At 65.5% G+C, this 57,247-nt stretch carries 49 protein-coding genes (2 of these 49 cut by a window edge); 33 read left to right on the top strand and 16 right to left on the bottom strand.

The features are described from left to right. Positions 1–5,031, bottom strand: partial view of an alpha-2-macroglobulin family protein gene (locus tag FIU89_RS19425; RefSeq protein ID WP_152494113.1) — the 5' portion only. Its footprint begins 411 nt before the window's first position; 5,031 of the gene's 5,442 nt are visible here — the first part of the coding sequence; it begins with the start codon at positions 5,029–5,031; its stop codon lies off the left edge, out of view. A 154-nt stretch (positions 5,032–5,185) separates the two neighbouring features. Between FIU89_RS19425 and FIU89_RS19420 the strand changes: the two genes are divergently transcribed. After that, positions 5,186–7,366: a response regulator gene (locus FIU89_RS19420; protein ID WP_152494112.1), complete on the top strand. Its 2,181-nt coding sequence runs from the start codon at positions 5,186–5,188 to the stop codon at positions 7,364–7,366. 920 nt (positions 7,367–8,286) lie between these two features. Here the strand turns inward: FIU89_RS19420 and yaaA are convergent. The 3 genes from yaaA to FIU89_RS19405 all read right to left on the bottom strand — a co-directional run bounded on the left by yaaA (position 8,287) and on the right by FIU89_RS19405 (position 11,697). Then, positions 8,287–9,045 carry a peroxide stress protein YaaA gene (gene yaaA, locus FIU89_RS19415; protein ID WP_152494111.1) on the bottom strand — a complete coding sequence of 253 codons (759 nt, stop codon included), beginning with the start codon at positions 9,043–9,045 and terminating at the stop codon, positions 8,287–8,289. A gap of 34 nt (positions 9,046–9,079) precedes the next feature. Beyond that, positions 9,080–11,119: a DNA helicase RecQ gene (gene recQ / locus FIU89_RS19410; protein WP_152494110.1), complete on the bottom strand. Its 2,040-nt coding sequence runs from the start codon at positions 11,117–11,119 to the stop codon at positions 9,080–9,082. A 269-nt stretch (positions 11,120–11,388) separates the two neighbouring features. Next, positions 11,389–11,697 carry a YggT family protein gene (locus FIU89_RS19405; protein WP_057791703.1) on the bottom strand — a complete coding sequence of 103 codons (309 nt, stop codon included), beginning with the start codon at positions 11,695–11,697 and terminating at the stop codon, positions 11,389–11,391. Positions 11,698–11,823: 126 nt separating this feature from the next. On the opposite strand from FIU89_RS19405, the gene FIU89_RS19400 reads away from it, so the two are divergent. From FIU89_RS19400 to arfB, 5 genes are all read left to right on the top strand, one after another. Next, positions 11,824–12,360: an acyl-CoA thioesterase gene (locus tag FIU89_RS19400; RefSeq protein WP_152494109.1), complete on the top strand. Its 537-nt coding sequence runs from the start codon at positions 11,824–11,826 to the stop codon at positions 12,358–12,360. Positions 12,361–12,433: 73 nt separating this feature from the next. Next, complete coding sequence (locus FIU89_RS19395) at positions 12,434–13,813, top strand: MFS transporter (RefSeq protein ID WP_152494108.1); 1,380 nt, start codon at positions 12,434–12,436, stop codon at positions 13,811–13,813. Beyond that, entirely contained in the window at positions 13,798–14,724 is a 927-nt protein-coding gene (gene mepA / locus FIU89_RS19390; protein ID WP_152494107.1) for a penicillin-insensitive murein endopeptidase, read from the top strand. The genes FIU89_RS19395 and mepA overlap by 16 nt, the downstream gene beginning before the upstream one ends. 72 nt (positions 14,725–14,796) lie before the next feature. Beyond that, the gene (locus FIU89_RS19385; protein WP_152494106.1) at positions 14,797–15,420 is read left to right on the top strand and encodes a queuosine precursor transporter; all 624 of its coding nucleotides are present in this window, start codon (positions 14,797–14,799) and stop codon (positions 15,418–15,420) included. Positions 15,421–15,823: 403 nt separating this feature from the next. Next, positions 15,824–16,243, top strand: a complete 420-nt coding sequence (arfB, locus tag FIU89_RS19380; RefSeq protein WP_152494105.1) for an alternative ribosome rescue aminoacyl-tRNA hydrolase ArfB — start codon at positions 15,824–15,826, stop codon at positions 16,241–16,243. A gap of 36 nt (positions 16,244–16,279) precedes the next feature. On the opposite strand, the gene FIU89_RS19375 is transcribed toward arfB, so the two are convergent. Then, positions 16,280–16,957, bottom strand: coding sequence for a polysaccharide deacetylase family protein (locus FIU89_RS19375; RefSeq protein WP_152494104.1), 678 nt, complete (start codon positions 16,955–16,957; stop codon positions 16,280–16,282). A 131-nt stretch (positions 16,958–17,088) separates the two neighbouring features. Here FIU89_RS19375 and FIU89_RS19370 point away from each other — a divergent pair, with 131 nt between their 5' ends. Continuing rightward, on the top strand, positions 17,089–17,598 hold the full coding sequence (locus FIU89_RS19370; RefSeq protein ID WP_152494103.1) for a CoxG family protein: 510 nt from the start codon (positions 17,089–17,091) through the stop codon (positions 17,596–17,598). Positions 17,599–17,846: 248 nt separating this feature from the next. Here FIU89_RS19370 and FIU89_RS19365 read toward each other — a convergent pair whose 3' ends face one another. Next, positions 17,847–18,548 carry an SGNH/GDSL hydrolase family protein gene (locus tag FIU89_RS19365; protein WP_254701738.1) on the bottom strand — a complete coding sequence of 234 codons (702 nt, stop codon included), beginning with the start codon at positions 18,546–18,548 and terminating at the stop codon, positions 17,847–17,849. Between the two features lie 230 nt (positions 18,549–18,778). Here FIU89_RS19365 and FIU89_RS19360 point away from each other — a divergent pair, with 230 nt between their 5' ends. Both FIU89_RS19360 and FIU89_RS19355 read left to right on the top strand, forming a co-directional pair. After that, a complete protein-coding gene (locus FIU89_RS19360) occupies positions 18,779–19,708 on the top strand; it encodes an ABC transporter ATP-binding protein (protein ID WP_152494102.1) in 930 nt (309 codons plus the stop codon). Then, positions 19,705–20,466: an ABC transporter permease gene (locus FIU89_RS19355; RefSeq protein ID WP_152494101.1), complete on the top strand. Its 762-nt coding sequence runs from the start codon at positions 19,705–19,707 to the stop codon at positions 20,464–20,466. Before FIU89_RS19360 ends, FIU89_RS19355 begins: the two co-directional genes overlap by 4 nt. 136 nt (positions 20,467–20,602) lie before the next feature. Here the strand turns inward: FIU89_RS19355 and FIU89_RS22645 are convergent, their stop codons facing one another. Further along, positions 20,603–22,144 (bottom strand): phosphatase PAP2 family protein, encoded by a 1,542-nt coding sequence (locus FIU89_RS22645; RefSeq protein WP_254701737.1) that lies wholly within the window; start codon positions 22,142–22,144, stop codon positions 20,603–20,605. Between FIU89_RS22645 and FIU89_RS19345 the strand changes: the two genes are divergently transcribed. From FIU89_RS19345 to pnp, 12 genes are all read left to right on the top strand, one after another. After that, positions 22,026–22,823 (top strand): S49 family peptidase, encoded by a 798-nt coding sequence (locus tag FIU89_RS19345; RefSeq protein WP_152494099.1) that lies wholly within the window; start codon positions 22,026–22,028, stop codon positions 22,821–22,823. The two genes, FIU89_RS22645 and FIU89_RS19345, sit on opposite strands and share 119 nt — an antisense overlap. A gap of 1 nt (position 22,824) precedes the next feature. After that, the gene (locus tag FIU89_RS19340) at positions 22,825–22,992 is read left to right on the top strand and encodes a hypothetical protein (RefSeq protein ID WP_172978171.1); all 168 of its coding nucleotides are present in this window, start codon (positions 22,825–22,827) and stop codon (positions 22,990–22,992) included. Next, positions 22,992–23,948 (top strand): calcium/sodium antiporter, encoded by a 957-nt coding sequence (locus FIU89_RS19335; protein WP_152494097.1) that lies wholly within the window; start codon positions 22,992–22,994, stop codon positions 23,946–23,948. The genes FIU89_RS19340 and FIU89_RS19335 overlap by 1 nt, the downstream gene beginning before the upstream one ends. A 13-nt stretch (positions 23,949–23,961) precedes the next feature. Next, positions 23,962–24,762: an SDR family oxidoreductase gene (locus tag FIU89_RS19330; protein WP_152494096.1), complete on the top strand. Its 801-nt coding sequence runs from the start codon at positions 23,962–23,964 to the stop codon at positions 24,760–24,762. Between the two features lie 286 nt (positions 24,763–25,048). Further along, positions 25,049–26,932, top strand: coding sequence for an excinuclease ABC subunit UvrC (uvrC, locus tag FIU89_RS19325; protein WP_152494095.1), 1,884 nt, complete (start codon positions 25,049–25,051; stop codon positions 26,930–26,932). Between the two features lie 230 nt (positions 26,933–27,162). Further along, positions 27,163–27,822 (top strand): CDP-diacylglycerol--glycerol-3-phosphate 3-phosphatidyltransferase, encoded by a 660-nt coding sequence (gene pgsA / locus FIU89_RS19320; RefSeq protein ID WP_152494094.1) that lies wholly within the window; start codon positions 27,163–27,165, stop codon positions 27,820–27,822. 3 nt (positions 27,823–27,825) lie between these two features. Further along, positions 27,826–28,071 carry a molybdopterin converting factor subunit 1 gene (moaD, locus tag FIU89_RS19315; protein ID WP_152494093.1) on the top strand — a complete coding sequence of 82 codons (246 nt, stop codon included), beginning with the start codon at positions 27,826–27,828 and terminating at the stop codon, positions 28,069–28,071. Between the two features lie 4 nt (positions 28,072–28,075). Continuing rightward, the gene (locus tag FIU89_RS19310) at positions 28,076–28,516 is read left to right on the top strand and encodes a molybdenum cofactor biosynthesis protein MoaE (protein ID WP_152494092.1); all 441 of its coding nucleotides are present in this window, start codon (positions 28,076–28,078) and stop codon (positions 28,514–28,516) included. A 75-nt stretch (positions 28,517–28,591) separates the two neighbouring features. Continuing rightward, positions 28,592–28,882, top strand: coding sequence for an SCP2 sterol-binding domain-containing protein (locus FIU89_RS19305; protein ID WP_152494091.1), 291 nt, complete (start codon positions 28,592–28,594; stop codon positions 28,880–28,882). 135 nt (positions 28,883–29,017) lie between these two features. Continuing rightward, a complete protein-coding gene (locus tag FIU89_RS19300; RefSeq protein WP_152494090.1) occupies positions 29,018–29,314 on the top strand; it encodes a hypothetical protein in 297 nt (98 codons plus the stop codon). Positions 29,315–29,610: 296 nt separating this feature from the next. After that, on the top strand, positions 29,611–30,852 hold the full coding sequence (locus FIU89_RS19295; RefSeq protein ID WP_057791744.1) for a sodium:proton antiporter: 1,242 nt from the start codon (positions 29,611–29,613) through the stop codon (positions 30,850–30,852). Between the two features lie 199 nt (positions 30,853–31,051). After that, on the top strand, positions 31,052–33,187 hold the full coding sequence (gene pnp, locus FIU89_RS19290) for a polyribonucleotide nucleotidyltransferase (RefSeq protein ID WP_152494089.1): 2,136 nt from the start codon (positions 31,052–31,054) through the stop codon (positions 33,185–33,187). A 258-nt stretch (positions 33,188–33,445) separates the two neighbouring features. On the opposite strand, the gene FIU89_RS19285 is transcribed toward pnp, so the two are convergent. Both FIU89_RS19285 and FIU89_RS19280 read right to left on the bottom strand, forming a co-directional pair. Further along, positions 33,446–34,447 (bottom strand): Hint domain-containing protein, encoded by a 1,002-nt coding sequence (locus FIU89_RS19285; RefSeq protein ID WP_152494088.1) that lies wholly within the window; start codon positions 34,445–34,447, stop codon positions 33,446–33,448. A gap of 82 nt (positions 34,448–34,529) precedes the next feature. Beyond that, a complete protein-coding gene (locus tag FIU89_RS19280) occupies positions 34,530–34,988 on the bottom strand; it encodes an Lrp/AsnC family transcriptional regulator (RefSeq protein ID WP_152494087.1) in 459 nt (152 codons plus the stop codon). A 135-nt stretch (positions 34,989–35,123) separates the two neighbouring features. Between FIU89_RS19280 and ald the strand changes: the two genes are divergently transcribed. After that, positions 35,124–36,242: an alanine dehydrogenase gene (gene ald / locus FIU89_RS19275; protein WP_152494086.1), complete on the top strand. Its 1,119-nt coding sequence runs from the start codon at positions 35,124–35,126 to the stop codon at positions 36,240–36,242. Positions 36,243–36,354: 112 nt separating this feature from the next. Here ald and FIU89_RS19270 read toward each other — a convergent pair whose 3' ends face one another. Beyond that, complete coding sequence (locus tag FIU89_RS19270) at positions 36,355–38,139, bottom strand: SLC13 family permease (RefSeq protein ID WP_152494085.1); 1,785 nt, start codon at positions 38,137–38,139, stop codon at positions 36,355–36,357. Between the two features lie 155 nt (positions 38,140–38,294). Further along, positions 38,295–38,726, bottom strand: a complete 432-nt coding sequence (gene mscL / locus FIU89_RS19265; protein WP_152494084.1) for a large conductance mechanosensitive channel protein MscL — start codon at positions 38,724–38,726, stop codon at positions 38,295–38,297. Between the two features lie 175 nt (positions 38,727–38,901). Between mscL and FIU89_RS19260 the strand changes: the two genes are divergently transcribed. Both FIU89_RS19260 and FIU89_RS19255 read left to right on the top strand, forming a co-directional pair. Further along, positions 38,902–40,959 (top strand): hydantoinase/oxoprolinase family protein, encoded by a 2,058-nt coding sequence (locus FIU89_RS19260; RefSeq protein WP_152494083.1) that lies wholly within the window; start codon positions 38,902–38,904, stop codon positions 40,957–40,959. Further along, positions 40,956–42,689, top strand: a complete 1,734-nt coding sequence (locus tag FIU89_RS19255; protein WP_152494082.1) for a hydantoinase B/oxoprolinase family protein — start codon at positions 40,956–40,958, stop codon at positions 42,687–42,689. Before FIU89_RS19260 ends, FIU89_RS19255 begins: the two co-directional genes overlap by 4 nt. Positions 42,690–42,896: 207 nt before the next feature. Here the strand turns inward: FIU89_RS19255 and glmM are convergent, their stop codons facing one another. Then, the gene (gene glmM, locus FIU89_RS19250; protein WP_152494081.1) at positions 42,897–44,240 is read right to left on the bottom strand and encodes a phosphoglucosamine mutase; all 1,344 of its coding nucleotides are present in this window, start codon (positions 44,238–44,240) and stop codon (positions 42,897–42,899) included. A 206-nt stretch (positions 44,241–44,446) separates the two neighbouring features. On the opposite strand from glmM, the gene FIU89_RS19245 reads away from it, so the two are divergent. Then, positions 44,447–45,793, top strand: coding sequence for a UDP-glucose/GDP-mannose dehydrogenase family protein (locus FIU89_RS19245; RefSeq protein ID WP_152494080.1), 1,347 nt, complete (start codon positions 44,447–44,449; stop codon positions 45,791–45,793). 1 nt (position 45,794) lies between these two features. Here the strand turns inward: FIU89_RS19245 and FIU89_RS19240 are convergent, their stop codons facing one another. Then, entirely contained in the window at positions 45,795–46,949 is a 1,155-nt protein-coding gene (locus FIU89_RS19240; RefSeq protein WP_152494079.1) for an amidohydrolase, read from the bottom strand. Next, positions 46,946–48,181, bottom strand: a complete 1,236-nt coding sequence (locus tag FIU89_RS19235) for a glycerate kinase (RefSeq protein WP_152494078.1) — start codon at positions 48,179–48,181, stop codon at positions 46,946–46,948. The genes FIU89_RS19240 and FIU89_RS19235 overlap by 4 nt, the downstream gene beginning before the upstream one ends. Before the next feature lie 108 nt (positions 48,182–48,289). On the opposite strand from FIU89_RS19235, the gene crcB reads away from it, so the two are divergent. The 8 genes from crcB (at position 48,290) to FIU89_RS19195 (ending at position 55,737) form a co-directional block, all read left to right on the top strand. Further along, the gene (gene crcB / locus FIU89_RS19230) at positions 48,290–48,667 is read left to right on the top strand and encodes a fluoride efflux transporter CrcB (protein WP_152494077.1); all 378 of its coding nucleotides are present in this window, start codon (positions 48,290–48,292) and stop codon (positions 48,665–48,667) included. Further along, the gene (locus FIU89_RS19225) at positions 48,664–49,719 is read left to right on the top strand and encodes an RluA family pseudouridine synthase (protein ID WP_152494076.1); all 1,056 of its coding nucleotides are present in this window, start codon (positions 48,664–48,666) and stop codon (positions 49,717–49,719) included. The genes crcB and FIU89_RS19225 overlap by 4 nt, the downstream gene beginning before the upstream one ends. Next, on the top strand, positions 49,716–50,396 hold the full coding sequence (locus FIU89_RS19220; RefSeq protein WP_152494075.1) for an HAD-IA family hydrolase: 681 nt from the start codon (positions 49,716–49,718) through the stop codon (positions 50,394–50,396). Before FIU89_RS19225 ends, FIU89_RS19220 begins: the two co-directional genes overlap by 4 nt. Beyond that, positions 50,393–51,109: an ATP12 family chaperone protein gene (locus FIU89_RS19215; RefSeq protein ID WP_152494074.1), complete on the top strand. Its 717-nt coding sequence runs from the start codon at positions 50,393–50,395 to the stop codon at positions 51,107–51,109. The genes FIU89_RS19220 and FIU89_RS19215 overlap by 4 nt, the downstream gene beginning before the upstream one ends. Positions 51,110–51,310: 201 nt before the next feature. Further along, entirely contained in the window at positions 51,311–52,330 is a 1,020-nt protein-coding gene (locus tag FIU89_RS19210; RefSeq protein WP_152494073.1) for an amino acid ABC transporter substrate-binding protein, read from the top strand. A 116-nt stretch (positions 52,331–52,446) separates the two neighbouring features. After that, a complete protein-coding gene (locus tag FIU89_RS19205) occupies positions 52,447–53,661 on the top strand; it encodes an amino acid ABC transporter permease (RefSeq protein ID WP_152494072.1) in 1,215 nt (404 codons plus the stop codon). Position 53,662: 1 nt separating this feature from the next. Beyond that, on the top strand, positions 53,663–54,955 hold the full coding sequence (locus FIU89_RS19200; RefSeq protein WP_152494071.1) for an amino acid ABC transporter permease: 1,293 nt from the start codon (positions 53,663–53,665) through the stop codon (positions 54,953–54,955). A 14-nt stretch (positions 54,956–54,969) separates the two neighbouring features. Continuing rightward, positions 54,970–55,737 (top strand): amino acid ABC transporter ATP-binding protein, encoded by a 768-nt coding sequence (locus FIU89_RS19195; protein WP_103763501.1) that lies wholly within the window; start codon positions 54,970–54,972, stop codon positions 55,735–55,737. An 18-nt stretch (positions 55,738–55,755) separates the two neighbouring features. Here FIU89_RS19195 and FIU89_RS19190 read toward each other — a convergent pair whose 3' ends face one another. Beyond that, positions 55,756–56,883 (bottom strand): acetoin utilization protein AcuC, encoded by a 1,128-nt coding sequence (locus FIU89_RS19190; protein WP_254701736.1) that lies wholly within the window; start codon positions 56,881–56,883, stop codon positions 55,756–55,758. Next, positions 56,880–57,247 carry the 3' portion of a histidine phosphatase family protein gene (locus FIU89_RS19185; protein WP_152494070.1) on the bottom strand. 127 nt of this gene lie beyond the right edge of the window, so only the last 368 of its 495 coding nucleotides appear in the window; its start codon lies off the right edge, out of view; it ends in the stop codon at positions 56,880–56,882. Before FIU89_RS19185 ends, FIU89_RS19190 begins: the two co-directional genes overlap by 4 nt.

Genomic DNA, 57,247 nt, shown 5'->3' with positions numbered 1-57,247 from the left:
GCGCTCGATGGCGTAGCCATAGCCGCCGGCCTCGGGCGGGGTCACCGACACGCCGAGGGTCGTGAGGGTGATGTCGGTGGCGTTCGCGCCGGTGTTGGTGAGGGTCTGGGGGGTCAATGACGTGGCCGAAATGTTGCGCACGAAGGGGCCCGAGACCGGCTCGCCGTCGAGCGAGAGGCCCGAGACGGATGGATCACTAAGGAGCGCGCGGGCGGCCAGAAGGGACCACGCCTGTTCCTGCGTGGACATGTGCGGGCCTTCGGCGGTGATGGCGCTGGCCAGAGCGTCGGCGTTGACGGCGGTGCTGCCCGCCTCGGTCGCCAGGGTCAGCACGCCGGCGCGGTCGCGCAGGCGGGTGCCGTAGTCTGCCCGCCAGACCTGGCCTTCGTCGCCGGAGGTCTGGTTGATGCTTTGCTGGGCCGCGGCGAACATGCGGTCGGCGCGCGTCTGGTCGCCGTAGAAGGCGAGGGCGGCGCCAAGCTGGGCCTGGGCCAGGGGCGTAGCGAAGGCCTGTGCCTTGACGTCCGCGTAGTAGCGCAGGTCGCCCATGCGGGCGGCCCCCTCGCGGGCGAGGACCATGAGGGCGTAGGCGATGTCTTCGCCGCCGGAGTCGAAGTCCGGTGCGTAGTTGATGCGGTTGCGCAGGTTGTCCATCGCCATGGTGTAGGCGGTGTCGGGGATGTCGAAGCCTTCCGCTTTGGCGCGCGACAGGAAGTCGGCGACATAGGCGTCGAGCCAGAAATCGCCCGAGCTGGCCCGCCAGAGGCCGAAGCTGCCGCCGGAGGATTGCCGGGTCAGGATGCGGGCGATGGATTGGTCGATGCGTTCCTGTGCCTGCGCTTCGGAGGCGAGGCCCATCGCGGCGGCGACCTGGTTGAAGTAGAGCAGCGGCATGGCGCGGCTGACCACCTGTTCGGTGCAGCCATAAGGGTAACGGTCGAGCGCGGCCAGAAGGCGGGGGGCGTCGAGTTTCGCCAGCGGTCCGGCGGCGAGGATGGCGCTGGCCGTGTCGGGGCGCAGGTCGGCGAAGACGTCCGCGCCCAGCGTGAAGCTGTCGCCCGCGCCGAGAGAGAAGCGGCGGGTGGTGGCGATGACCGGATCGTTGGCGCGGATGCCAAGCGGCATCTCCTTGGTCAGTTGCTTGCCATCGGGCGTGGTGAGGGCGATGCGCACGGTGGCGTCGCCCACGTCGCCCGCGGTGATGGGCAGGCTGAGCGTGGTTTTTTCCTGTTCGCCCAGTTCGAGGCCGGAGGGGATTGTGCCGCCGAGCGTGAGGCCCGTGCCGGAGACGTCGAGGCCCATGCGCCCCGTCGGCCCTTCGGTGTGCTGGATTTCCAGCAGCAGGCGGCTTTCGTCGCCGGGGGCGAGGAAGCGCGGCAGGGAGGCGGTGACGACGACCGGGTCGCGCACGATGGTCTGATCCTCGGCCTGGCCCACGGCGGTGGGGGACCATGCGACGGCCATGAAGCGGACGGTGCCGTTGAAGTCGGGCATGTCGAAGCTGGCTTTTGCCGTGCCGTCGGGGCCTATTTCGAGCGGGCCGGTGAAATAGGCGACGAGGTCCTCGGTGGGGGGCGGCTGTGTGCCGGACAGGGGATTGCCCGCGTCGCCGCCGGAGCGGACCTGGCCTTGGGCGCCGTTCATGCCGTCGATGAGGCGGCCATAGAGGTCGCGGATCTCGACGCCGAGGCGGCGCTGGCCGAAGTAGTGACCGGACGGGTCGGGCGACTGGAAGCCGGTGATGTTGAGCACGCCCACGTCCACGGCGGCGAGGGTGACATAGCCGGTCTGGCCGTCGGCCAGCCCATCGACGTTTACGGTGACATCCAGCGGCCCGCGCGGGGCGGCGGTGTCGGGCGCGTCGATGGAGACTGAGAGCTGTTTTTCGCCCGGGGCGATCTTGGCGTAGCTGAGGCCGAGGGAGCGGGCCGGGTTCTGGCCGGCGCTAACGTTCATCGGGCGGATCACTTGCGCGGTGACATAGGCGCCTGCGCCCCAGTCCTCGGTGACGGAAAGGGGGATGGTGTTTTCGCCCTCTGAAACCTCGACCGCCTGGCGTTCGATGACGTGGTTGGACATGACGGTGATCAGCGCCGTGCCGGCATAGCGGGGCACGACGCGCAGTTGGGCGGTGTCGCCGGGGGTGTATTCCGGTTGGTCCAGCGAGAGTTCGAGCGTGTCGGGCGTGTCGCTGGCGTCGGCGGGGGCGTACCAGCCGGCGTAGAAATCGGTGGAGGACGAGACATAGTCGCCGCCGGTGCGTTCGACGACCAGTTCATAATGGCCCCATTCGACGGGGGCGGAGACGGTGAGGGGCTCTTGCCCCAGCGTGGCGTCGCCGGTGGCAACCTGTTCGCGGGTCGTGATCGGCTCCCAGTTCCACGAGCCGTAGTCCTGGTACCATTGATAGCGTGTGGTGATGCGGTTGACCGTCCATTTGACGTCCATCGGGATGGGCGTGAGATCGGGCGAGATGCCTATGACCTGAAAACTTGCCTCGGTGCCTTCCGGCACGACGTCGTCGGCCAAGGGCTTGATGCCGATCATGGGGCCGGCGGGGGCGAGCATGCGGTTGAGCCTGCGTTCGACCGGGCGACCTGAGCCTTCTTGCAGGGTGACGGTGATGTCGGCCTCGAACGGGCGGTCGGTGACGTCGAATTCGGGCATTTCTGCGGCCATCTGAAGCTGGCCATCCGCGCCGGTCTTGCCGCCGGGCAGGTAGGTGATGCGGCCGCCGACCAGTTCATCGTGACGGCCGAAGCGGTAGCCGGGGAAGGCGTCGAGCGTGGTGCGGGCCATGAGGCGCACGTTGCCGTCCGCGACCAGCCCGGCACCCGGCGCGCCGAAGAGATAGCGCGCGTCGATGGTGAGCGGGGGCGTGTCGCCGGGGCGGATGGGGCCGTCGGGCAGCGACAGGTCGAAGTCGATGCGCTCGGGCAGGAAATCCTCGATCAGGAGCGTGCGGCTGACCAGCGGTTCATCCTCGGGGTCCGACAGGATGTCGAGCGTCCAGCTGCCGGTAGGGACGGATGCGCCCACGGGCAGGGTAAAGACATGGCCGCCCGCGGCGTCGTCGCCGGACAACTGGCGGGAATATTCCACCCCGTCGGGGCGGCGCAGGATGGCCGTGAGGGGCAGGCCGGGGATCGCCTCGGCCACATTGTCACGCGCCAGCGCGGTGGCGTGGATCACCTCGCCCGGGCGATAGGCGCCGCGGTCGGTGGCGAGAAAGACGTCGATGGGCGGCGCGGGCGGGCGGCCCTCGACGCCGCGATCCGAGAGGTCGAAGGCGGGATCGGTAAGCGACAGGAAGGCCATGTCGTCGGGGCCGGCCTTGGCAAGGATCATCGCCGGGGCGGAGCCGGAGGTGCCGCGCGTCAAGCCGGGGGCAAAGAGCGCGTGGCCCTGATCGTCGGTCGTAGCGGTGCCAAGCACGCGGTTGGAGCGCGAGAGCAAGGACAGCTCGACGCCGGATTCCGCCTGGGCATCGGCCAGACCCCGGACAAAGACATGAAGGCCGTCGGTGCCCTTGAGGGTGGTCAGGCCAAGGTCGGTCAGCACGAACCACTGGGTGGCGCCGGGATTGTCATAAGGGTCGGCGCCGGGAATGGTGGCGGTCAGGGCGTAGATGCCAGGGGCCTCGTTCGCCAGCACCTCGCCCAGCGGCAGGCGGGTGGTCATGGTCTGGTTGAGGGTGTTCTGCACCTCGCCGTTGCCGGTCCAGACCTCCTCGGCGATGTCATTGCCGAACTCGCGTTCCTGGTACTGGCTGAGGGGGCGGCCGAAATAGTCCTCCTGCATGGTGCGCAGAAGGTTGCGGTCGGAGACGCGGCGCAAGAGCAGCTTGACCTCGGTAAGGTTGACGGTCTCGATGGGCAGGGCGGTGTCGGCGGCCTTGGGCAGGATATAGGCCCGGCCCGGAAAGCTGACGCGCGGGGAGCGGTCGCGGACGTAAAGCGTGATTTCGGTGTCGCGCTGGAGGGTTTCGCCGCTGGCGGCGGGCAGCCCCTCGCGGAAGGTGACGCGGTAGCGTTCGCCATGCTGGACGCCAGCGATGCAGATCTGGTTGCCGTCGGGCTGGACCACGAGGCCGGGATCGGGCAGGCGGACGAAGGGCGTGTAATCGGTGCCGGCCTCGACCAATGGTTCGGAGAATTCGGCGCAGAGGCGCGGCTGGGCGCTGTCGCTGTCGGCGCGGTGGTCGGTGATGCGAAAGCCGTACTTCGCGATGGCGGCATCGAGCGCGGTCAGAACGTCATCGCGCGGCTGGATGGATTCCGCAAGGCGCAGGGTGGGCACGGTGGCCTGGCCGCGGCCCATCGTTTCGAGCGCCTGGGACATGAGCAAAAGCGCGTTGATGCGGGCGGGATCGCCGGGCGCGCGCAGATAGGCGTTGATCGCGGCCTGGAAGGCGCGGCTGGCATAGTTGCGTTTCTCGGAGTCATTCTGCGTGGGGATGAGGAGCGACAGGCGGGCATATTCCGCCCATTGGTCGGCGGCGTCCGAGCGGGCCACGGCGGCCCCCATCCAGCGCATGGCGTTGAGGTAGTCCTGCTGCGCGATGCGGTCCTGCGCGGCGTTGACCATGGCGGGCACGTCCCATTGCCCGCCGGGGTGGCGCGCGCCGATGCCGGTGGCCTGGTCGCGGGCCTGGTTCAGGTCGCCGGGGTTGAGGAAATCCAGATCGGCGGTGCGGGCGGGGGCATCTGACAGGACGCGGGTGTCGGTGTTGAAGACCTCGGCGGAAATCGCGCCCTCGTAGGGCTTGGTCTCGGTCAGGGCGCTTTTGGGGAAACAGGAACTGGAGCGGGTGTTGAAGGTGTAGGCGCGGCAGGCATTGTTGGAAAAACAGAGGTTGCGGCAGGCCTCGAGCGTGATGTCGAAAAGCGGTTCCAGATCGGAGCCGTAGAAGTCGACATCCTTGGTGACCACCTCGCGCCTGTCGGGCACGGCATCCTGGGCCAGCGCGGCGGACGCGACGAGGCTGGCGGAAAGGCTGAGGACGATGGCGGCAAGAAAGCGTTGGAGCATAATACCCTCCTTCAACGAATGGCGGCATCGTGCCACGCCCCCCGGGGCAAGACAACGATTCCCGCGCCTGTCGCGGGTCAGGGTTTAAACACTTGTTCACCATAATCAGGGAGTTTGAGCCCCGAGAGTCACCGGCACGGGCGGAGGTTGGGGCATGAGCCTTGCCAACAAACTGGCGGAGGAACGGCGCGCCAGGCTGGCCGCCGAACGTCTGCTGGAACAGAAACAGGCGGAGTTGCAGGCCGCGAACCGCAAGCTGGGCCGGCATGCCCGTGCCCTGAGCGAGGAGATCGTCGAGACCCGCGCCGAGGTGCAGACCGTTCGGGACGAGAATGCGCGGGTGAAATCCGACCTGAACATGGCCAACGAGAAGGTCGCCATCGCCGAGCGGCGGCTGTGGCACTCGATCGAGACGATCCAGGACGGGTTTGCCTTTTTCGACGCCGACAGCCGGATGATCGCCGCCAACCACGCCTGGCTGGGCGTGTTCGAGGGGCTGGAGGACGTCAAGCCCGGCATCAGCTATGTCGAGATCCTGCAATGCGTGACCGAGGAGGGGGTCGTGGATATCGGCGACGCCGACCCCGCCGCGTGGCGCGAGAAGATGCTGGACCGCTGGCAGACGGTGGCGCCCGAGCCCGAGATCGTCCGGCTGTGGAACGGGGCCTATATCAAGCTGATCGACCAGCGCGGGCCCACCGGCGACGTGGTGAGCCTGGCACTGAACATCACCGACACGATCCGGTACGAGGAACGGCTGAAGGAAGCCCGGCGCAAGGCCGAGATGGCGAGCCGGGCGAAATCGTCCTTCCTGGCCAACATGAGCCACGAAATCCGCACGCCGATGAACGGGGTTGTGGGCATGGCGGAGCTGCTGAAGGATACCGAGCTGGACGAGGAACAGCTGCTGTATGCCAACACGATCAAGAACTCGGGCGAGGCGCTGCTGGTGATCATCAACGACGTGCTGGATTATTCCAAGATCGAGGCGGAGAAGCTGGTGCTTCATGCCGAGCCGTTCGACCTGGAACGCTGCATTCACGAGCTGATCATGCTGATGCAGGTGAACGCGCGGGACAAGGGGATCGAGCTGTTGGTGGATTACGACCTGTTCCTGCCGACGCGCTTTGTGGGTGATCCGGGGCGGCTGCGGCAGATCATGACGAACCTTCTGGGCAACGCGGTGAAATTCACCGAAGAGGGGCACGTGATGGTGCGCGTCGTGGGCGTCGAATGCGCGGCCCAGGGCGCGGCGCGCCTGCATGTGACGATCGAGGACAGCGGGATCGGTATTCCCGACGACAAGGTCCGGCACATCTTCGGCGAGTTCAACCAGGTGGACGGTGAGAGCAATCGCAAGTTCGAAGGCACGGGCCTCGGCCTCGCGATCTCTGAGAAGTTGGTAAAACTGATGGGTGGCGAGATCTGGGTCGACTCGGTGGAGGGGCAGGGCTCGACCTTCGGGTTTGCCGTGGAACTGCCGCTGGCCGAGCCGGACGCGGAACAGGACTTCAGCGTGCCCGATGGATTGCGCAAGGTGCTGATCGTCGAGACGAACGCGCTGAACCGCGCGATCCTGGAGAGGTTGTTCGCGGCGCTGGGCATCGACGTGACATGCTGCGACAGCGGTGCGGCGGCGCTGGAGGCGACGGACGGGTCGGTCAGCTTGGTGATTACCGACCACGTCATGCCCCGGATGGACGGGATCGAACTGGCCGAGGCGCTGAAGGCGGCCGGACACGCGGCGCCGGTGCTGCTGCTGAGCGGAAACACCGGCAGCGTGGAACAGGACCCGGGACGCGGCTTTGTCGACGCGGTGCTTCAGAAACCCTTCCCCCGCGCCGAGCTTTTTGCCGCCCTGACACGGCTCTCGGGCTCGCTGGCGGGGGGCGTGGCGGAACCGGACCTGCCGCAGGAGCCCAGCCGCGTGATGCGCGTGCTGGCGGCGGAGGACAACAAGACCAACCGGCTGGTCTTTTCCAAGATGGTCAAGGCGCTGGACATCGACCTGAAATTCGCCGTGAACGGCGAGGAGGCGGTGGCGTTCTACCGGTCTTTCGCGCCCGATATCGTGTTCATGGACATCTCGATGCCCGAGATGGACGGCAAGGAGGCTACCCGCGCCATTCGCGAGATCGAAGCGGATGGCGGCGTGCATGTGCCCATCGTGGCGATGACGGCGCACGCGATGGACGGAGACGAGGACGACATCCTGTCGGCGGGGATAGATCACTACCTGTCGAAGCCGCTGTCGAAACAGGTGTTGATCGACCACGTGAGCGCGGCCTGCCCAGTAGGCGTGCGCCCGCCCGAGGAGGGGCAGAGCGCGGCGTGAGCGGATAGTGGACGTGGTCGGGGCCTTGCGCTGCGACGAATGACTGGCGTTTGAGGTCTGGCAGATGATGGCTGTCAGTGAGAGGTGGCGCTGGTCCCGAGGGACGTTCGTTTTCCTTGCGGCGAAGGTCCGGTGTGAGCTTTTGCGGACACGTGTGATTTATAGTCCCGAGCGCCATTGACGGGCCGCGGCGCGGCGATCCGACGGTGGGTCGGCAGCGCTTTTTCCAGGCCAGATCCGAAACAGGGCCGAGCGAGGCACCGAACTTAACACAATCGCCGGGCCGTGGGGGCGGCCCGTCTATGGCGCGGGGCCTGCGGCCTGACTCCGCGCCGGGGCTGTGGATCGAACGTCTTTCATGTCCCGCAAAGCGAACGTTCAACGCGAACGCCCCGCGCGGAACAAGGGCGAAGCACGCCGCGCATCGCGCCAGAGGCGCGTCACTTTATATGCGCGCCTTCGGCGCGACGGGCCGCCCCGTCACGCCAGAGGCGTGCCGCCTATAGTTGGCGCACCTTTGGTGCGACGGCACGGCGATTTGGCAGGTGAAATGCCACGCTATCGGGTTGGATGTGCTTGGCAGGCATAAACTGCCCATACCCATCGTCGGTTCGCCGCACCACGGCCCGTCGATGCGCGTCTCATCGCAGTCAAGACACTGGTATCGCGCACCCAGCCGGTTAACAGCCGCGAAGCGGCCCGGCCATCGTCAGCCCCTCCCACGGGCTGGCGATTTGGCTGAGGCTGGGCGCAACGACCCTTCCGAGGACGTGTTTGGCGGGCATGAAGTGCTTCAGAATTCCCGTCGGATCGCCACCCCAGGGGCTGACGATGGCCTCCGTCGTGAACGGCGGCTTTGTACCGCAAAGCGGATATTGGCCGCTTGCCAATAACAGAGGCTTTGCCCTGCGCGGAACGCCCTACTGCTCGTCGCGGATAAACGCCGGTTCGTCCTCGGTCGAGCGCGCGGCGTCATAGCGGTAGCCGCCGGAGTCGAAATCCTTGAGGGCTTCGGGATCGGTCAGGCGGTTCTGGACGATGAAGCGGGCCATGGCACCGCGGGCCTTCTTGGCGAAGAAGCTGATGACCTTGGCTTCGCCGTTCTTGGTGTCGAGGAAGGTGGGGGTGATGACCCTGAGCTTGAGCGCGTCGCGGTCGACCGCGCCGAAATATTCCTGGCTGGCGCAGTTGACCAGGACGTTGGCGTTCACGTCGTCGGCGTAGCGGTTGAGCGCCTTCGACAGGCGGTCGCCCCAATAATCGTAGAGCGATTTGCCCTTTTCGGTTTTGAGGCGGCTGCCCATCTCGAGCCTGTAGGGCTCGATATTATCCAGGGGTCGCAGGAGGCCGTAGAGACCCGAAAGGATGCGCAGGTGATCCTGCGCCCAGTCGAGTTCGTCGGTGTCGAGCGAGCCGGCCTCGAGCCCCTGGTAGGTATCGCCGGCGAAGGCGAGCGCGGCGGGTTTTTTATCCTGTTTGCCAAAGTCGCGGAAGCGGTCGGCGTTGAGTTTCGCGAGGTCGTCGGAGATGCCCATCAGCTTTTTCAGGTCGGCCTGGCTGAGGTCGCGGGCCACCTCGGCCAAGGCATGGGCGTCCTTGGCGAAGGCGGGGCCGGTGGGGTGGATCCCCTTGGCCGGCGACATGTCCATTTTCTTGGCAGGCGAGACGACGACGAGCATTTTTGACCTTTGAGAAATTAAGCTTTCCGGGGACTTAGTCCGCCGTGTGCAGAACGTCCAGAAAGGCGGGGCCGAAACGCTCGGTCCTTTTGTCGCCCAGGAGGCGTTCGAGGTCACCCAGATCGCGGGGCTTGGAGGCCGCGACGCGGGCCAGCAGGCTGGCTGAGCACGAAAGCGGCTTGTCGATGCCATCCTCGCCGCGTTGGAGGTTGGCCTGAACCTCCAGCAGGCGGTCGTAGACCGTGCCGGTCTCGCGGCCCGCCAGCTTGCGGCGGGTGGGGTGCATGACCTCGGCTTCGCCGTTGATGACCTCGAGGAAGGCGGCGCCGTACTGTTCAAGCTTCTTGGAGCCGACGCCCGAGATGCGGGCCATGTCGTCGAGCGTGCGGGGCCGGGTTTCGGCCATCTCGATCAGGGTGCGGTCGTTGAAGACGATGTAGGCGGGCATCTTGGCGGCCTCGGCCAGCGCGCGGCGCTTGGCCTTGAGCGCGGACAGGAGCGGCGCGTCTTCTTCGGCCACCAGCGTCTTGGCGGCGGGGCGGCGGGACTTGGGCGCGAGGGTGTCGCGGCGCAGGGTGATCTGATCCTCGCCCTTGAGGATGGGGATGGCGCGGTCGGTCATGCGCAGGGCGCCGTGGCGTTCGGGATCGGGGCGGATGAGATCGTGGCCCATCATCTGGCGGAAGATGCCCTGCCACGTGCGGCGGTCGGTGTCGCGGCCGACGCCGAAGGTGGGCAGGCCGTCATGGCCGCGCGCCCGGATCTTGTCGGTCTCGTTGCCGGTCAAGATATCGATCAGGTGGCCGGCGCCGAAGAATTCATCCGTGCGCAGGATGGCCGAGAGCGCCTTGCGCACGTCCTGCGTGCCGTCGAAGGTTTCAGGCGGTGTGGTGCAGGTGTCGCAATTGTCGCAAGGGGCCGGATCCTCGCCGAAATAGCGCAGCAGGGCCTGGCGGCGGCAGGCGTGGGTTTCGGCAAGGCCCAGAAGGGCGTTGAGACGGGCGTGATCGGCGGCGCGGCGTTCGGGCGGGGCGAGGCCCTCGTCGATTTGGGCACGGCGCAGACGGATGTCGTCGGGGCCGAAGAGCGTCAGCGTGTCGGCGGGCGCGCCATCGCGGCCCGCGCGGCCGATTTCCTGGTAATAAGCCTCGATCGACTTCGGGAGGTCGGCATGGGCGACCCAGCGGATGTCTGGCTTGTCGACGCCCATGCCGAAGGCGATGGTGGCGACCACCACCAGCCCGTCCTCGGTGCTGAAGCGGTGTTCGACATGGCGCCGGTCGTTCGGATCCATGCCGCCGTGATAGTGGCAGGCGGAATGGCCGTCCTCGCGCAGGGCCTTGGCCAGCGTTTCGGTCTTGGCGCGGGTGCCGCAATAGACGATCCCGGACTGGCCCTTGCGGGCGGCGGCAAAGCTGAGGATCTGCTGCCGGGGGCTGTCCTTGGCCGAGAAGGCGAGGGTGATATTGGGGCGGTCGAAGCCGCGAAGGAAGGTTTCGGGCTGCTGGCCCTCGAACAGTTTCTCGACGATTTCAGCGCGGGTTTCGGCGTCGGCGGTGGCCGTGAAGGCGGCCAGCGGCACGTCCAGGGCGCGGCGCAGCTCGCCGATGCGCAGGTAGTCGGGGCGGAAGTCGTGGCCCCATTGGCTGACGCAATGGGCCTCGTCAACGGCGATGAGGCTGACGCCGATGCGGCGCAGCATCCCCATGGCGGAGCCGGCGGCGAGGCGTTCGGGCGCGATGTAGAGCAGTTTCAGGCGGTCTGCGTCGAGCGCGTCCCAGACGGCCTGGGTTTCTTCCTCGGTATTGCCGGAGGTGAGCGCGCCGGCCTCGACCCCCGCCGCGCGGAGGGCGCGGACCTGGTCGCGCATGAGCGCGATGAGCGGGGAGATGACGACGGTGACGCCGTCGCGCAGCAGCGCGGGCAGTTGGTAGCAAAGGGATTTGCCGCCGCCGGTGGGCATGATGGCAAGGGTGTTGGACCCTTCGGCGACGGTCTGGACGATTTCCTCCTGGCCGGGGCGGAAGGCGGAGAATCCGAAGACGTCTTGCAGCAGCGTGGCAGCGCTTTGCATGGGGAACCTGTAAGATTTTAGTTTTCTGCTCTTACAGGTGACAGTCCCACACTAAGGAATCGTAAACAAGTCCCGGATTGGGCTTTGGTTTCGGCCTAGGCCGCGCGGAGTCAAGGCCGCAGGCCGCCGCGCCATCGCGGCCCCCCTTCCCTGGGGGCGGCGATTTGGCAAGTCCTGGCGCGACGCTCGGATGTTTTTCGGGTTTGGCTTGGATAAAGTGCTGCCGATCAAGCCGTGGATCGCCACCCCGGGGGGCCGCGATGGCGCGTCTATCCGCAGTAGCCTAGGGGGCGTCCGTTGCACAGCAGTTCCGGCAGGATGAAGTCGCGCAGCGAGATCAGCGCGACGAAGGCCACCAGCGGGGCAAGGTCCAAGGGTCGGGTATCCGGCAGGATGCGGCGGATGGGTTGGTAGATCGGCTCCAGCAGGCGGTTTAGGCCGTACCAGATCTGGGCCACGAATTGCTGGCTGAGGTTCAGGACCTGGAAGTTGATCAGCCAGCTCATGATGATGTGGATGATCATGATGAAGAACACCACGTCCAGAATGAGCCCGATGGGACCTGCGATTGCCTGCATCTGATGAACCTCTTGCTTGCTGCGCGGCATAGGTAAGCTTCATGGCGGTATTCCGCAAGCTTTACGCGAGGTTGTGGTTGACGTGGCCGTGAGTTGCGTCAAGACCTCGGGCAAAAGGAGCGCCCGATGTATCCTGTCATCCGCATGTTCTGGCAGCTTTTCAAGCACCGCAATTCGCCACCCTTGGCGCCGACCGATACGCATGTGTCGCGGCATGTGTGCCTGCCGTGGGATATCGACCTCTGGATGGAGCTGAACAACGGGCGGACGCTGACACTGTATGATCTTGGGCGTATCCCGCTGGCGATGCGGGCGGGGCTGGTGAAGGTTCTGAAAAAGAACCGCTGGGGGCTGACCATGGCGGGGGCGAGCGTGCGGTATCGCCGCCGGATCCGGATGTTCGAGACGGTCGAGATGCGGTCCCGCGCGGTGTGGTGGGACGCGCGGTTCGTCTATCTGGAACAGTCGATGTGGAAGGCGGACGGCGAGTGCGCCAATCACATCGTCTATCGCTCGGCGGTGACCGGAAAGAAAGGGATCGTGCCGCCTGACGAGGTGATGGCGGCGCTGGGCAAACTTGTCGAGCGGCCCGAGGCACCGGAATGGGTGACCGCGTGGATCGAGGCGGATGCCAAGCGGCCCTGGCCGCCGATGCGGGACTGACGCGGAAAGCCGAACGAAGGGCTTGCCACCGGACCTCGAACCGCGTTTGATCGCGGCCAAACGAGGGGGCGAGATGGCAGAGGTTTCGGCACGCAAGCGCATCTGGGGCTGGTTCTTTTTCGACTGGGCCAGCCAGCCGTATCATACCCTGTTGGTGACTTTCGTGTTCGGGCCGTTCTTTGCGGCTGTCGCCTCGAATTACTTTCTTGGCACCGGGCTGGCGGAAGAGGCGGCGGATGCGCGGGCGCAGACGCTGTGGTCGTGGTGCCTGGCGCTGTCGGGGCTGGTCATCGCCTTCGGTGCGCCGATCATGGGCGCGATGGCGGATTCGACCGGGCGGCGCATTCCGTGGATGCTGTTCTTTTCCGTGCTCTATGTGGTGGGCGCGGCGGGGCTGTGGTGGACCGCGCCGGACGGGTCGAACATGGTTCTGATGCTGGTGATGTTCGGCATCGGCTTTATCGGCGCGGAATACGCGCTGATCTTCGTCAATTCGCAGCTGCCGTCGGTGGCGACGGCGGAGGATGTGGGATCGACCTCGGGCAGCGGATTCGCCTTTGGCTATCTGGGTGGGCTGGTGTCGCTGGCGATCATGCTGGTGTTCTTTCAGACCATGGACGGGGGGCGCACGATCGTCGGTTTGGAGCCGGCGCTGGGGCTGGACGCCGCGCAGGACGAGGACAAGCGCATCGTCGGGCCGCTGGCGGCTGCGTGGTACGTGGTGTTCATGATCCCCTATTTCCTGTGGGTGCGCGATGCGGACACCGCGCCGAAGGGCGCGGGGTTCGTCGGGGCGATGGCGCTGTTGAAGAAGTCGCTGGCCAACCTGCCCAACCGCCGCAGCCTGCTGGCCTACCTGGGATCGTCGATGTTCTATCGCGACGCTTTGAACGGCCTCTACAGTTTCGGCGGCACTTACGCGACGCTGGTGCTGGACTGGTCGATCGTGAGGGTGGGCATTTTCGGCATCGTCAGCGCCATCGCGGCGGCGGCGTTCAGCTGGGTCGGCGGCAGGCTGGACAAGCGATACGGGCCGAAGCCGGTGATCGTGGTGGCGGTGTGGATCCTGATCGGGGTCTGCATCACCATCGTCAGCATGGACCGGACGATGTTCTTCGGCCTACCGCTGGAGGAGGGCTCGGCCTTGCCGGACATGGTGTTCTTTGGCTGCGGTATCCTGATCGGGGGCCTGGGCGGGACGCTGCAATCGGCCAGCCGGTCGTTGATGGTGCGGCACACGGACCCTTCGGTGCCGACGGAAAGCTTTGGCCTTTACGGGCTGTCGGGGCGCGCGACGGCCTTTATCGCGCCCGCGTTGATCGGGCTGGTGACCTATATCAGCGGAAGCGCGCGAATTGGGGTCACGCCCCTTATTCTGCTTTTCCTCGTGGGGTTGATCTTGCTACGCTGGGTGCAGGCAAAAGGGGATAGTGAAACATGGTCCGTATCGTAAAGCCGGTTTTGCTGGCGCTGGTGCTGGCAGGCTGTGGCGGCTCCACGGCAGAACAGGAGAGCGTCCAGCCCGCGGTGCTGTCGACGCAGAACATTCCGGCGGACATGCGCGGGGTGCAGGCGAAACAGCTGTTCGGGGCCAAGCGGGGCGGCTCGCAGCAGCCGGCGCGCCCCTTTGGCGGCTATGCCAAGGGATGCGTGGCCGGTGGCGTGCAACTGCCCGAGACGGGGCCGACATGGCAGGCGATGCGCCTGAGCCGGAACCGCAACTGGGGCCATCCCGAGGTGATCGACTTTGTCCAGAAACTCTCGCGCTTTGCCGCGACGCAGCCGGGATGGAAGGGGCTGTATGTCGGGGATATCAGCCAGCCGCGGGGCGGGCCGATGCTGACCGGGCATCGCAGCCACCAGATGGGGCTGGACGTGGATATCTGGCTGCGGCCGGCGAACAACCTGAACCTCAGCCGGGCGCAGCGTGAAAGCCTGTCGTCGATTTCGCTGCGGCGGGCGAACGGGGCCTACACGAACGACAATTACAATCGCACGCATCACGAGATCATGAAGGCGGCGGCGAAGGATCCGCGCGTTGCGCGGATCTTCGTTTTTCCGGGGGCCAAGGTGCGGATGTGCGAGGAAGAGACCGGCGACCGCAGCTGGCTGCGCAAGATCCGGCCCTGGTACGGGCATCACTATCATTTCCACGTGCGGCTGAAATGTCCGCGTGGGGCGAAGGGGTGTGTCGATCAGGCCGCGCCGCCCGCCGGGGATGGCTGCGCCGATGCGCGGCAGTGGCAGCGCAACATCCTGAACCCGCCTCCGCCCGACCCCAACGCGCCGCCGCCCAAGCCGCGCCGTGAGTTGACCATGGCGGACCTGCCGGCGCAGTGCCTGGGCGTGCTGCAATCGGAGTGAGGTCTTGCGGTTTCGCCGCAAAGTGACTAGGCGCAGGCCCCTGATTTAAACGCGTATCGGGGGCCTGTGAGCATGACATCCAAAATCCTTCCCGGTGTTCTGGCGATGGCGGCGATTGTCGTCGCGTCTAACATCCTGGTGCAATTCCTGTTCGGTCAGTGGCTGACATGGGGGGCGTTCACCTATCCTCTGGCGTTCCTGGTGACGGACGTGATGAACCGTGTCTATGGCCGCGCGGCGGCGCGGCGCGTGGTGCTGGCGGGGTTCGTGGTGGGGCTGGTCTGTTCCTTTATCGGCACACAGATTTCGGGCGAGTTCGGGCCGCTGGTGACGGTGCGGATCGCGGTGGGCTCGGCGGTTGCGTTCCTGACCGCGCAACTCTTGGATATCGCGGTGTTCGACCGGCTGCGGAGCGGGGCGTGGTGGCGGGCGCCGGTGGTGTCGTCGCTGATCGGGGGCAGCGTGGACACGGGCCTGTTCTTTACCATCGCGTTTTCCGCCAGCTTGACATTCCTGGAGCCGGGCAACGATGTGAGCTGGGCCGGCGAGGCTTTGCCGCTGTTGGGTGTGGGGCCGGTGGTGCCGCTGTGGGTGTCGCTGGCGGTGGCGGACTGGCTGGTGAAGCTGGTGCTGGCAATCTTGGCACTTGTGCCGTTTCGCATCATCGTGGGGTCGCTTAGTGGCAGGACCACATGATTTTGTTTTGACAAATGCAAAATCTGTGGCAGGCTACCCTTGAGTTCAACAACTGAAAGGAGGTGATCCAGTGTCTATAAAGGGATTGGAGAGAGGTGTCGGAACAGTCAGGGAGGTTCGTGTCTGAGGCAGCCCTTGGGCATGTAAACACCCGGATTGGCAGGGCCTAACCGACCTCGCCTCCGAAACTTTTAGAAGGGCCGTTCCACGAGGTTGGGGCGGCCCTTTTAGTGTGAAAATGGCGCGTCGGTATCGCGTCGGTCTTTGAGGCGCATCGCGTCGGTGCTAAAGCGTTTCGACTTTTCAATGACTCACCTTTCGCTGCCTGAAACCTAACGGTTTCAACGCAAAAGGTGATGCAGTCTGCTTCACCTAAAAGTCTAAACGCTATATTTGACAGGGCATGATGAAGATCAACGACAAGATCACGATCGAGGATTGGGAGCTGACCGAGCAGTTCACGCGCGCGTCCGGACCGGGCGGGCAGAACGTGAACAAGGTGTCCTCGGCGGTGGAATTGCGGTTCGAGGCCGAGCGCTCGCCCAACCTGCCCGACCCTGTGAAGCGGCGGCTGCGGCGGCTGGCCGGGCGGCGCTGGACCAAGGACGGTGCGGTGGTGTTGCAGGTGTCGGAGGAGCGCAGCCAGGCGCGCAACCGCGAGATCGCGCGGGAGCGGCTGGCGGAGTTGGTGCGGAAGGCGTGTGAAAAGCCGAAGCGGCGGATCCCCACGAAAGTGTCGAAGAACCAGAAGCGCAAACGGGTCGAGGCGAAGAAGAAGCGGGCGGAGGTGAAGGCGCTGAGGGGGAAGGTGGACGGGGTTTGATGCACCTTGCCCGGCACGCGTGGGTTTTCACCCACCCTACGCAGGCCTCACCGTGATGCCTCGCGTGGTTGCGGCCTCCAGTAAACGTCCGATCTGGCGGGCGGTGCTGTAGAAGCCAGGGCCGGATTTCCTTGCGCGAATGTCGTGGCCGGTGAAGACGGCCAAGCCATCGGTTTGGGCGATGAGATCGAGCAGGGTGTGATGCCGGGGCCAGCCGGGGAAGGCCTTGTGCTGCATGTCGGCGAAGCCGAGGTTGTCGAGACAGCGTGAGGCGGGGATCTCCGCATAGATTCGGGAGGCGGGGTTGGCGGGATCGAGGCTGCGGGGGCCCTCCGTTCGGACGATTTCGAACCGGGTGGCCAAGGCGGTTCGGGTCTCGGGCGTCGAGGCGTGGAAGGGGCAGGCGAAGCTGCGGGCCGGGAAGCCTGCCGCGCGGTGCTCGGCGATGGCGCGGTCGACCTCGTGTTCGAGCCAGTGGTCTAGGCCGTGGGTTGCGAGGTAGGGTTTCAGCCTTGGATGGGTGCGGGTGTGGCAGGCGATCTCGTGGCCGTCGGATTGCAGGAGGTGCAGGCCGTCAATCTGATCCGGCGTGGCCGCGTGAAGGTGCGACACGCAGAAGGTGACGCGGGCATCGTGTTGCGCGAAGACGGGCCGGGCGGCGACCCAGTTGGCGACGAAGAGATCGTCGAAAGTCAGGCAGAGCGTACCGGGCAAGGATCATTTCCCATGCGACTAAGGTCTTGATGCGCGAGACACCCCGGCTCTGTCAATTTGCAGAGCGCATCGGTCTTGGAGGGTTTGGGGCCGTGCGGTAGGATCGGGCCAACCCAAGGAGGAGACATGTCATGCAGATGAGTGGGGAGCGCGAGATCGCGGCGGACCGGGAAACGGTCTGGGCCGCGCTGATGGAGCCGGAGGTGCTGAAGGAATGCGTGCCGGGCGCGCAGGAGGTCACGGGCAACCCCCAGGACGGGTACGAGGCGACGGTGACGCAGAAGGTCGGGCCGGTGAAAGCCACGTTCAAGGGCATGGTGACGTTCAGCGAGATGAACCAGCCCGAGAGCTTGCGCCTGGAAGGCGAGGGCAAGGGTGGCGCAGCGGGCTTTGCCAAGGGCGCGGCGGACGTGCGGCTGGAGGCGGTCGAGGGCGGCACGCGGCTGAGCTATGACGTGGAGGCCAAGGTGGGCGGCAAGCTGGCGCAGCTGGGCAGCCGGATCGTCGACGGGTTTGCCAAGAAGATGGCCGACCAGTTTTTCTCCAACCTCGAGGAGGTGATCGAGGGGCCGAAGGAGGACGAGCCGGAAGAACAGGCCGAGAAGAAAGGCTGGCTGAAGCGGATGATCTCGAAGGGGTGAGCCTTCGGTTCGTGCCGGGGTGAGTGCGTCCTCGTCGGAGCCTCCGGCGGGGATATTTATGGCCAGAGGAAAAGGGGGTGCATCGCCGTTGAAGTTGTGCCGAGGGCGTCTGTCGGGACGCCTCCGGCGCGCGGCTAAAGCGTTTCTCTAAAAACCTGAATCACAGCTTTTGGCGAAGCGCAGTGCAAGGCTTGATCATTGCGTGCGCCCCGCCTTTATCTGAAGTGTCAGGTGAAAGGCGGGACACTTTAATTCCGGCGCGGGCCGCTTTGGCGGATGAGCTCGGCGATGCGGCCGCCGATGGCGTCGGACCCCTTGGGCGAGGGGTGGATGAGGTCGACCGCGTGGTAGGTGCGGTCGCCCGGTGGGACCAAGTCGCTCATCGGGATGAAATGCACGCCGCGGTCGAGCGCGGCGAGGCGGGCCATGCGGGCGTCCATCTCGCGGCCCTCGTCGACGCAGCCTTCGATGGGGGAGCGCACCCCGGGGGTGTGCAGGTAGCCCACCATCACCACGTTGGCGCCGGTCTTGCGCATCTTCGCCACGAAGCCGGGGATGACGCCGGTGGTGCCGTCTTGGGAGATCAGCCGGTCGATGCGGCGGTCGCAGAACCCACAGCCGCAGCCGAAGAGGATGTCGTTGCCGCCGCCGTTCATTACGATCCAGTCCCAGTTGCCGGCGCGGAATTGTTTCGTGATGTTCATGCCCGCCGCGCCCGAGATGGGCAGGGCATAGAGAAAGCGGGCGCCGGAGACGGAGCGGTCGATGACCGGCTCGCCCAGGCGGCGCTCCATGGCGTGAGAGACGGATTTCCCGGCCATGCCGTGGAAGGCCATCATGGAATCGCCCATGAGAAGGATGCGGGGGTTATCGGCACGCGTCACCGTCTCGGTGCAGGCACCGAGCGCGAATATGATGAGCGGCCAGACAAAACGAGAGAGGCGTTTCATGTTTGTCCTGCGATTGTCTTGATGCGCATGGCACCATGCGCCCCCACCGCGCATAGGATTCCCGCCTGAGGCGGCGGGCGCAATGCGAAATGTGGAAACAATGCGTTTTATTCGGGGCGGCGTAGATGCGCGCGCGCAGGAATGCACAAGGGGTTGTGTTTTCGTACCGGCTTGCGCCGGGGCGCGGTCGGATTAGTTTGCCGCGGATGACGAAAGAAGGAGCGCGGGATATGGCGGCGTTTGTCGAGGTGAGCGGCTTGGAGAAGACCTTTGACGACGGGTTTCAGGCCCTGAAGGGCGTGGACCTGGAGATCCGCGAGGGCGAGATCCTGGCGCTGCTGGGGCCCAATGGCGCGGGCAAGACGACGCTGATCTCGGCGCTGTGCGGGATCACGACGCCCACGGGCGGGACGGCGCGCGTGGGCGGGCATGACATCGAGGCTGAGTACCGCGCGGCGCGCTCGCTGGTGGGGCTGGTACCGCAGGAGATTGCGCTGGAGCCGTTCGAGAAGGTGATCAACACGGTGCGGTTTTCCCGCGGGCTGTTCGGCAAGGGGCGTGACGAGGCGCTGGTGGAGAAGATCCTGCGGCAGTTGAGTCTTTGGGACAAGCGCACCAACCAGATCAAGGAATTGTCGGGCGGCATGAAGCGGCGGGTGCTGATCGCCAAGGCGCTGGTGCACGAGCCGCGCGTCCTGTTCCTGGACGAGCCCACGGCGGGCGTCGACGTGGAGCTGCGCCGCGACATGTGGGAAGTGGTCGAAGGACTGCGGCAGGATGGCGTGACGATCATCCTGACCACCCATTACATCGAGGAGGCCGAGGCGATTGCCGACCGGGTTGCGGTGATTGCCCATGGTGAGATCCTGCTGGTCGAGGACAAGGTGGCGCTGATGCAGCGGATGGGGCGCAAGAGCCTGCGGATCGACCTTGTGGAGCCGGTGGAGAGCGTGCCCGAGAGCCTGTCGGACTACGACTTGTGGAAGAGCCCGGACGGGCAGAGCCTGACCTATACCTACGACACCAATGCCGAGCGGACCGGGATCGCACGGCTGGTGAAGGAGTTGACCGAGGCGGGGCTGGTGATCCGGGATATCCAGACCAGCCAGTCGAGCCTGGAGGAGATCTTCGTCGGGCTGGTGAAGGAGGATGCGGCATGAATTTCCTGGCCATCGGGGCGATCTACAAGTTCGAGATGCAGCGGTTCTTTCGCACGCTGTTGCAAAGCTTCGTGTCGCCGGTGATTTCGACCTCGCTCTATTTCGTGGTCTTCGGCGCGGCCATTGGCAGCCGGATCGACCAGGTGGAGGGCGTGAGCTATGGCGCGTTCATCGTGCCGGGTCTGATCATGCTGTCGGTGATCACGCAGGCGATTTCGAACGCCTCCTTCGGGATCTATTTTCCCAAGTTCATCGGCACGATCTATGAGTTGTTGTCGGCGCCGGTGAACTTCCTGGAGATCGTGATCGGCTATGTGGGGGCGGCGGCCACCAAGGCGCTGTTCATCGGGGTGGTGATCCTGGCGACCTCGGCGCTGTTCGTGGATGTGCAGATACAGCATCCGGGCGCGATGGTGGCGTTCTTGCTGTTGACCTGCATCAGTTTCGCGCTCTTCGGGTTCATCATCGGGATCTGGGCGCAGAATTTCGAGCAGTTGCAGCTGGTGCCGCTGTTGATCGTGACGCCGCTGGTGTTCCTGGGCGGCTCGTTCTATTCGATCTCGATGCTGCCGCCGTTCTGGCAGACGGTGACGCTGTTCAACCCGGTGGTCTACCTGATCTCGGGGTTCCGCTGGGCGTTCTTCGGGCAGGCGGACGTGTCGATCGGGCTGAGCCTGCTGGCGATTGCGGGGTTCACGGCGCTGTGCCTGTTCCTGATCTGGCGGATCTTCAAGACGGGGTACCGGATCAAGAGTTGAGGGGGCAACGGGAGGCGCGTGGGTTTTCACCCACCCTACCACGTAGCCCCCGTGGTTCTGTGACCGGATAAGTATTCTGTCGCACCAAACGCGCTGATGGCCCGGGCCGCGGTCCGACGTCGGGCCGAGGCCCGGGCTATATCACGGCACAGGCCGTTGCGCCGCGCGTCGTAGCGACGCCCCGGTTTTTCTCATTCATGTACTTGACCACCTTGATTGCGAGCATTGCAGCGAGCGCACCGGCTATGAGGTCGACGATATAGTGTCCACCATGCACGGGTGTGGCGGCGATCATCATGATAGAATAAATCCACGCCGGAACGCTGAGCCACGACTTGCGACACGCATAGATGATCAGAATACCGGACGCCGTGTGAAAGGACGGGAACGTCGCAAGGCCTGGCAACTGGGCCGGGTCTAGAAGGACGGATGCCGAGGGGTCGCGCAGCATTTCCATATGAGGAATGTGATAGGCGCCCGGGAGCTGGCTGAGATGTGCCAGGGTGGAAAGATCGGGGACAAGGGTGACGACTGCGGCGTTTGCCGGAAAAGCCGCGCCGATGATGATGCAGAGAACCGCGGTCAACAGGAAGGTTTCAATGAACTCGCGGGCGCGCGTGACCGAGCCGAACAGGATCAAAAGGACCAGGACCACGATGCTGAGCGGAGTCAGGGATGTGTACGAGACGTCCAGCACATCATACAGCAGAGGGCGCGATACGACCGCATTGAAATAGGCGGCCCAGTCGAGGTGCAGTGCGCGGTCCCAACCGGCCAGAAGGCCATCGGCATAGGGAAACGGCAGCATCATCGAGAGGTGGTTCAGCAGCCTAAGGTTCAGCCATGCGATATGAAGAAAGAACAGACCCTCAAATAGATAATGAATGCGCAGAAGTGCATCTTTTGGCCGGACCATTCTACTAAGGACGCGGCGGGCCGAGACGAAGACGGCCAACAGCAGGACGCCGTGAAGCAGGAACATCGGCAAGCTGTGTGTCAAAAGGTCAGCCCGGCTGAAGGTCAAAACGGCGACGTTGAATGCACACAGAAGCGCAATGCCAACATAGCTTGACCGTCGCACTAACGGAGAGATTGAAGATGTCTGCTCGCCCTGCATGGCCGGTTCTCCGTCGATTCCTGTTGTCTTTTTATTCGCAAGAAAAGAGGCGACTTCGTGACTGCTTTGGACCTTCAGTTTGGATTGAATGTGGCTAGAGCCCCATATGCTTGCGGAAAAAGAGGGGCCAAGCAGGAGGTATCTCACGGTTGGAAAAAGCGTCGGGATGGTCGTAGGTGCGAGACCTGTTCGGGGCGCTGTGTCGGTTTCTGATCTAACGGATTTACAAGGGGGCTGACGGGTCAGGAGTTCAAGCAGGTCGTAGGAGCTGGCATCGGGCGGCGCGTGGGTTTTCACCCACCCTACGCAGGAGGGGCGCCGCCGGAAGATGGGGCGGCGGCGGCCTGACCCCGCGTCGTTTACGTGGCTTTCTTGCCTTCGGGCGGTATTGATACGTGTCGCAACCTTGTTTGTCGCGCATGGGCATTCTACATCGGCACCCATGAAGCGATTTATCCCGTTTTTGAAATCAGGCCCGTTGGTGTCGGTCGTCCGCCTGTCGGGCGCAATCGGCGCCGGGTCGAGAATGCCGTTGAGCGACGAGGCGATGGCGTCGGCCATCGAGAAGGCGTTCAAGCGGGGCAAGCCCAGGGCCGTGGCGCTGTTGATCAACAGCCCCGGTGGATCGCCGGTGCAGTCGGCGCTGATCGCGGGGCGCATCCGGCGGCTGGCGGACGAACACAAGGTGCCCGTCCACGCGTTTGTCGAGGATGTGGCGGCCTCGGGCGGCTATTGGCTGGCCTCGGCGGCGGATGACATCTGGGTCGACGACAATTCCATCGTGGGCAGCATCGGGGTGATTTCCGCGGGCTTTGGCGCGCATGTGTTCCTGGCGCGGCAGGGCGTGGAGCGGCGGGTCTATACCGCCGGAAAGTCGAAGAGCACGCTTGACCCGTTCCAGCCCGAAAAGAAGGAAGACGTGGCGCGGCTCAAGGGCATCCTCGAAGAGATGCACGGCAATTTCATCGCGCAGATCAAGGCGCGGCGGGGCGACCGGCTGAGCGAGGCGGAAGACCTCTTTACCGGCGAGTTCTGGCTGGGGCGCCGTGGCGTCGAGCTGGGCCTTGCCGACGGGGTGGCGCACCTGGCGCCGAAGCTGAAGGAGCTTTACGGCGACAAGGTGCGGTTTGCCACCTATGGCAAGAAGAAGGGCTTTTTCCAGCGCTTCGGGGCGTCGGTGGTCGAGGATGCCTTCGCCTCGGTCGAGGAACGCGCGGCCTTTGCCCGGTTCGGCCTGTGACGTGCTGAGCAAGATCGCCCTCATATTCCTGGCCTTCATCGCCGTGCTGGCGATGTTCGGACGCCTGCGCTTTCCCGGACAGAAGAAGCTGGAGTCGGCCCGGTGCCCGCATTGCAGGCGATTCCGCATCGGCAAGGGGCCGTGCCAGTGCCGGGAGGGCAAATCCTGATGTGGCCATGGCTGATGTCGGGGCTGGGGCTGCTGATCCTGCTTCTGGCCGGGGATGCGCTGGTGAAGGGCGCGGTGAACCTGAGCCTGCGCGTGGGCATTCCCGCGCTGATCGTCAGCTTGACCATCGTGGCCTTCGGCACCTCGGCGCCGGAACTGCTGATTTCGGTCAACGCGGTCTTGGAAAACAAGCCGGGGCTGGCGCTGGGCAACGTGATCGGGTCGAACACGGCGAACATCCTGCTGGTGCTGGGGGTGCCGGCGCTGTTGTCGGTGCTGCACACTTCGGGGTGCAACACGCGCAAGACCTATCTGTTCATGATCGGGGCGACCGTGGTGTTCATCGGCCTGGCGTTCCGGGGGGCGTTCGACATGCTGGCGGGCGTGGTCCTTCTGGCCTGCCTTGGGCTGGTGTTGGGGGATGCGTTTCGCGATGCGCGCAACCATCGGCGCGCGTGCCGGAGTGCGGAAGCGGACGACGAGGACGAGGTCGAGGGCGCGGACCCCGACATGCCGTGGTGGCAGATCTTCGTCTTTCTGGCGCTGGGGCTTGTGGGCCTGCCGCTGGGTGCGGACCTGTTGGTGGACAACGCGTCGATCATCGCGCGGGAGTTCGGCGTCAGCGACGCGGTGATCGGCCTGACGCTGGTGGCGCTGGGCACGTCGCTGCCGGAGCTGGCGACGACGGTGATGGCGGCGCTGCGCAAGCAGGCGGACGTGGCGCTGGGCAACGTCATCGGGTCGAACATGTTCAACCTGCTGGCCATCATCGGCATCACGTCCTTTGTCGGCACCATCCCGGTGGACCCGGAGTTTCTGGAGTTCGACCTGTGGGTGATGCTGGGCGCGTCGCTGCTGCTGATCCCGTTCGTGTTCCTGGGCCGGGATATCAACCGGCTGTGGGGCATCGCCTTGACCGTTCTCTACGTGATCTATGTGTTGGTCGTGTTGAGCTGAACGGAGCCCCTGCATGACCGAAGACACCGACAGCCGCCGCGCCCTCGTGACCGGGGGCGGCAAGCGCCTTGGGCGGGCGATGGCGCTGTTCCTGGCGGCGCGCGGCTATGACGTGGCGGTGCATTACGGCGGGTCGTCCGATGCCGCCGCGGAGACGGCGGGCGATATCGAGGCCAAGGGGCGAAGGGCCGTCACCGTGCAGGCGGACCTGCTGGACGAGGGCGCGGTGCAGGCGCTGGTGCCCGAGGCGGCCGCACGGCTGGGCGGGCCGGTGCATGTTCTGGTGAACAACGCGTCGATCTTCGAGGACGAGACATATCAGACGGCGACCCGGCAAAGCTGGGACCGGCACATGGAATCGAACCTGCGCGCGCCCTTTGCGCTGACGCAAGGTTTGGCGGCGCAGGTGCCGGAGCCGGTGAAGGACGCCAATGGCGAGCCGGTGGCGCAGGGGCTGGTGGTGAACATGATTGACCAGCGGGTGCGCAAGCTGACGCCGAATTTCGCCAGCTACACGATTGCCAAGTCGGGTCTGTGGACCATGACGCGCACCGCCGCGCAGGCGCTGGCGCCGCGCGTGCGGGTGAACGGGATCGGGCCGGGGCCGACGCTGAAGAGCACCGAGCAGAGCGAGGAGCAGTTCTTTGACCAGCGGGCGCGGACGATACTGAAGCGGGGCGTGAACCCCGAGGATATCACCGCCGCGCTGGGCTATTTCCTGGAGGCGAAGGCGGTGACCGGGCAGCTGATCTGTGTCGATGGCGGGCAGCATCTGGCATGGCAGACGCCGGATGTTCTGGGGGTTGATGTATAGACGTCGGGTCAACTTGTTCACGGGTCGGCGGGGCGTTACCGAAGCGTTACAAAATTTTTAATGTTTTCATATATTTGGGATACCACGGATTTTTAATCATTCGAAATCAATAAGTTAAGTTTGTGCTTAATTTTTGGGCAATCTAACGAAGCAGGCTGAATACAACGAAAAAATCCCGGTAACCGAAACTTGTCCGCAGAGTTATCCACACGATCCGTGGAGATGTTTCCTATTGCGGCGTGTGTGCTAATCATTGCAGCCCACGGGCAGAATCAAACGTTAACGAATGATTAACAACACGAACAGCGACTCGGACGGCGTTGCCGCCCCGGAAACCGGGCACAAGGTGATCCAGTCCTACCTGAAAACCCTGGACGGTTCGCCTGGGGTCTATCGTATGCTGGGGGCGCAATCCCAGGTTCTGTATGTCGGCAAGGCGCGGAACCTGAAGGCGCGCGTGTCGAGCTATTCGCGGCCCACGGGCCACACGCCGCGGATCGCGCGGATGATCGCGGAAACCGCGTCGATGATGTTCCTGACCACGGCGACCGAGACCGAGGCGCTGCTGCTGGAACAGAACCTGATCAAGCAGTTGAAGCCGCGCTACAACGTGCTTTTGCGCGACGACAAGTCGTTCCCGAATATCCTGGTGACGGGCCACGACTTTCCGATGATCAAGAAGCATCGCGGCGCGAAGAAGGAGAAGGGGCAGTATTATGGCCCCTTTGCCAGCGCGGGGGCTGTGAACCGGACGCTGGGTCAGTTGCAGCGGGTGTTCCAGCTGCGCAATTGCAGCGACACGCAGTTCGAGAGCCGCACGCGGCCCTGCCTGCAATACCAGATCAAGCGCTGCACCGCGCCGTGCGTGGGGTATATCTCGAAGGAGGACTATGCCGCGCAGGTGAAGGACGCGCAGCGCTACCTGTCGGGACGGTCGACCGAGATACAGGAGAAGCTGGCCGCCGACATGCAGGAGGCCAGCGCGGCGATGGAGTTCGAGCGCGCCGCGGCGTTGCGCGACCGGATCAAGGCGCTGACGCAGGTGCAGACGGCGCAGGGGATCAACCCGCGCACGGTGGGCGAGGCGGATTTGGTGGCGCTGCACCTGGAGAAGGGGCAGGCCTGTGTGCAGGTGTTTTTCATCCGCGCCGGGCAGAACTGGGGCAACAAGGATTTCTATCCGCGCGTCGGCGCGGACGTGGCCGAGGCGGAAGTGCTGGAGGCGTTTCTGGGCCAGTTCTATGACACCAAGGACCCCGCAAGGCAGATCATCCTGAGCCACGAGATCGAAAACCCCGACCTAATGGCCGAGGCCTTGACCGGCAAGCTGGGGCGCAAGGTGGCATTGCTAGTGCCGCAGAAGGGCGAGAAGGCTGAACTGGTCGAGGCCGCACTGCGGAATGCGCGGGAGAGCCTGGCGCGGAAGATGAGTGAGAGTGCGACGCAGGCCAAGCTGCTGAAGGGCGTGGCGGAGGCGTTCGACCTGCCGGCCCCGCCGGAGCGGATCGAGGTTTACGACAACAGCCACATCCAGGGGGCGCACGCGGTGGGCGCGATGATCGTGGCGGGGCCCGAGGGGCTGATGAAGAACCAGTATCGCAAGTTCAACATCCGCGGCGACGAGCTGACCCCCGGGGACGATTTCGGGATGATGAAGGAGGTCCTGACGCGGCGGCTGAAGCGGCTGATCAAGGAGGACCCGGACCGCGACAAGGGGCTGTGGCCGGACCTGCTGCTCATTGACGGCGGGCAGGGGCAGGTGAGTGCGGTGCATTCGATCATGCAGGAGATGGGCGTGCGCGACCTGCCGATGGTGGGCGTGGCCAAGGGGCTGGACCGGGACGCCGGCAAGGAAGAGTTCCACCGGATGGGCAAGCGGCCGATGGCGCTGCGCCACAACGATCCGGTTCTGTATTTCATCCAGCGGCTGCGCGACGAGGCGCACAGGTTCGCCATCGGCACGCACCGGGCCAAGCGCACCAAGGCGGTGAGTGCCTCGCCCCTGGACGAGATCGCGGGGGTGGGTGCGGCGCGCAAGCGGGCGCTCCTGGCGCATTTCGGGTCCGCGAAGGCGGTGAGCCGCGCGAACCTGGCCGATCTGAAGGCGGTCGAGGGCGTGTCGGCGGCGCTGGCGCAGAAGGTCTATGACCATTTCCACGAGAAGGGCTGAGGGGCTGGCGGGAAGCGAGGGGCCAGCCCCTCGCGCCGCAGGTTTGATGCGAGGAGCCAGCCCCTCGCGCTGCAGGTTTGATACGAGGGGCCAGCCCCTCGCGCTACAGGTTTTATGCGAGGGGCCAGCCCCTCGCGCTCCCCGGAGTATTTACCGCAAGAAAAAGCACTGCGCCCGGTTCTGGGATTCGGGGCTTTCGGACGGGGGCGGTTCGCACTAGATACAATCGCATGACGTGGAATATTCCCAACGTGTTGACCGTGCTGAGGCTGCTGGCGGCGCCGGCGGTGGCGGTGATGTTTCTGTACTTTCACCGGCCCTGGGCGGATTGGTTCGCGCTGGTGCTGTTCGTCAGTGCGGCGGTGACCGACTGGTTCGACGGCTATCTGGCGCGGTTGTGGAAGCAGACCACCAAGCTGGGCACGATGCTGGACCCGATCGCCGACAAGGCGATGGTGGTGATCGCGCTGGCGGTGATCCTGGGCTATTCGTCGATGTCGCCGTGGCTGGTGCTGCCGGCGACGATGATCCTGTTTCGCGAAGTGTTCGTGTCGGGCCTGCGGGAATACCTGGGCGACACGGCGGGAACGCTGAAAGTCACCAAGCTGGCCAAGTGGAAGACCACGTTGCAGATGGTGGCGATTGCGGTGCTGTTCGCGCAGGGCGTTTTCGAGCATTATTTCGGCATGTCCAGCATGGGCATGGACGAGGCGCTGGTGGCCGATGTGCTGGCGGGCCGCGAAGAGGACCTGATGGGCCTGCGCTGGAAGTTCCAGGGCATGGTGATCGCGTCGCACGCGGGGCTGTGGCTGCTGTGGATCGCGGCGGCGCTGACGCTGATCACGGGTGTCGATTACTTCCGCAAGGCGACGCCCTATCTGAGGGATTGAGCGATGGACGTTTTGTATTTCGCATGGGTCCGTGAACGGATCGGGCGGCCCAAGGACAAGGTCGAGACCGGCGCCGCGACGGTGCGGGACCTGGTCGAGGAATTGCGGGCGCGCGAGGCGCGCTACGAGGCGGCCTTTGCCGATCTGGACGCGCTGCGCGTGGCGGTGGACCAGGAACTGGCGGATTTCGATGCGCCGCTGGCGGGCGTGCGCGAGGTGGCGTTCTTTCCGCCGATGACGGGAGGCTGAGGCCTTGGATATCCGGGTGCAGGACGCGGCGTTCGATCTTGGCGAAGAGGTGAATGCGTTCGCCGCGCGGCAAAGCGGCATGGGCGCTGTCGTCAGCTTCACCGGGATCGTGCGGGACATCGCCCCGGGCCTGGAGGCGATGCAGATCGAGCATTACCCCGGCATGACCGAAAAGGCGCTGGCCGGGATCGCCGAGGAGGCGCGGACGCGCTGGAACCTGGGGGATGTGCTGGTGATTCACCGCCATGGCGCGTTGAAACCGGACGAGATGATCATGATGGTGGCCACGTCCTCGCCGCATCGGGCCGATGCGTTCCAGGCGGCGGAGTTCCTGATGGATTACCTGAAGTCGCGCGCGCCGTTCTGGAAGAAGGAAGTGACGCGCGACGGGGCCGATTGGGTAGAAGCCAAGGACGAAGACGAGGACGCGCTGGGCCGCTGGTGACGCAAGGTTCTCGTTGACCGGGGCAGGCCCTGCGTGGAGAGCTTTGCGCATCATACGTGAAAGGCGCGTCATTCCATGAACGAGATCATCGAGAGCTATGTCGAGACGCTGGACCCCAAGGCGAAGGGGGCCATTCGCGGCACCGCGAAGCTGGTGATCGAGGGCGCGGGCAGCGTGATGCTGGACGAGACGGGCGCGCGCGCGGGCGACGAGGCGGCGGACGTGGTGCTGATGGCCAGCGACGCGGTCTTTCGCAACATTCTGTCGGGCGAGCAGAACCCGGTGATGGCTTATATGTCGGGCAAACTGAAGGTCGAGGGAAACGCACAGCGGGCGCTGAAGGTGAGCGGGATCCTGACCGGGTAGGTGATGGTCCGAAAATGACGCGAGCGGCGGACCCGCTGGCCCTGGGACCGGGCCGGAGCCGCGCGGCATTTCCGACGAGTCGTGACAAATTTGTAAACCGTGCTAGCATTTACCTCTCTGGAGGGAGTTTATGCGATGGCAGTACCGGCACAGGTGACCTGGGCGAAGACGTCGGCGGAACCGGGGGCGGATATCCGGCAACTCGGTGGATACGTGAAGAAATTCTTTGGCAAGTCGCCGTGGCAACTGAGGCCCGAAGACGCGATTGCGAGTATCGAGCATGACGAGTGGCGCTTTTACGTCGAGCTGGATGGCGAGAAGGTCTGGCTGGAGGTCGAGGAAGACCCGGGCGGACAGAAACGCCTGAGCCTGTCGGGCGAAGTTCTGGCCGAAGAGGTATTCGGATCGCTGCCGGACACGCCGACGCAATAACCATCGGGGCTTCTGCCGGCGCGGCCTGCGGTTGCAGACCTTGCCGCGCTTGACCGGGTCCGGTGAACCGGCGTTGACGCAGCGCGGGACGCGTCCGAGGACCTTGGGGGGAGTCTTGCGGCATACACGTCCATCAGCGCCCTTGTCCGGCCGGTCGGGATCGACTGTTCGTGAGCATTTGGGCACTGCGGGCAAGCGCACCTCGTGCCGAGGCCCCGGGCGGCCTTGCAGTGGTGGCCTATGGGGCTAAGTGACATCCGGTCTTACGTGACGATTCCAAACGATTAAAAGCGCCCATGGACTCGGATTCCTTCTTCGCCCTCGACCCCTATCACATCGCGCTGGCCGTGATCGGCTTGATCGTCATCAGCGCGCAATGGCTGCCGCGGCTTGTGTCTCGCGCAGAGCCGGTCTTTGCGCCGCTGATGATCCTGTTCGGGGCCGGGGCCGCGATGCTGATACCCGCCGCGGCCTTCATGCCCGACCCGCGCGAAGCGCCGCTGCTTTGGGAGAGGATGAGCGAACTGGCCGTGATCGTGGCGCTGTTCGGGACGGGGATGCGGATCGACACGATCAGCCCCTGGCGCAAATGGAGCCCGACGGCGCGGATGCTGGGCATTGCCATGCCGTTGACCATCGCCGCCGTGGCACTGCTTGGCGTCAGCCTGGAGGGCCTGACCGTGGCCGGGGCCATTCTGCTGGGGGCGGTCATCGCGCCCACCGATCCGGTGCTGGCGGCCGATGTGCAGGTCGGCCCGCCACAGGAAGGCCGGGAGCATCCCGTGCGCTTTACCCTGACGACCGAGGCGGGGCTGAACGACGGGCTGGCGTTTCCGTTTGTTTATCTGGGCCTGGTCGTGGCCGCCGAGGGCCTGAACCCGAGCGCATGGGCGCTGGACTGGCTGGTCTGGGACGTGGTCTATCGCATCGCTGTCGGAACCGTTGCCGGATGGGCCGGCGGCCGCGTTCTTGCGTTCGTGCTGTTCTCGGTGCCGCGGAACGCGCCGCTGGCCGACACCGGATCGGGGGTGCTGGCCCTGGCCGGGGTGCTGTTGTGCTATGGGTCGACGGAATTGCTGGAAGGCTACGGGTTCATCGCCGTCGCTGCGATGGGGCTGACCCTGCGGCGAGAGGAAAAGGACCACCGGTTTCACCGGCGCCTGCATGATTTCACGGAATCGATCGAACACGCGCTGACCGCGCTGTTGCTGGTCGCGCTGGGGTCGGTCCTGCCGCTGGTTCTGGCCGACCTGACCTGGCGTCATGTGGTCATCGCGCTGGTCCTGATCCTGATCATCCGGCCCGTTTCGGGGTGGCTGAGCTTGATCGGGTCGCATATGCCGCACCGGGACCGGGCGGTGGTGGCCGTCTACGGGGTGCGCGGGATCGGCTCGATCTATTACCTGTGCTACGCGATGACCCACATGGATTTCGTGAACGAGCGCGAGCTTTGGTCGCTGGTCGGGTTGGTCATCCTGCTGTCCACGATCCTGCATGGCTTCAGCGTCAACTGGGCGATGCGCCGGATCGAGGATTGACGGCCCGGGCGGCGAAAGATCGGGCCGGGACATCGCGGCTTTCAATTGACGCAAATCTGCTGTATGGGCGCACTCATCTGAAACGTGACGCCTTAGACCCCGGCGCATGAGATGATGGAGGGGTCGGTGGCAATGGGGCCACCAATGTAACGGAGGACCCGGGATACGCCCGGGAGGGCCTCCAGCTAGGAAACGATAGATGTTCAAAGAAGTGAAAAAATCGATCCAGTGGGGCGAGGATACGCTGACACTGGAAACGGGCAAGGTTGCCCGTCAGGCGGATGGCTCGGTCATCGCCACCTACGGGGAAACCTCGGTCATGGCGAACGTGACCTTTGCAAAAGCCCCGCGTGAAGGTCAGGATTTCTTTCCGCTGACCGTTCACTACCAGGAGAAATATTATTCCGCGGGCAAGGTGCCCGGCGGCTTTTTCAAGCGTGAGGCACGGCCCACGGAAAAGGAAACCCTGACCGCGCGCCTGATCGACCGTCCGATCCGCCCGCTGTTCGTTCCGGGTTTCAAGAACGAAGTGCTGGTGATGTGCACCGTGCTGAGCCACGACCTGGTCAACGACCCGGACATGGTGGCGATGATCGCGGCCAGCGCCGCGCTGACCATTTCGGGCGCGCCCTTCATGGGGCCGATCGCGGGCTGCCGCGTCGGTTTCAGCGATGGCGAGTACGTGTTGAACCCCGAGGTCGAAGACATGCACGACCTGCGCAACAACCCCGAGCAGCGGCTCGACCTGGTGGTTGCGGGCACGAAGGGTGCCGTGATGATGGTGGAATCGGAAGCGTACGAGCTGACCGAAGAGGAAATGCTGGGCGCGGTGAACTTTGCGCATCAGCAGATCCAGCCGGTGATCGACATGATCATCGACCTGGCGGAAGACGCCGCCAAGGAACCGTTCGACTTCCAGCCGCCGGATTACAGCGACCTGTACGAGGCCGTGAAGGCGGCGGGCGAAGACAAGCTGGCCGCGGCCTACAAGATCCAGGACAAGCAGGAACGCACGAGTGCCGTTTCGGCCGCCAAGGAAGAGATCAAGGCGTCGCTGTCCGAAGAGCAGCTTGAGGATGCGAACCTCGGCTCGGCGCTGAAGAAGCTGGAAGCGTCGATCCTGCGCGGTGACATCGTGAAGTCGGGCAAGCGGATCGACGGCCGCAGCCTGGACGAGGTGCGCCCGATCGTGTGCGAAACCGGGCTTCTGCCGCGGACGCATGGCTCGGCCCTGTTCACGCGGGGCGAGACGCAAGGCCTGGTCGTGACCACGCTGGGCACCGGCGACGATGAGCAGATCATCGACGCGCTGCACGGCAACTTCCGCTCGAACTTCCTGCTGCACTATAACTTCCCGCCCTACTCGGTCGGTGAAGCGGGGCGCGTGGGCCCTCCGGGACGGCGCGAGATCGGTCACGGCAAGCTGGCGTGGCGTGCGTTGCAGGCGGTTCTGCCGGCGGCGACGGATTTCCCCTACACGATCCGGGTCGTCAGCGAGATCACCGAGTCCAACGGCTCGTCGTCGATGGCGTCGGTTTGCGGTGGATCCTTGTCCATGATGGACGCCGGTGTGCCGCTGAAGGCGCCGGTGGCCGGTGTGGCCATGGGCCTGGTCCTGGAAGACGACGGGTCCTACGGCATCCTGACCGACATCCTGGGCGACGAGGATCACCTGGGCGACATGGACTTCAAGGTGGCGGGGACCGAAGCCGGTATCACGTCGCTGCAGATGGACATCAAGGTCGCGGGCATCACGCCGGAGATCATGGAAAAGGCACTGGAGCAGGCGAAAGCCGGCCGGTTGCATATCCTGGGCGAGATGGGCAAGGCCCTGTCGGAAGCCGGTGATTTCTCGGTTCACGCACCGCGCATCGAGACCATGCAGATCCCGACCGACAAGATCCGCGAAGTGATCGGGTCGGGCGGCAAGGTGATCCGCGAGATCGTCGAGGTGTCGGGCGCGAAGGTCGACATCAACGACGAGGGTGTCATCAAGATCGCGTCGCCCAACGGCGAGGCCATACAGAAGGCGTACGACATGATCCACTCGATCGTGGCGGAGCCGGAGGAAGGCAAGATCTACAAGGGTACGGTTGTCAAGATCGTGGACTTCGGCGCCTTTGTGAACTTCTTCGGCAAGCGCGACGGCCTGGTGCATGTCAGCCAGATCGAGAACCGCCGCCTGAACCACCCCTCGGACGTTCTGAAAGAAGGCCAGGATGTGTGGGTCAAGCTGCTGGGCTTTGACGATCGCGGCAAGGTGCGCCTGTCGATGAAGGTCGTCGACCAGGAGACCGGCGAGGAAGCCAAGAAAGAAGAACCCGCGGAAGAGTAAATCCGCCGGTTTCGCAAGATCGAGAACCCCGGTGGCGACACCGGGGTTTTTTCGTGGGAAACTGACGTGACGTCACAGCCAAAGGTAAGGTTTTCCATACGGGCCAAAGCCGGGGTTTTTGCGCATATACCGCGCAACCTCCCGACCGCGACAAGGGGGGGACCCGGATGGGTATCTGGCGACGCCGTCACTCACGGATCAGGCGCGCCGGAAAGGACCCCGGCAAATGTGCCGGGGTCCTTACAATGTATGCAGCGTTCAGAACAGCACGGCGGCGGGCGGGCGGATGACACCGCGCGTGCCCACGACGCAGCGTGCCTCGCGGTAGGTCAGGATGGGCAGCGCCGCACGATAGGGCGCGGTGCCCGCGGCGCGATGGATTGCGGCGGCATCCTTGATCAGCCATTGCTCGGTCATCACGCCGGGCAGGATGGTTTCGCAGGGCGCGCCGCCCTCGGCCAGGACAAGCTGGTGATCCTCCAGCAGAAGGTGAACATAAGTCACGGAGCGGCAGGGCGCGAAGGTGATGCCGGGCTGGCCCACCAGCGCCTTGGCGGGCACAAGGACCTCTGGCGTGCCGAAGAGCAGTTCGGCCTTCCACGAGCGGATCGCGACGCGATGCTGCTGTGACAGGCGCAGGGGGCGGGTGTTGCCAAGAATGCCGGGGACGAAGCGGACCGGACAGGCGGGCCCGTCGCCGGGCATGGTGCGCGCGCCTGTCCAGAGGATGCGCCGAGCCCCGTCGTTGCGAGTCAGGACCCGATCATTTGGGCGCAGATGCTCGACAGGGCGGGGGCCGGACGGGGTTTCAAGCAACGTGCCGGCGGCGAAGCAATTGACCGTGTGGGTATAGCTGGTGTTCTGGTCCGACGCGAAGAACTTGGGCGGCTGGCCGTTTGTGAAGTTGTCGAAATACCAGGTTTCGAGGTCGAAATCAGGCGACCAAACGACTTGAGCCGGGTCGCCGTTGCCATTCGCCCCTTCGAATACGATGATGCCGCCATCGCCCGGGGCCGGGTCGCTGCGGATCACGACCGCGTCGTCGAGCAGATGCGTGCCGCCGGGGCCGGAATACTGGACATCGTAAGTTTCGCCCAGTTCGAACAGGTTGGGGTCGCTGTCGCCCGCGTTCGAGGTGACGATCAGGTCCCGTGAGCTGTTGGGCGGATAGTCGAAGGACGATTGCCCGGGCGAGTCATTGACGTTCGACCCGGTCGCGACCGCGAATTCGTTGTCTATGCCGTAAAACGTCTTTGTCATGCCCGCCACTCCGAGGGGCGAGCATCACGTCAAGAGTCTAATAGAATGTTGATTACCGAAAGGAAAATACGTTGGATTCAAATCAAACCGGCAGGGCCGTGGTTTGCAGCACCGTGCGCAGCGCAAAGCTGGATTGCATGGTGGCCACGCCGGGCAGGCGGGTGAGGTACTGGCGGTGGATGCGGGCGAAATCCTCGGTGTCCTCGACCACCAGCTTCAGGATGTAGTCGGCGGTGCCCGCCGTCAGGTGGCATTCCAGCACGTCGGGGATGCGGGCGACGGCTGTCTCGAACGCGTCCAGCACGTCGTCGGCCTGGGTCGTCAGCGTGATCTCGACAAAGACGGTGGTGGGCACGCCCATGCGGCGCGGATCCAAAAGGGCGACATAGCCCTTGATGTATCCTTCGGTTTCCAGCCGTTGCACCCGGCGATGACAGGCCGACGGCGACAGGTTGACCGCCTCGGCCAGGTCGGCATTGGAGATGCGGCCGCGTTTCTGTAGCACGCCAAGCAGGCGACGATCCATCGTGTCGAGGGTCATTCGGGGCAGATCCTGTGCATTTTGGGGCCATTGTTCGAAGAATATTCCGTCACTTACCGCAGTGTCGGGCAAAATATCAAACCCCTTTCAATGGAGCGGCTGTATTCTAGTCTATAGCGCAAAGAGGAGTGCGACATGAAAATCGGATGCCCGACAGAGATCAAACCGCAGGAATTCCGCGTGGGGATGACCCCCAACGCCGCCGGAGAGGCCGTGGCCCATGGGCACGAGGTCATCATCCAGGCCGGCGCCGGGAAGGGCGCGGGGTTCGAGGATGCGGATTATGTCGCCGCCGGAGCCCAGATCATCGACACGGCGGAAGAGGTGTTCGCCACCGCCGACATGATCGTGAAGGTCAAGGAACCGCAGGCGGGCGAGCGCAAGATGCTGCGCGAGGGACAATTGCTGTTCACCTATCTGCACCTGGCGCCCGACCCCGAGCAAACGAAGGATCTGATGGCGAGCGGCTGTACCGCGATTGCCTATGAGACGGTGACGGACGAGCGCGGCGGGCTGCCTCTGCTGGCGCCGATGTCCGAGGTCGCGGGCCGGCTGGCGCCGCAGGTGGGGGCCTATACGCTGCAGAAGGCCAATGGCGGGCGCGGTGTGCTGATGGGCGGCGTGCCCGGCGTGGGCCCGGCCAAGGTGCTGGTGATCGGTGGTGGCGTCGTGGGGACGCATGCCGCCAAGATCGCCGCCGGCATGGGCGCGGACGTGACCGTGCTGGACCGTTCGCTGCCGCGTCTGCGCTATCTCGATGACGTATTCGGCGGGACGTTCAACACCGGGTATTCCTCGCAAGGTCTGCTGGCCGAGCATCTGACCCAGGCCGACATGGTGATCGGCGCGGTGCTGATCCCCGGGGCCGAGGCGCCCAAGCTGGTTCGCCGCGCGCAGTTCGCGGAGATGAAGCCGGGTGCGGTGCTGGTGGACGTGGCCATCGACCAGGGCGGATGTTTCGAGACCTCGAAGGCGACCACCCATGCCGACCCGATCTATGACGTGGACGGGATCATGCATTACTGCGTCGCCAACATGCCGGGCGCCGTGGCGCGGACCTCGACCATTGCGCTAGGCAACGCGACGATGCCGTTCATGCTGGCGCTGGCGGACAAGGGCTGGAAACAGGCCTGTGCCGACGATCCGCATCTGCTGAACGGCTTGAACGTCCATGCCGGACAGCTGACCTATTTCGCCGTCGGCAAGGCGCTGGGGATCGACGTGATCTCGCCGCAGATGGTGGTCAAGGGGTAGGGCATGGGTGGGTTTTCACCCACCCTACGAGGTTCCGGGCCAGGCCCGGCAGGTATGATCAGGGGGCTGCCCGCCGGGGCGGCCCCTTTCCTGTTGTCGGCGGACGGGTGCGTCAGAGCGGAAAGAAGATGCTGATCGCCAGTGTCGCGGTCACGCCGACGATGATGTTCATCGGCACGCCGACCTTGAGAAAATCGGTGAAGCGGTAGTTGCCCGCGCCATAGACCAGCGTGTTGGTCTGGTACCCGATGGGCGTGGCGAAGCTGGCGCTGGCCGAGAACATGACCGCGACGACGAAGGCGCGGGGATCGACGCCCAGCTGGCTGGCCAGCGCCACGACGATGGGCGTGAAGATGACGGCGACGGCGTTGTTGGTCACGACTTCGGTCAGGATCGAGCCGACCGCGTAGATCGCCAGGAGGGTCAGGAACGGGGGCAGGCCGTCCAGCCACGGGGCAAGGGCGGCGACCAGCAATTCCACCGCGCCGGTATGGTCCAGCCCGGCGCCGACGATCAGCATGGCGAAGATCAGCACGAGGATGGAGCCGTCGATGGAGGACCACGCCTCGTCACTGTCGATGCAGCGCAGCACGAGGATGGCGGCGACGCCCACAAGGGCGAGGATGCCGATGGGCATGATGTCGAAGGCCGCAAGGCCGACGATGCCCAGAAGCGTCAGGATCGCGACCGGAGCCTGCTTGCGGCGAAAGGCCCGACCGCCGGGTTCGCTGACCGAGACGACATCGCCGGATTTGCGCAATTCCTCGAAGCCTTCGGCGGTGCCTTCGAGCAGGAGCTTGTCGGCGGGGCGCAGGCGCACGCCGGACAGGTCGGCCCCGGCGATGTGCCCGGCCCGGAACGCGCCCAGAACGCGCATCCCGGCCCGGCGTCCCAGCGCAAGATCGGCGATGCGGACGCCGGTGCTGCGGCGCGAGGGGGTGACGATGGCCTCGGCGACGCGGATATCGGCCTCGGGGTCAAGCTCGACCGAGCGGCGCAGGCCGACGCGCAGGCCGGGCGTTTCGGAGAAGGTCAGGATCTCGGAGGTGGGGGCGAGCAGGATGACGGCATCGCCACGGGCGATGACCTGTTCGGCCAGGTCGCGCCGCAAGATCTGGCTGCCGCGGCGCAGGCCGGTGACGCGGATGCTGTTGCGCTGGAAGGCGGCGACCTCGGACAGGCGCATCCCGATCATGGGGGACTCCGCGAGGACCGTGACCTCGGACAGGAAGGCGGTTTCGGATGTTTCGGCCTCTTCGGTGTGCGAACGCCGGTCGGGCAGGAGGAAGCGCCCCAGGAGCAGCATCGCGGCGCCGCCGACGATGGCGACGGCAATGCCGACAGGGGCGATTTCGAAGATCGAGAAGGGCTCCAGCCCGGCCTCGCGCGCGACGCCGTCGACCAGCAGGTTGGTCGAGGTGCCGATCAGCGTGCAGGTGCCGCCCAGAACGGCGGCGTAGGAAAGCGGAATAAGCAGGCGCGTGGCGGCGATGTCGAGGCTGCCGGCCAGGCGCATGACCACGGGGATCAGCACCAGAACCACGGGCGTGTTGTTGATGAAGGCCGAGGCGGCGATGGTGGCGAAGATGAAGATGCCGATGGCCAGGATCGGCCGGTCCCTGGCGCGGCCTATGACAAGCCCGGCGATGGCGTCCAGAACGCCGGTGCGGACCAATGCGCCCGACACCACGAACATGGCGGCGATGGTGATGGGAGCAGAGCTGGAAAAGACGTCCATCACCTCGTCGGTGGGCACGAGACCCAAGATGATGAAGAGCGCGGCCGCCCCGGTGGCGGTCACTTCTGGCGGGTATTTTTCAAGGGTGAACGCGACGAAGAGAAGCGCGAGGATGACAAGCGCGATGACAGGGGCGTTGGCCCCGATAATGTCGTACATTTCCACAACCTGGAACGAGATACTCTGCGGCGGAGCATAGGCCTGTTGATCGCAATGACCAGAGGGATTCGCGCAGGAAGCGGCGCGGTGCCGAATTGCGTCAGGCGAGCCCTTTCGCAAGAGCCCGCCAGACACGGTGATTCCGGGCTGTGGCCTTAGCGGGCCTTGAGGGCGTCGCGGATCTCGATCAGCAAGTCGATCTCGTTGGGGCCGGGGGCCTCTTCGGGGGCTTCTTCCTTTTTCTTGAAGGCGGCGTCTTTCACCTTGTTCACGTAGCGCACCAGCATGAACACGACGAAGGCGATGATCAGGAAGTTGATCACGGCCATGACGAAGGCGCCCCAGGCGAAGACGGCGGCGCCGGCCTCGCGCGCGGCGTCGAGCGAGGCGCCCTCGGCCACGTCGCCGGACAGGACGACATAGTTGTTGGTGAAATCGAGCCCGCCGGTGAAGAGACCGATGATCGGGTTGATCAGGTCGGCCACCATCGACGAGACGATGGCGGTGAAGGCCGCGCCGATGATGATGCCGACGGCCATGTCCATGACATTGCCGCGGGCAATGAAGTCTTTGAATTCGCTAAGCATTTCAATGTCCTCTTTCCGTGACGAGGCTGTTGCCGCCTCTGCCGGAGGTTCCATTAGCACAAGTTAATGACAGAGTGTGACGATTTGTTTGGGGAAAGATGCGCGGTCTCTCCCCGAGATTGACTTTTGCCGACCCCTCGCGGACGGTCCCTTTGGGTGCAGGCAAGGGACGACGATGACAGACCGGCAGAATGGCACGATCGTGGGGATCGACGTGGGCGGGACGTTCACCGACCTTGTGCAGCTTGATCCGGCGAGCGGGCGGGTCAGGCTGGCGAAGGTGCCGACCACGGTGGAGAACCAGGCGTCGGGCGTTATGCATGCACTTGCGGACGCCGAGACGGAACCGGCGGCGATTGACCTGATCGTGCATGGCACCACGACGACGACGAATGCGGTGCTGGAACGCAAGCTGAGCCGGACCGGGCTGATCACGACGCAGGGCTTTCGGGACGTGCTGGAACTGGGGCGGCGGACACGGCCGCAAGCCTATGGCATGACCGGGATTTTCACGCCGATCATTCCGCGCGACCTGCGGATCGAGGTGCCGGAACGGGTGGATGCCGCCGGAGACGTGGTGGTGCCTCTGGACGAGGACGCGGTGCGCGCCGCCGCGGCGCATCTGCTGGCCGAGGGATGCGAGGCGGTGGTGGTGCATTTCCTGCACGCCTACGCCAACCCCGGACACGAACTGCGGGCTGGGGAGATCATCGCCGAGGTCTGGCCCAACGAGCACATCACCCTGGGCCATGCGATCTTGCAGGAAAGCCGGGAATACGAACGCGGCGTGACCGCGGCGGTGAATGCGAGCGTGCAGCCCATTCTGGACCGTTATTTGAAGCGTTTGACAGACAGCCTGTCGGAAGGTGGCTATGACCGCGACGTGCTGGTCATGAACGGCAATGGCGGCATGGTGTCGGCTCGGCTGGTGGCGCGGGAGGCGGCGAAGACGGTGATGTCGGGGCCGGCCTCGGGCGTGATGGCGGCGGCCTATACCGGGCGGCAGGCCGGGTTGGTGAACCTGATTACGTATGACATGGGCGGCACCTCGACCGACGTGGCGCTGATCCGGGGGACGGAGCCACCGGTGTCGCACGAGATCGAGATCGAATACGCCATGCCCATCCACGTGCCGATGGTGGACGTGCGCACGGTGGGGGCCGGGGGCGGATCCATTGCGAAGGTCAACGCGGCGGGGCTCTTGGATGTGGGACCGGAAAGCGCCGGGGCCGATCCGGGCCCGATCTGTTACGGGCGGGGCGGGACGCGGCCGACGATTTCGGACGCCAACCTGATCCTGGGGCGGCTGGACGCGGCCAGACTGGCCAGGACCGGCGCCGTGGCGGCAGGCGACGTGGCGCAGGCCTTTGCCCGGGACCTGGCCGAGCCGCTGGGGTTGGACGTGACCGAGGCGGCGCTGGCGGTGATCCGCATGGCGAATACCAAGATGGCGGGGGCCATTCGCATGGTGTCGCTGTCGCTGGGGGCCGATCCGCGGGATTTCGCACTCTTTGCCTTTGGCGGGGCGGGGCCGCTGCACGCCTGCGCGCTGGCGCGGGAACTGGGTGTGCCGCGCGTGCTGGTGCCCGCACGGCCCGGGATCACCAACGCGCTGGGCTGCGTGGTGGCGGACCTGCGGCATGATTTCGTGCAGACGGTGAACCGGCCCGTTCATGCGCTGGACGCGGGCGAGCTGGCCGGGGTGTTTGCCGAGCAGGCGGCGGCGGGCAAGGCGATGCTGGACCGCGAGCGCGTGGCGATGACCGGGGTGCGGCATGTCTACAGCGTGGACATGCAGTTTGTCGGGCAGACCCACCTGTTGCGCGTGCTGCTGGGGCGGCCGGACGTGACGCCGGAGGAGCTGCAGGCGCTGTTCGAGGATGTCTATTTCGCGCGCTTCAAGGTCAGGTTGCCCGAGATCCGGGCGCAGGTGGTCAATGCCAATTGCTCGGTCGTCGGGGAACGGGCGCCGCTGGACTTGTCGGCGCTGGTGGACCCAGTCGGACGCAAGGCGACGCTGGAGGAGGCGCAGACCGGGGCGCGTCGGGTGCGGTTCGAGGACGGCTGGCACGAGACGCCGGTCTACTGGCGCGATCACCTGCCGCTGGAGTTCCGGCTGGAAGGGCCGGGGATCGTGGCACAGATGGACACGACAGTGCTGATCGAGCCGGGTTGCGTGGCGACGGGGGATGCGCATGGCAACATCCTGATCGCGGTGGGAGACGTGTCATGACGATGGATCCGATCACCCTGTCGGTGATCCAGGCCGGGTTGCAGCAGGTCTGCGACGAGATGGACCTGGCGTTTTCACGGGCCGCGTTCTCGCCGGTGATCGCCGAGGCGAATGACCGTTCGGACGGGATATATGCCGCTGCCGATGGCGCGCTGATTGCGCAGGGGGCGGGCGGCCTGCCGGTGTTCGTCGGCACGATGCAGTATTCCACGGCGACCCTGATCGAGATGATCGGCGAGGGCCGCGTGGGCGCGCCGGAGCCGGGAGACATCTATATCGTCAACGATCCATATCTTGGCGGCACGCATCTGATGGACGTGCGGTTTGCGCGGCCGTTCTATCGGGGCGAGCGGCTGTACTGCTGGCTGTCGAATACCGGGCATTGGCCTGACACCGGGGGTGCGGTGCCTGGAGGCTTTTCCGCCAGTGCCACGGCGGTGGAGCAGGAGGGGCTGCGCCTGCCGCCGGTGAAGCTGTTCAAGCGGGGACAGATGGATGCGGATATCTATTCCATCATATGTTCCAACATCCGCGTGGCGGACCAGCGGATCGGGGATGTGCGGGCGCAGGCCGCGGCGCTGGACCTTGGGGCCGAGCGGCTTGGCGCGCTGATGGACCGCTATGGCGATGACGTGGTGGAGGGCGCGATTGCGGAGTTGCGGACCCGAGCGGCGCAGCAGATGCGGCGGTTCATTAGGGAAATACCGGAAGGCGCGTACGAGGCCGTTGCGTGGATCGACAGCGATGGGGTTGTCGATGCGCCTCTGGCAATAAGACTGACCGTCACGCGGCAAGAAGACCGGCTGGTATTCGATTTCACCGGGTCGGCGCCGCCGTGCCTGGGGCCGATGAACTCGGTCCGGGCGACGACGCTGAGCTCGGTCTACCTGGCGATGCGGCACGTCTTTCCCGACGTGCCGATCAGCGCGGGCGCGTTCGAGCCGCTGGAGGTGGTGGGCATCGAAGGCACGTTCCTGGATGCGCAGTATCCGCGCCCGGTGTCGGGGTGCGCGGCGGAGGTCAGCCAAAGGATCGCGGAGGCGGTGTTTGCCGCGCTGGTGCAGGCGTTGCCCGACCGGGTGACGGCGGCGCCGGCGGGAACCAGCGGGAACTTCGCGCTGGGCGGGCACGATCCGGCGAAGGGGCGCGATTTCGTGATGTACCAGCTCTCGGGCGGCGGCTATGGCGGCTGGGCGGACGGTGACGGGCTGAGCAACGGCTGTTCCACCATCGGCATTTCCAAGGCGCCGCCGGTGGAGATCATGGAGCTGGCCTTCCCGGTGCTTTACCACCGTTACGCACTTCGTGAAGGGTCGGGCGGGGCCGGGCGGATGCGCGGCGGGTTCGGTCTGGAGTACGAGCTGGAGTTGCGGCGCGGGCAGGCCAAGGCGAGCTTCGTGATGGATCACGGGCGGTTCGGGCCGCAGGGCGCGATGGGCGGCGGCGACGGCGCGCCCAACGAGGTGACGGTGTGGCAGGCGGGTGTGCCCTATACTCCTGTGCACCTGTCGAAGGAGCAGGACATTCCGCTTGGTCCCGGCGACCGGGTGCGCGTGAAAACGCCCGGGGGCGGCGGGTATGGCGACCCGATGCAGCGGGATCCGGGGCTTGTGGCCGCGGATGTACGGCTGGGCCGCTACTCGGTCGAGGAGGCGGAGCGGCTTTTTGGTGTGGTCATCGAGGACGGCGCCGTGGATGACGTGGCGACGACGCAGCGGCGGCTGGGGTGAGGCTGGCCGTGCATCGACGGGCCGCGGTGCGGCGAACCAAGTGCTTTTCTGTAGCGCTTTATGCCAGCCAGATCCGCTAGACTTTCGAGCGAGGCACCCAGCCCAACCAGATCGCCGTGCCGGTGGGCGGCCCGGCGATGCGCGGCGGCGCGGCAGGGCCGCGCCTTGATTCCGCGCGGGGCGTAAATCGGCAGCTTGGTGAGGACGTCAGACGGTCGCCTGTTTCACCGCGCCCACCACATCGTCCAGTACCGTGTCAAGAAGGGCGGGGTCCAGAGACTCGCCCATGACGCGGATCAATGGCTCGGTGCCGGACTTGCGGATCAGCAGGCGGCCGTCGCTGCCCAGCTTCTTCTCGCCGTCGGCGATGGCCTGTTGCACCATGTCGGCCTCGAGCGGGGTCTGGCCGGTCTGGTAGCGGACGTTCACCAGCTTTTGCGGGATCGGCGTGAAGACGCGCGCCAGTTCGCTGGCCTTCTGGCCGGTTTCCACCATCGAGGCAAGGAACTGCAGCGCGCCGATCAGGCCGTCGCCGGTGGTGGCGTAGTCGGTCATGACGATATGGCCCGATTGCTCGCCGCCCAGGTTGTGGCCGCTGGCGCGCATTTCCTCGACCACGTAACGGTCGCCGACCTTGGTGCGCTTGAGGCCGATGCCCCTCGATTCCAGATGCCGTTCCAGCCCGAGGTTGGACATGACGGTCGCCACCAGCGCATCGCCCTTCAGCCGGCCTTCGGCGGCCCAGCGTGTGGCGATGAGGGCCATGATCTGGTCCCCGTCGGCGATATGCCCGGTCTCGTCGATCAGCACGAGGCGGTCGGCATCGCCATCGAGGCAGATGCCCAGGTCGGCGCGGGTTTCCAGCACCTTGCGCGCGGCGGCGTCGGGGTGGGTGGATCCGCACTCGAAGTTGATGTTGGCGCCGTCTGGCTCGATCCCCATCGGGATCACGTCGGCGCCCAGTTCCCACAGGACGGCGGGGGCGGTCTTGTAGGCCGCGCCATTGGCGCAGTCGACCACGATGCGCAGCCCTTCGAGGCGGCCGCGATAGGGGAAGGTCGTCTTGGCGTACTCGACGTAACGGCCGCGCGCGTCCTCGAACCGCTTGGCGCGGCCGATGTTTTCCGGCTTGGCAGGGCGGGCGCCGTCTTGCAGCAGTTGCTCGATCCCGGCCTCGGACTCGTCCGACAGCTTGAAGCCGTCGGGGCCGAAAAGCTTGATGCCGTTGTCACTGGCCGGGTTGTGGCTGGCCGAGATCATCACGCCCACGTCGGCGCGCAGCGAGTGCGTCAGGTATCCCACGGCAGGGGTGGGCACGGGGCCCAGCAGGAAGACGTCCATCCCGGTGGAGGCGAAGCCGGCGGTCAGGGCATATTCGATCATGTAGCCCGACAGGCGCGTGTCCTTGCCGATCACCACACGGTGTTCCTGGTTGTCGCGGCGGAAATGACGCCCGGCGGCGGCGCCGAGCCGGAGCGCGAGTTCGGCGGTCATGGGCCATGTGTTGGCCTCGCCCCGGACGCCGTCCGTTCCGAACAGTTTTTCAGCCATGCAATCGCACCTTTCGCCGCGTGACGTTTTCGTGACCATCCTCTTACCCGCGCGCCGTCGTCCTGTCCAACATTCGCAGGGCGGCTGAGCGGTTTGTGGCATAGAACGCATAGTGACCCGCGTCCGTCACAGATGCGCGTTGACGGGCGGGCAGGCGCGACCGCATAAGGTCGTGGGGGCGACAGGCGGATCAAGGGCGAAACCCGATGAAGATTGCGATGATTGGAACCGGCTATGTCGGGCTTGTGTCCGGGGTGTGTTTCTCGGATTTCGGGCATGACGTTGTCTGCGTGGACAAGGATGCCGCCAAGGTCGAAAAGCTGAACCGCGGCGAGGTGCCGATCTACGAGCCGGGGCTGGATGTTCTGATGCAGAAGAACGTCGAGGCCGGGCGGCTGTCGTTCACCCATGACCTGCCGCAGGCTCTGGACGGGGCGGAGGCGGTCTTTATCGCGGTGGGTACGCCGACGCGGCGCGGCGACGGGCATGCCGACCTGACCTACGTCATGGCCGCTGCGCAGGAAGTTGCGAAGCTGGCAAAGGAATATATCGTGATCGTCACCAAGTCGACGGTGCCGGTGGGCACCAACCGGCAGGTGAAACAGGCGGTGCGCAAGGCCAACCCGGACCTGGATTTCGACGTGGCCTCGAACCCCGAGTTCCTGCGCGAGGGCGCGGCGATCGAGGATTTCATGAAACCCGACCGCGTGGTCGTGGGGGTGCAGTCGCAACGCGCGGCGGAGGTGATGGAGGACATCTATCGCCCGCTTTACCTGCGCGAGTTTCCAATCCTGGTCACCGACCTGGAAAGCGCCGAGATGATCAAATACGCGGCGAACGCCTTTCTGGCCACCAAGATCACCTTCATCAACGAGATCGCGGCCTTGTGCGAACGCACCGGCGCGGACGTCAAGCAGGTCAGCCGGGGCATGGGCCTTGACGGGCGGATCGGCAACAAGTTCCTGCATGCCGGCCCGGGTTATGGCGGCAGCTGCTTTCCCAAGGACACCCGCGCGCTGGCCCGGACGGGGCAGGAATACGGCGTGCCGCTGCACATCACCGAGGCGGTGATCGCCGTCAACGAAGAGATGAAGCGGCGGATGATCGACAAGCTGCTCGATCTTTGCGAGGGCAGCTTCAACGGCAAGACCATCGCGGTGCTGGGGGCGACGTTCAAGCCCAACACCGACGACATGCGCGAGGCGCCGTCGTTGACCATCGTACCCGCGCTGGTGGGCGGCGGGGCCAAGGTGCGGATCTGCGACCCGCAAGGCGAGCGTGAAGGCACCGAGCGGCTGCCGGGCGTGCAATGGGTCGAGAACGCCTACAAGGCGGTTGGCAATGCCGACCTGGTGGTGATCCTGACGGAATGGAACGAGTTCCGGGCGCTGGACCTGAAGCGGATCGCGCGGCGGATGAACGTGGCGCGGATGGCGGATTTGCGGAACATCTATTCGGTCAAGGATGCCAAGCGGGCCGGTTTCGTCGCCTATGACAGCGTGGGACGCACGGCGTTCGAGCGCAAGCCCGAGGCGGAAGAAGCGGCAGAGTAGGTCAGGGGCCCAGCTCGGCCCGCGCCACGGCGACCCAGAAGGCCGCGCCGTGCGCGAGGGCCGCGTCATTGAAGTCGTAATCCGCCGAATGGAGCGGGCGGGCGTGCGGCCCTTCGGTGCCGTTGCCCATCAGCACAAAGCAGCCCGGGCGCGTGGCGGCCATCTCGGCGAAATCCTCGGAAAAGAGTTTCGGCGGGCAGGCGCTGTCCATTGGTGCGCCGATAGCCTGTGCGGCGGCGGTGGCGGCGGCGACGGGTTCGGGCGCGTTGATCGTGGGGCGGAAGATCGTGTCGTAGCTGACAGTGCCCGTGACGTCATGCGCGGCGCAGATACCATCGACGATGCGGCGCATCGCGGTCTCGATACGGGCGTTGACCTCGGGCGTGAGGGCGCGGGCATCGCCGGTGAGGGTGGCGCGGCCGGGCAGAACATTTCGCTTGCCGTCGGTCTCGAACCCGGTGACCGAGACGACGCCGTTCTGCGCCGGGTCGAGTTTGCGCGAGACGATGGTTTGCAGGGCGCCGACGATTTCGGCGCCGATGGTGATCGTATCGGCGCCCATGTGAGGCAGGGCGGCGTGGCCGCCGCGTGCCTCGATGGTGATCTCGAAAAGCGCCTCGCTGGCGGTGATAGGCCCCGCGCGGGTGGCGAAGCGGCCCACGGGCACACCAGGAATGTTGTGCATACCGTAGACGGTCTCGACGTCGAAGCGATCAAAGATACCGTCGGCGATCATGGCGGCGGCGCCCTGGCCGTGCTCCTCGTTCGGCTGGAAGAGGAAGACGATGCGGCCAGAGAGGTCGTCGGCTTCGGCAAGGGTTTGCGCCGCGCCGAGCGCCATGCTGGTGTGGCCGTCATGGCCGCAGGCGTGCATCTGGCCGGGGATCTCCGAGCGGTGGGTAAAGCCGTTCTGCTCGGTGATGGGCAGCGCGTCCATGTCGGCGCGGATGGCGATGGTGCGGCTGCCGTTGCCCTTTTGCAGGATGCCGACGACGCCGGACCGGCCGATGCCGGTGTGGACCTCCAGCCCGAAGCCGCGCAGCAGGTCGGCGACGCGGGCGCTGGTGCGGGGCAGGTCGAAGCCCAGTTCCGGCATCCGGTGAAAGGCGTGGCGCCATTCGGTCATCTGCGCGGAGAGATCCGGCGGCAGCGTCATGGTTTCGGCAGCACGAGAATGGCGCGGAAGTCGTTGACGTTGGTCAGCGTAGGGCCGGTCACGACCTGATCGCCGATACGCCCGAAAAAGCCATGCGCGTCGTTGATGGCGAGCGCATCGGCGGCGTCGGGGGCCTTGGTGAGGGTCCCGGGCGAGATGACCGCGCCCGCGACCTCTGCCGCGCCGTCGACGCCGTCGGTGTCGCAGGCCAGCGCGTGGATGCCGGGTGCGCCGTTAAGCGCGAACGCGAGGGCGAGGCAGTATTCGGCGTTGGGCCCGCCGATGCCGTTGCCGCGCCGGGTCACGGTGAGTTCGCCGCCCGACAGGAGGAGGAAGGGTTTGTCGCCCTGTACCTTGCGTGCGAGGGCGGCGTGGTCGGCGGCAACGTCGCGGGCCTCGCCTTCGACGGCGTCGCCGAGGATTTGCACCTCGATCCCCTCGGCCTTTGCGATTTCGGCGGCGGCGGCCAGCGATTGCGAGGGGGCGGCGTAGATCAAGTTTTCCACGGTCGAGAGGCGCGGGTCGTCGGGAGGCAGGGGGTTGCCGCCCGCGTTCAGGTAGTCGGTGATTGAGGGCGAGGGCGTGACGTTCCAGCGGGCCAGCGTTTCCAGCGCGCGGGCCGGGGTGCCGGTGTCGCCGACGGTGGGGCCGCTGGCGATGTCGCTGGGGTTGTCGCCGGGCACGTCGGAGATCAGAAGCGCGACCATCTTGGCCGGGTACGCGGCGGCGGCGAGTTTGCCGCCCTTGACCGCTGAGATCTGTTTGCGGATGCCGTTGATGGCGCCGATGGGCGCGCCGGAGGCCAGCAGCGCGTCGGTGAGCGCCTGTTTTTCGGTGAGGGTGATGCCTTGGGCCGGGGCGCAGAGCAGTGCGGAGCCGCCGCCGGAGATGAGGGCCAGCACGGTGTCGCCTTCGCCGCAGCTGTCCAGCAGGGCGAGCATCCGGCGGGTGGCGTCGACGCCGGCCTGATCCGGCACGGGATGCGCGGCCTCGACGATCTCGATGCCTTCGCAGGGGCGGGCATAGCCGTACCGGGTGATCACCAGGCCCTCGCAGGGACCATAGGCGGCCTCGACCGCCTCGGCCATGCGGGCGCTGGCCTTGCCGGCGCCGATCACCACAAGGCGGCCCTCGGGTCGGGGCGGCAGGTGGGCGGCTAGGCTTTGCATCGGGTCGGCCACTTCCACGGCGCGATCAAAGAGGCGGCGCAGGAAGCTGTCGGGGTCTTGCATGAGGCGCTCCGGGTCTTGTTGTTGACGCAGCGTAGCGCGGTGTGCGGCGCGTGCAAGCACAGCCTGCCCAGCTTGACAAAACCGGGGTCAGAGGCGACAGACGCGGGCATGTGGATGACCTTTCTCCAAGTGGGCCTTGGCGGGGCCATAGGCTCGATGCTGCGCTTCGGAGTGGGGCAGGCGGTGGCGCGTCACGTCGCTGGCGGGTTCCCGTTGGGGGTGCTGCCGGTGAACATCCTGGGGTCGTTCGTGATGGGGATGGTGGTGATCTATACGTTCGAAAAGGACCTGACGCAGTTGAACCCCTTTTTGATGGCGGGGGTACTTGGCGGATTCACGACCTTCTCGGCCTTTTCGCTGGAGGCGTTCACCTTGTACGAGCGCGGCGCGGTCGGCACGGCGGCGCTTTACGTGGTCGCCTCCGTCGCCTTGTCGGTGCTCGGGCTGGCACTGGGCGTCTGGCTGGCGCGGGGGATCTGGGCATGAGCGGCGTGCAGACATTGACGGTCGAGCCCGGCGAGGGCGACCAGCGGCTGGACCGCTGGCTGCGGCGGCGGTTCCCGCATGTGGCGCAGGGGCGGATCGAGAAGATGTGCCGCAAGGGCGAGCTGCGCGTCGATGGCGGACGGGTGAAGGCAAACACGCGGCTGGAAGAGGGTCAGCAGGTGCGCGTGCCGCCCCTGCCGGAGCCGGGCGAGGTGGAAAGCGCGCCTGTCGAGAAACAAAAGACGAAGATTTCGGACGCCGACGCGAAAATGATCCAGGACGCGGTGATTTACCGCGACGACCACATCATTGCGCTGAACAAGCCGCCGGGCCTGCCGGTGCAGGGGGGCAGCAAGCTGACCCGGCACGTCGATGGGCTGGCCGATGCGCTGCGGTTCGGGATGGATGAAGCGCCGCGGCTGGTGCACCGGCTGGACAAGGACACGTCCGGCGTTCTGATCCTGGCGCGGACGCGGGCGATGGCGGCGGCGATGACGCAGGCGATCCGGCACCGCGAGACGCGCAAGATCTACTGGGCCGTGGTGGCCGGCGTGCCGACGCCCTACCTGGGCGAGATCAAGTACGGGCTGGTCAAGGCCGGGGGGCATGGCGCGCGCGGCGAGGGCGAAAAGATGGTCTGCATCCATCCCGGAGAGGTGGACCGTACCAAGGGCGCCAAGCGGGCGATCACGCAATATGCCACGCTCTACCGGGTCGCCAGCCGGGCCTCGTGGGTTGCGATGGAGCCGATCACAGGCCGGACTCACCAGTTGCGGGCGCATATGGCCGAGATCGGGCATCCCATTGTGGGCGATGGCAAGTATGGCGGGTCCAGCCAGGAGAACCTGGGTGATGGCTGGGGGGCGAAGCTGGGCGGGATCATCTCGAACAAGCTGCACCTGCACGCGCGAACCATGGCGTTCGAGCATCCGGTGACGAAAAAGCCCGTGGTGATCGACGCAGAGCTGCCCGAGCACATGGCAAACACGTTCGAGACACTGGGCTGGACGCCGGACCTGGCCGCCGATGACCCGTTCGAGGCGCTGCGATGAGCGCGCTGCGGCTGGTGATCTTCGACGTGGACGGCACGCTGGTGGACAGTCAGGCGGATATCGTCGCGGCGATGAGCCATGCCTTTGCAAGGGCCGAGCGGGAGGCGCCGTCGCGCGAGGCGATCCTGTCGATTGTCGGGCTGTCGCTGGACCGGGCGATGATCGTGCTGGCGCCGGACATGGACGCGGCGATGCACGTGCGCATGGTGGAGTGGTACAAGGAGGCGTATATCGCCCTGCGGGCCAAGATCGGCGCGGCGGAATCCTCGCCGCTTTATCCCGGGGCGCGCCAGGTCCTGGAGACGCTTCACGCGAAGCCCGAGACGTTGCTGGGCGTGGCGACGGGCAAGTCGCGCCGGGGGCTGGACAAGCTGCTGGAAGGGCATGGGCTGGAGCGCATGTTCATCACCCAGCAGGTCAGCGACCATCACCCGTCGAAACCGCACCCGTCGATGATTCGTGCCGCGTTGTCCGAGACCGGGCTGGAGCCGCACCAGGCGGTGATGATCGGCGACACGAGTTTCGACATGGAGATGGCCGCCGCCGCGGGCGTGGCGGGCATCGGGGTCGGCTGGGGCTATCACCCGCGCGAGGCGCTGGGCGCGGCGCGGCACATGATCGAGCGTTTCGAAGACCTGCCGCCCCTGTTGCAAGAAATATGGGAGACTGCGGCATGAGCGAGTGGAAGGCCAAGCGGTTCTGGAAAGAGGCCGCGGTCGTCGAAGACGAAGGCGGCTATGGCATCCGGCTGGACGGGCGAGCGGTCAGGACGCCGGCCAAGGCCGCGATGATCGTGCCGACGCGCGCGCTGGCCGAAGCGGTCGCCGCCGAATGGGACGCGCAGGAGGATCTGATCCAACCCGGCACGATGCCGGTCACACGCTCGGCCAACGCGGCCATCGACAAGGTACGGCATCAGCATGCCGAGGTGGCTGACATGCTGGCGGGATACGCCGATACGGACCTGCTGTGCTATCGCGCGGACAGCCCCGACAGCCTTGTCCGGTGGCAGGCGGAGGCGTGGGATCCGCTGCTGGACTGGGCGGAGGCGCGCTATGGGGCGCGGCTGGTCTCGGTGGCGGGCGTGATGCACCGCCCGCAGGAGGCTGGCGCACTGGCACAATTTTCAGCAGAAGTGCACGCGATGGACAATTTCACCCTCACGGCGTTTCACGATCTTGTGGGGTTGTCGGGGTCGCTGGTCATCGGCCTTGCGGCGCTGGAGGAGGCGCGCCCCGCCGAAGATCTGTGGGAGCTGTCGCGCCTCGACGAGCGCTGGCAGGAAGAACAATGGGGCATTGACGACGAGGCGCGCGCCGTGGAAGCGGTGAAACGGGCGGAATTCCTTCATGCCAAGAGGTTCAGCGCCCTGAGCGCAGCGCCGAAGTAGAGAGAAAAACATCGGTTTCCCAAACGGAAGCATTGGCCTGAAACCATCGTTTTTCGTGACACGGGTCTTGACGTTCAGGAATGAATCCACTCACACTTATGCACACTGACGTGGGGGGAACCCCTTTCACAGTATCGCTCCGGTCCGCTTGGGCCGACCAAACCGCCCTCGATCGGGCGGATACATCAGGAAGAGGTAAACATGAAAAAATCCGTATTTCTAGGCGCGCTGACGGTGGCCGGCCTTACGGCTGGCGCAGCTGCGGCCGCGACGCTTGACGATGTCAAGGCTCGCGGCACGCTGAACTGCGGCGTGACCACCGGCCTGGTCGGCTTTGCCGCCCCGGATTCCAACGGGAACTGGGATGGCTTCGACGTCGGCGTTTGCCGTGCTGTCGCCGCCGCCGTGCTGGGGGATCCGCAAGCGGTCGAATTCGTGCCCACCACCGGCAAGACGCGCTTTACCGCGCTGGCCTCGGGCGAGATCGACATGCTGGCCCGGAACACGACCTGGACCTTCTCGCGCGATGTCGACCTGAAGTTCGAATTCGTCGGCGTGAACTACTACGACGGTCAGGGCTTCATGGTTCCCAAGGAGCTGGGCGTGTCCTCGGCCAAGGATCTGGACGGCGCGACCGTCTGCATCCAGACCGGCACCACGACCGAGCTGAACCTGGCGGACTATTTCCGCAAGAACAGCATGAACTACGAGCCGGTTCCGATCGAAACCAACGCCGAAGCGCAGCAGCAGTACCTGGCTGGCGCATGTGACGTCTACACCACCGACGCCTCGGGCCTGGCCGCGACGCGCGCCGCGTTCGAAGATCCGTCGGCGCACGTGCTGCTGCCCGAGATCGTCTCGAAAGAGCCGCTGGGCCCGCTGGTCCGTCACGGTGACAACGAGTGGGGTGACGTGGTTCGCTGGACCCTGAACGCGCTGATCGCGGCCGAAGAACTGGGCGTCACCAGCGCCAACATCGCCGACATGGCATCGACCGCCGGCGACAGCCCGGAGATCAACCGTCTGCTCGGCACCGAGGGCAACCTTGGCGAGATGCTGGGCCTCGAGGCCGACTGGGCCGTCAAGGCCATCTCGGCCGGCGGCAACTATGGCGAGCTGTTCGAGAAGAACATCGGTGAGACCACCCCGATCGGTCTGGCGCGCGGCCTGAACGCGCAGTGGACCGATGGTGGCCTGCTGTACTCGCCGCCGTTCCGCTAAGATACCAAGTCGAAGGGCGCGGATCACTCCGCGCCCTTCGCACATAATAACCAGGGACAGGCCCAACCGCGCAAAAGCGCACACAATAATCCGGGCCGCCAACGGGGACACTTCAGATGACAATAATGACCGACCCTCAACAGGAGTCGTTTCGACCATCTATGCTGTTGAACGATACGCGCTATCGTTCCTACACCTTCCAGTTCATCGCCCTGATGGTGCTGATCGGGATCATCGCTTACCTGGGCTACAACCTTGTGCTCAACCTGCGGGCTGCGGGTCTGAACATCAGTTACGAATTCCTGGGCGAGCCGGCGGGGTACGACATCAACCAGACGCTGGTCGAGTACACCAGCCGCAGTTCGCACCTTACGGCGGCCATCGTCGGCATCCTGAACACGCTCTTGGTGGCGTTCCTGGCCTGTGCCACGGCGACGATCTTCGGCGTGATCGCGGGCGTGTTGCGGCTGTCGAACAACTGGCTGATCCGCAAGCTGATGTCGGGCTATGTCGAGGCGTTCCGGAACGTGCCGGTGCTGATCTGGATCATCATCATCTTCACGATCATGACCGCCGTCCTGCCCGCGCCGAGCGCGTTTCGCGGAGATGACCCGGACGCGTCGATGATCCTGGGATCGGTCGCCTTCACCAACCGCGGCGTCTATGTGCCGATGCCGGTCTGGGGGCCGGGGTCGATGGTGGTCGTGGTAACGTTCATCCTGTCGGTCATCGGGGTCTTCGCCTATCGCCGCTATGCCAAGAAGCTGCTTTATGCCACGGGCAAGCTGTTGCCGATGGGCTGGCCGTCGCTGGCGATCCTGTTCGTGCCGTCGATCCTGGTGTTCTTCATCATGGGGCAGCCGATCACTCTGGATTTCCCGGAACTGGGCGGCTTCAACTTTCGCGGCGGCCTGCAGATCGGGGCACCGTTGATCGCGCTGTGGTTCGCGCTGTCGATCTATACCGGCGCCTTCATCGCGGAGAACGTCCGCGCGGGTATCCTGGCCGTCAGCAAGGGCCAGACAGAAGCGGCGGCAAGCCTGGGCCTGCGTCCGCGCCGGATCATGAACCTTGTGATCCTGCCGCAGGCGCTGAGGGTGATCATCCCGCCGCTGATTTCGCAGTATCTGAATATCACCAAGAACTCTTCGCTGGCGATTGCCGTGGGCTATGCCGACATCACCGCCACGCTGGGGGGAATCACGCTGAACCAGACGGGCCGCGCCATCGAATGCGTGCTCTTGCTGATGCTGTTCTACCTGCTGATCAGCCTCGGGATCTCTGCGGTGATGAACATTTACAACAACGCCGTGCGGCTGAAGGAGCGCTGAGATGTCTGATACACATGCAGAATCCGTCGCTTATGTCCGCGACTCCATGCTGCCGGAATCGCCGCCCCCTGCGGCGGAAACCGGCGTCACCAAGTGGATGAAGCAGAACCTGTTCGCGACGATCCCCAACTCGGTGCTTACCGTGGCGGCGATCGTGGTGATCTATTTCCTGCTGGCCGCGACGCTGCCCTGGATCCTGAACGGGATCTGGAACGCGGCGTCGATCCGGGAATGCCGCGAGATCCTGGACGGTGCGACCGGGGGCTGTTTCGCGGTGCTGAGCGACCGCTGGAACCAGCTTTTGTTCGGGTTCAAGTATCCCAGCACGGAATACTGGCGCCCGGCGCTGGCCTTCCTGCTGCTGTTCGTGGCGGCGGCGCCGGTGATGTTCTTCAAGTACCTGCCGCGGCAGATGCTGCTGTTCACCGGCGTTTACCCCTTCCTGGCATTCTGGCTGATCTGGGGCGGGTCCATCGTGCCGCCGCTGTTGCTGCTGCTTGGGTTCGTCGCGGCCTATGTCGCGTTCAAGGCGCTGGAAAAGCGGGGCTTCGGTGTCGCGGTGCTGGGGGGGCTCGGGGTGCTTGTCGTCGCGATCCTCCTGGCCGGCAGCATCGGCAAGATCGAGGTGCTGCGGCTGGAGCAGGTGCCGTCGCGCGACATGGGGGGCTTCATGCTCAACATGATCCTCGGCACGGTCTGCGTTTCGCTGTCGATCCCGATCGGCATCGCGCTGGCGCTGGGGCGGCAATCGGACATGCCGATCATCAAGTGGATTTGCGTCGTGTTCATCGAGTTCATCCGGGGCGTGCCGCTGATCACGCTTCTGTTCGTGGCGAACGTGGTGCTGGCCTATTTCCTGCCGCCGGGCACGACGTTCGACCTGATTATCCGGGTGATCATCATGATCACCGCCTTCGCGTCGGCCTATATCGCCGAGGTGATTCGCGGGGGGCTGGCGGCGCTGCCGCGCGGCCAGTACGAGGCGGGCGACAGCCTTGGGCTGGACTATGCCCAGGCAATGCGGCTGATCATCCTGCCGCAGGCGCTGAAGATCTCGATCCCGGGCATCGTGAACGTTGCGGTGGGCCTGTTCAAGGACACCACGCTGGTCTCGGTCATCTCGATGTTCGATCTGGTCGGCATGATCCGGGGTCCGATCCTGGCCTCGACCGACTGGAACGGGGTCTACTGGGAGCTGTTCGGGTTTGCCGCGCTTCTGTTCTTCGTCGTCTGTTATGGCGTGTCTCAATATTCGCAGTGGCTTGAGCGCGAGCTCAACACTGATCACAGGTAAGGGGAGGGTTATCCATGGCGGAAACCGCTCAAATGCAGGTCTCGGACGAAATCGCGATCCGGATCGAGAACATGAACAAGTGGTACGGCACGTTCCACGTGCTGCGCGACATCGACCTGTCGGTGCACCGGGGCGAGCGCATCGTCATCGCGGGCCCGTCCGGATCGGGCAAGTCGACGCTGATCCGGTGTATCAACGCGCTGGAAGAGCACCAGAAAGGCCGGATCGAGGTGGACGGGACGGTGCTGTCCTCGGACATCAAGAACATCGACAAGATCCGGTCCGAGGTCGGGATGGTGTTCCAGCACTTCAACCTGTTCCCGCACCTGACGATCCTGGAGAACTGCACGCTGGCGCCGATCTGGGTACGCAAGATCCCCAAGCGTCAGGCCGAGGAAACGGCGATGCATTTCCTTGAAAAGGTGAAGATCCCCGAACAGGCGGACAAGTATCCCGGGCAACTGTCGGGCGGTCAGCAGCAGCGGGTCGCCATCGCGCGGTCGCTGTGCATGAAGCCACGGATCATGCTGTTCGACGAACCCACGTCTGCGCTTGACCCCGAGATGATCAAGGAAGTGCTCGACACGATGGTGAGCCTTGCCGAGGAAGGCATGACGATGCTGTGCGTAACCCATGAGATGGGCTTTGCCCGGCAGGTGGCGAACCGGGTGATCTTCATGGACCAGGGCCAGATCGTGGAACAGAACGAACCCGAAGAGTTCTTCAACAACCCGAAAAGCGACCGGACGAAGCTGTTCCTCAGCCAGATCCTGGGGCACTGATCGGGGGCCTTCGGGGCCCTACACCCAAACGCGCCGCCGGGCCTGCAGCACCTGCACCCGGCGGCGTATTTCGTTTTGCACGGGGCCATGGCGGGGCGTGTCGCGGAGCGTTTCGACGAGGTGATCGGGCCGGTCGCCGCGCTGGCGGGTCCAGCTGAGGGCGGCAAGCACGGAGCGCGCGCGCTCGGGCAGGCGGTCGGGGATTTCCAGACCGTTGAGCGTGGCCCAGACGCCGGACCAGAGCCGGCCCACCGTCCACGGGTTGTATCCGCCCCCACCTAGGACCAGCAGGCGTGGGGCCATCTGTTTCAGGGCCGTGACGAGCTGCCAGTGCGCGTTGTTGGACAGGGCCAGGCGGGCAAGCGGGTCTTCCAGAACGGCGTCGGCCCCGCATTGCAGAACGATGACCTCGGGGCGCCAGTCCTGCACGGCGGGCAGGAGGACTTCGTCGCGCAGCAGGGCAAAATCGTCGTCATGGGTGCCGCGCGGCAGGGGCAGGTTGATGGCGTGACTGCCCGCGCGGTCGTCGAGAGCGCCGGTGAAGGGCCAACGGGCCTCTTCGTGGGTCGAGATCATCAGAACGCGCGGCTCGCCGTGGAACGCCGCCGCGACGCCGTCGCAGTGATGCGCGTCGATATCGACATAGGCGATGCGGGTCAGCCCCTGCGCGAGGAACGCCTTGATGGCCAGCACCGGGTCGTTGAGATAGCAGAAACCGGCGGCATGGTCGGCCATGCCGTGATGCGTGCCGCCGCCCGGATTGTAGACGATGCCACCCTGCGCGAGCAGGTCCGCCGCCAAAAGCGAGCCGCCTGCGGCGGTGGCGGGGCGGCGATAGATCTCGGGGAAGATCGGGTTGGAGAGGGTTCCGATCTGGTGGCGTTGTCGTGTCGGTTCGTCGACAGTGCGGGCCGCCTCGGCCTGTTGCAGGGCGGTGATATAGGCGGGTGTGTGAAACCGGGTCAGCGCGGCGGGTTTGGCGCGCGGGCTGACGTGGAACTGGGTGCGAGGCAGCCATCCCATCGCGCGGCACAGATCCATCACAGTGGGCACGCGGGGGATACTGAGCGGATGCCGCGCGCCATAGCTGGAGCCGCGATAGATCTCGGACCCGATGAAGACCGGATGCAACGCGGCGTCGGTCACTCGATGAGGTCGCGCGGCGTCACGAAAGCCTCGAAACGGCCGGTGCCCGGTTGCAGCGCGTTCCAGTCGTCGATGTCGAACCGCGCCACGAGGGTTGCGCCGGTGGGGTAATCCTCGAACCGGGTATGGTCGGGCTGTGCCAGCATCAGGTCGCGGGCAAACCAGGCGATGCCGGGGTTGTGGCCCAGCATCAGGACGGTCTGGCCGGTGGCGCGGGTCTTGAGCGCCTTGAGCATGTCGCCGGAACCGGCGTGGTAGAGCTGATCCAGCACCTGGCGGTCGCAGTCGATCCCGAGCCTTTGCAGGGTTTCGACCGTGCGCGCCGAGGAGGACACCAGCGCCTCGTCTACGACGATGGTCTGGC

The sequence above is a fragment of the Roseovarius sp. THAF27 genome, from assembly GCF_009363655.1.
Classification (GTDB): Bacteria; Pseudomonadota; Alphaproteobacteria; order Rhodobacterales; family Rhodobacteraceae; genus Roseovarius.
This window is presented reverse-complemented; position numbering and strand designations above follow the sequence as displayed.

Bases quoted from the DNA above. Each gene is read 5' to 3' on its own strand.
- FIU89_RS19420 (WP_152494112.1), top strand. From the start codon at position 5,186: ATGAGCCTTGCCAACAAACTGGCGGAGGAACGGCGCGCCAGGCTGGCC.
- yaaA (WP_152494111.1), bottom strand. From the start codon at position 9,045: ATGCTCGTCGTCGTCTCGCCTGCCAAGAAAATGGACATGTCGCCGGCC.
- recQ (WP_152494110.1), bottom strand. From the start codon at position 11,119: ATGCAAAGCGCTGCCACGCTGCTGCAAGACGTCTTCGGATTCTCCGCC.
- FIU89_RS19405 (WP_057791703.1), bottom strand. From the start codon at position 11,697: ATGCAGGCAATCGCAGGTCCCATCGGGCTCATTCTGGACGTGGTGTTC.
- FIU89_RS19400 (WP_152494109.1), top strand. From the start codon at position 11,824: ATGTATCCTGTCATCCGCATGTTCTGGCAGCTTTTCAAGCACCGCAAT.
- FIU89_RS19395 (WP_152494108.1), top strand. From the start codon at position 12,434: ATGGCAGAGGTTTCGGCACGCAAGCGCATCTGGGGCTGGTTCTTTTTC.
- mepA (WP_152494107.1), top strand. From the start codon at position 13,798: ATGGTCCGTATCGTAAAGCCGGTTTTGCTGGCGCTGGTGCTGGCAGGC.
- FIU89_RS19385 (WP_152494106.1), top strand. From the start codon at position 14,797: ATGACATCCAAAATCCTTCCCGGTGTTCTGGCGATGGCGGCGATTGTC.
- arfB (WP_152494105.1), top strand. From the start codon at position 15,824: ATGATGAAGATCAACGACAAGATCACGATCGAGGATTGGGAGCTGACC.
- FIU89_RS19370 (WP_152494103.1), top strand. From the start codon at position 17,089: ATGCAGATGAGTGGGGAGCGCGAGATCGCGGCGGACCGGGAAACGGTC.
- FIU89_RS19365 (WP_254701738.1), bottom strand. From the start codon at position 18,548: ATGAAACGCCTCTCTCGTTTTGTCTGGCCGCTCATCATATTCGCGCTC.
- FIU89_RS19360 (WP_152494102.1), top strand. From the start codon at position 18,779: ATGGCGGCGTTTGTCGAGGTGAGCGGCTTGGAGAAGACCTTTGACGAC.
- FIU89_RS19355 (WP_152494101.1), top strand. From the start codon at position 19,705: ATGAATTTCCTGGCCATCGGGGCGATCTACAAGTTCGAGATGCAGCGG.
- FIU89_RS19345 (WP_152494099.1), top strand. From the start codon at position 22,026: ATGAAGCGATTTATCCCGTTTTTGAAATCAGGCCCGTTGGTGTCGGTC.
- FIU89_RS22645 (WP_254701737.1), bottom strand. From the start codon at position 22,144: ATGGCCGACGCCATCGCCTCGTCGCTCAACGGCATTCTCGACCCGGCG.
- FIU89_RS19335 (WP_152494097.1), top strand. From the start codon at position 22,992: ATGTGGCCATGGCTGATGTCGGGGCTGGGGCTGCTGATCCTGCTTCTG.
- FIU89_RS19330 (WP_152494096.1), top strand. From the start codon at position 23,962: ATGACCGAAGACACCGACAGCCGCCGCGCCCTCGTGACCGGGGGCGGC.
- uvrC (WP_152494095.1), top strand. From the start codon at position 25,049: ATGATTAACAACACGAACAGCGACTCGGACGGCGTTGCCGCCCCGGAA.
- pgsA (WP_152494094.1), top strand. From the start codon at position 27,163: ATGACGTGGAATATTCCCAACGTGTTGACCGTGCTGAGGCTGCTGGCG.
- moaD (WP_152494093.1), top strand. From the start codon at position 27,826: ATGGACGTTTTGTATTTCGCATGGGTCCGTGAACGGATCGGGCGGCCC.
- FIU89_RS19305 (WP_152494091.1), top strand. From the start codon at position 28,592: ATGAACGAGATCATCGAGAGCTATGTCGAGACGCTGGACCCCAAGGCG.
- FIU89_RS19300 (WP_152494090.1), top strand. From the start codon at position 29,018: ATGGCAGTACCGGCACAGGTGACCTGGGCGAAGACGTCGGCGGAACCG.
- FIU89_RS19295 (WP_057791744.1), top strand. From the start codon at position 29,611: ATGGACTCGGATTCCTTCTTCGCCCTCGACCCCTATCACATCGCGCTG.
- pnp (WP_152494089.1), top strand. From the start codon at position 31,052: ATGTTCAAAGAAGTGAAAAAATCGATCCAGTGGGGCGAGGATACGCTG.
- FIU89_RS19285 (WP_152494088.1), bottom strand. From the start codon at position 34,447: ATGACAAAGACGTTTTACGGCATAGACAACGAATTCGCGGTCGCGACC.
- FIU89_RS19280 (WP_152494087.1), bottom strand. From the start codon at position 34,988: ATGACCCTCGACACGATGGATCGTCGCCTGCTTGGCGTGCTACAGAAA.
- ald (WP_152494086.1), top strand. From the start codon at position 35,124: ATGAAAATCGGATGCCCGACAGAGATCAAACCGCAGGAATTCCGCGTG.
- FIU89_RS19270 (WP_152494085.1), bottom strand. From the start codon at position 38,139: ATGTACGACATTATCGGGGCCAACGCCCCTGTCATCGCGCTTGTCATC.
- mscL (WP_152494084.1), bottom strand. From the start codon at position 38,726: ATGCTTAGCGAATTCAAAGACTTCATTGCCCGCGGCAATGTCATGGAC.
- FIU89_RS19260 (WP_152494083.1), top strand. From the start codon at position 38,902: ATGACAGACCGGCAGAATGGCACGATCGTGGGGATCGACGTGGGCGGG.
- FIU89_RS19255 (WP_152494082.1), top strand. From the start codon at position 40,956: ATGACGATGGATCCGATCACCCTGTCGGTGATCCAGGCCGGGTTGCAG.
- glmM (WP_152494081.1), bottom strand. From the start codon at position 44,240: ATGGCTGAAAAACTGTTCGGAACGGACGGCGTCCGGGGCGAGGCCAAC.
- FIU89_RS19245 (WP_152494080.1), top strand. From the start codon at position 44,447: ATGAAGATTGCGATGATTGGAACCGGCTATGTCGGGCTTGTGTCCGGG.
- FIU89_RS19240 (WP_152494079.1), bottom strand. From the start codon at position 46,949: ATGACGCTGCCGCCGGATCTCTCCGCGCAGATGACCGAATGGCGCCAC.
- FIU89_RS19235 (WP_152494078.1), bottom strand. From the start codon at position 48,181: ATGCAAGACCCCGACAGCTTCCTGCGCCGCCTCTTTGATCGCGCCGTG.
- crcB (WP_152494077.1), top strand. From the start codon at position 48,290: ATGTGGATGACCTTTCTCCAAGTGGGCCTTGGCGGGGCCATAGGCTCG.
- FIU89_RS19225 (WP_152494076.1), top strand. From the start codon at position 48,664: ATGAGCGGCGTGCAGACATTGACGGTCGAGCCCGGCGAGGGCGACCAG.
- FIU89_RS19220 (WP_152494075.1), top strand. From the start codon at position 49,716: ATGAGCGCGCTGCGGCTGGTGATCTTCGACGTGGACGGCACGCTGGTG.
- FIU89_RS19215 (WP_152494074.1), top strand. From the start codon at position 50,393: ATGAGCGAGTGGAAGGCCAAGCGGTTCTGGAAAGAGGCCGCGGTCGTC.
- FIU89_RS19210 (WP_152494073.1), top strand. From the start codon at position 51,311: ATGAAAAAATCCGTATTTCTAGGCGCGCTGACGGTGGCCGGCCTTACG.
- FIU89_RS19205 (WP_152494072.1), top strand. From the start codon at position 52,447: ATGACAATAATGACCGACCCTCAACAGGAGTCGTTTCGACCATCTATG.
- FIU89_RS19200 (WP_152494071.1), top strand. From the start codon at position 53,663: ATGTCTGATACACATGCAGAATCCGTCGCTTATGTCCGCGACTCCATG.
- FIU89_RS19195 (WP_103763501.1), top strand. From the start codon at position 54,970: ATGGCGGAAACCGCTCAAATGCAGGTCTCGGACGAAATCGCGATCCGG.